Consider the following 56,663-nt stretch of genomic DNA (forward strand, 5'->3'; position numbering starts at 1 on the left):
TGCCTGACGGCGCCGCAATCCAAGACACCTGCCCCATCAGGCAAGTCGCGTGAACCGCTTCGACGCAAAACAGAAGCGGACAGATCATGTGCTACCAAAACCGGACAACTTGATTAGCTACTGACACCCCTAAAACGTCAAACCGGACTTGGCGGTCTGCGCTCCCTCGCAATCCTGGCAGCGATCGCCTCGGCCTGGATGCGGGCGTTGGCGAAGCAGCCGCGGATGCTCGGCCGCATGCCGGTGAACCGCAGGCCCGGCAGTTTCGGGTCGTGGTCGGCGCCGTTGAACAGCGGCACGCCCTTTTCGTCGAGCACGCCGAGCTTGCCTAACATGGTCTCGAGCCCGGTGCGGTAGCCGGTCGCCGCGATGACGATATCGGTCTGGATCGTCATGCCATTGTCGAAAATGACCGTGTCGCGGGTGAATTCCCGCACGGTCGGCACCACGATGATCCGGCCGCCCTTGATGGCGTCGACGGCGCCGTCATCGGTGGCGATAGCGGTGTAATCCGACGCCAGCCGGCTTGCCCCGCCCGAAGGCGTCGGCGGCAGGCCGAAGGCGGCGAGGTCACCGAACACCAGCCGCTGCGTCGCTGCCATCACCGCATCGGCGAGCCTGAACGGCAGCCGCGCCAGCATCGGCGAAAACCGGTGGACGGCGATCTGGCCGATGCGCTTGGGCAGCAGCGCCGGGCCGTTGCGCGCCGACAGCCAGATCTGCCCAGTGTCGGCCCGCACCAGATGGTTGAGCGCGTCGAAACCGGAATTGCCGGCGCCCACGACCAGTATTTTTCGGCCAGCATAGTCGTTGGCGTCACCGAACTCGGCCGAATGGATGATACGCCCGACAAAGGTCTTCATGCCCTTCCAGGCTGGAATGAAGGGCTGACGGTCGCGTCCTGTCGCGATGACGACATGGCGCGCCAATCGCGGTCCGGCGCTTGTACGCACCAGCCAGTGGTCGCCCTCGAAGGCGATCTCCTCGACCGCGATGCTGAACTCGACCGGCAGCCGGTGGATGGCGCGGAATTCGTTGAGATGGCGGATGACGGCGCTTCGGTGCGGAAAGGCAGGGGTGCCGGGCGGAAAGCTGACGCCCGGAAGTGCCGAGAGATCGCGATGCGTGTTGAGGTGAAGCTGTGCGTGGCGCCGGTGCCATGGCTCGGCCAGCCGGGCTTCCTTTTCCAACACCATCACTTGTACGCCGGCCTTGAGCAGCGCATGGGCTGTGGTCAGCCCGGCCCCGCCGGCGCCGATGACGATCACGCCGTTGAAAATCGCTTGCTGGCCGGCTTCAGCGTGCAAGATTCCCGTGTCCATGCCTTTATGTGTCGCCATCATGACCATGACTTTTGATGCCACGCCAGTGTATCGGGCCTATGCCGCTCCCGAAGCGGAACGGTTGCAGGCCGCTTCGGCCTTGCCGTCGGCAGTGTTGCACAGTATTGACTGAAATAAGGCGGCGCTGCCGCCAACGCAGCCACGAGGTGCCCATGTCCGCGCGAATTTTCAGCCCAGCCAAAACCGCGATGCAGTCCGGCAAGGCCAAGACCGGCCATTGGGTGCTGGAATTCGACCCCGCGCAGCGCAAGAAGATCGACCCGCTGATGGGCTACACCACATCGGGCGACATGCTGAGCCAGATCCGGCTCACCTTCGACACCAGGGAAGAGGCGGTGGCCTATGCCGAAAAGCAGGGGCTGGCGTTTCGCGTCGAGGAGCCGAAAGAGACCAAGCGCCGGCAGATTTCCTATGCGGAAAATTTCCGCTATGACCGCAGGATACCCTGGACGCATTGACCGGCGGACAGCGTCCGTCACAAAGACATCAGCCGGCCAAGATATCAAAGGGCCAAGATATCAAACGGCCAAGATATCAAAGGGCTTGGCCGGCCAGCGGTCCCGTAGCTCAGCTGGATAGAGCACCGGCCTTCTAAGCCGATGGTCACAGGTTCGAATCCTGTCGGGATCGCCAATAATTCAACGGTTTAGCTCAGGCGCCGCTCCAAAAGTTCCAACATCTCACCCTGTTTCCGCGAAGCGCGAAGTGGACGTCAGCACTATCCCTGCGTGCTGCCTGAAAAGCAGGTCGCCGGCATATATCGTTATGGTCTTGTAGAATGAGCGCATCGCTGGTAGGCTTTGGTCTGACATTGGCTAAGACTTTAGTCCGACGATTCTGACTGGATTTTTGGCTTATGCCAGCTGGAACTTGGCGCTGGTTTTCGCCGTAGGTTGCCTCGGTTGAGTGGCGAGACGCGACGAATCATCGCAACGGTGCATCCAAAGGTCTGCTGGCGCGTTTGCCACGGCGCCGGATGAGTGCGAAAGTATGTGGAATCGATGATTTCGAAAAAACTTGCCGTCAATGCCGAAACCGCCGCCGCCTTTCTCAACTTGATGGGAAATGAGAAGCGGCTTTTGATCATGAACCACTTGGCCGGCGGCGAACTTTCGGTCGGTGTTCTTGCCGAGAAAGTTCTGCTCAGCCAATCGGCCCTGTCGCAGCATCTTGCCAAGCTCCGCGCCTTCGGCCTTGTCGACACCCGTCGCGACGGCCAGATGGTCTACTATTTCTGCTCGTCCGGTGCGGCGCGCGAACTGCTTGCCATGCTGGATGGCTTCCTGGTGACCGAAAGACCGCTCACAGGCCCGGGCCCGCATTACGTCGCCGAAAGACTGCGCCGGGCACGAGCAGCCTGAGAACAGGCATCGGCCTGGATTGGTTGACCCTTCTGGCCGGGCTTCATTGCCGCTAACGCGCGAAGTCGATGGCGGCGCCATCCCGGCGCTGATCGCCAGTATTTTCGACGATTTTGTGCCCCTCCAGCGTTGGGTCGTCCATGCCGGCCAGACCGCACGTCGTTGGGCGCCAACATGGGCGCAGCGTCGGTCCGCGCCAAACTTGCGCGATTTCTAATATAAGAGCACAGTTCGAAGCGTTGGGGGGAGAACGGCTCACAAACAAAAAATCGGGAGGAAACCATGAACAGCATGAGCCTCACCACGCTTGAACGCGGCAAGACGACCGTCGACGCTGCGGTCCTTGAAGCGCTTTCGGCACAATTGCGCGGCACACTGCTTCAGGCGGGCGACGCCGCCTACGACGAAGCACGCACCGTCTGGAATGCCACGGTCGACCGGCGCCCCGGTCTCATTGTGTGTTGTGTCGGCGCCTCCGACGTCATCAGTGCCGTGAATTTCGCTCGGGAAAACAGGCTTCTCGTCTCCGTGCGCGGCGGCGGCCACAACATTGCTGGCAGTGCCGTTTGCGATGGCGGCCTGATGATCGATCTGTCGGCGATGAAGTCGGTGCGGGTCGATGTCGTGGCGCGACGGGCATGGGTCGGGCCTGGCGCCACGCTCGTCGATGTCGACCGGGAAACGCAGGCTTTTGGCCTGGTGGTGCCGACGGGTATCAACTCGACCACCGGCATATCAGGCTTGACGCTGGGTGGCGGCTTCGGCTGGATCACCCGCAAATTCGGCTTGACCATCGACAATCTTGTTTCAGCCGATGTGGTCACCGCCGATGGCAAGTTGCTGCGTGCCAGCCAGAAGGACAATCCGGACCTGTTCTGGGCGCTGCGTGGCGGCGGCGGCAATTTCGGCATCGTCACCGCGTTCGAGTTCCAACTCCACCAGATGGGGCCGCAAGTTCTGTCGGGGCTGGTCGTCCATCCCTTCGCCGATGCCGAAAAGATGCTGCCGGAGTATCGAAAGGCGCTCGAAACCGCGCCCGACGAACTGACCTGCTGGGTGGTCATGCGGCAGGCGCCGCCGCTGCCGTTCCTGCCGACCGAATGGCATGGCAAGGAGGTGCTGGTTTTGGCCATGTGCTATTGCGGCGACATCCAGGCGGGCGAAAAGGCGACGCAGAAGCTTCGCGCCATCGGCACGCCGATTGCCGATGTCGTCGGCCCCAACCCGTTCACCGGCTGGCAGCAGGCCTTCGACCCGCTGCTGGCGCCCGGCGCCCGCAACTATTGGAAGAGCCATGACCTGACCGAGCTTTCGGACGGCGCGATTGGTGCCACCACTGCGGCGATTACCAGGCTTCCAGGCCCCGAATGTGAAATTTTCATCGGTCATGTCGGTGGCGTGGCGGGCCGTGTGGCGGCAGATGCAACGGCGTTTCCGCAGCGCAACTCGCATTTCGTCATGAATGTCCACGCCCGCTGGCGCGAACCGGCAATGGACAAGGCCTGCATCGATTGGGCTCGTGGTATCTACGAGGCGACCAAGCCCTATGCCGCCGGCACGGCTTACGTGAACTTCATGCCGGAGGACGAGGTCGACCGGGTCGAAGCGGCCTATGGCGGCAACTATCGCCGGCTTCTGGAAATCAAGCAGCGCTACGACCCGCTGAACCTGTTCCGCATGAACCAGAATCTGCGGCCGAAGGAAAACCAGCGCGCCGCTTGAGGCGGCAGAGCGTGATCCCGAACCGGAGATCCGTGCCAGCGAATATCGGAATCGATTTTGCTCCATTGACCTTCGGTTTCGGAGCGGGTTGAGGCTGGCATCGGATAGTCCACTCGCACCCTCTGGCCGTGGCTTCTGGTTGTCGCCTATGATTGGCATATTAGGCGACCATCGTTCGCGCGAACTGCTTGCCATGCTGGATGGCTTCCTGGCGACCGAAAGACCGCTCACGGGGCCGGGCCCGCATTACGTCGCCGAAAAGCTGCGCCGGGCGCGAGCAGCCTGACAATGGGCCACCGATTGGCGCCGGTCTGGCCGGGTGGCCGGCCTCAAGGCCCGGGTCTCAATGCCCCTGAAGCGCCAAGTCGACGTCAGTGCCATCCCGACGCTGCACGCTGCCTAAAGCGCTGCGATAAATTGTCGGCCTGTTCAGGCAACAGGCCAACGGTCCGGTAGCAGATTAGAGCGCTGGCCTTCCTGTCGGGATCGCCAATAATTTCAAAGCGGTAGTATGGAGGCCTGAGTGGGAATTGAACCCACTACGTCGGTTTTGCAGACCGATGCGTCACCGTCCCGCCCTCAGACCATGACTCCTCCTGCATGGACCGCGACACATAGTCAACTTGGCCGGCCCCCGCTCGCAGGTTTCGAATCGGATCCGGCTGCCGCCGCCGGATGTTCGGAACGCGGCTCACCTTCAGGTGTTTATGGGAGATGGCAGCGAAAACCCCGACCATCGCGCGTATCTGGCGCGGCAAGACCTTGCCCGACAAGGCCGGCGCCTATGAGCGCTACAACTACGAGGCCGGCATCAAGCCGTTGATCGAGAAAGCGCTTGGCGTGGAGACCTTTCGCGACGACACGCCGACGCATTCGGAATTCATCACCATCTCCTATTGGGAGAGCGTCGCGGCGATGGCGGCCTTCACCGGCGGCGATCCTAAAAGCATCCACCATCTCGACCGCGACAAGGAGTTCCTGATCGAATTGCCGAAGAGCGTTCAGGTGCTGCGCATCCGTTCCAGCCACGGCATGGTCGGCGGCGACAGCCATGGCACGATCGGGCCGCAGGACTGAGGGGCACTGGATGTTGGCCGGTTTTAACGCCAGAATCGTGCAAGCGGAGAGACATTGGCAAGGCGCTGCGGGCCGCCACTAGTGCTTCTTCAGCTTCGGATCTCCTTGATCTGGACCTTGTCCCCGCTAGATGCCAACATGGCCAAATTGTTCAATCCCGATATGAGCCGCGTTTGGTCGAGCAGGTAATTCTTCGAAGGTGGTGTGGGACGGTGCGCACTCAGATGGCTGCCGAATACTCGCGTTACGTGGCAGGGACTGGTGGCGACGAGCTTAGCGCGACCAAGGGCAATCTCGGTCACCAGATCACGCTGCGCGACCTTGGCGACGGCGTTACGGAGATCTGCGCTCTGAGTTGGTGGACCGATATGGAAGCGGTAAAGGCGTATGCGGGCGAACAACCTGAGCGGGCCCACTACTATCCCGAGGACGATCACTACCTGATCAACAAGCCGGAATTCGTCGAGCATCACGTCGTCGTCTATGGCGACCTCGCCAGCGCGTAGGAGTTCGGTCGCCAGCCTACTGCCCGCCGCGCATTTTCACCACAACGCTTCGCGCCGCCAGCACCAGCACGGTGATGATGATCAGGATCACCGAGAGCGCGGCGATCGCCGGGTCGATGTTGTCGCGCAGGCCCATCCACATCAGCCGGGGCAGGGTGATGGCGTTCACCGAGGTGATGAACAGCGTCACGCCGATCTCCTCCCAGGACAGAACGAAGGACAGCAGCGCGGCGGTGACGATGCCGAACTTGATGTTGGGCATGATGATGCGCGTGGCGCGCTCCCACACGCTGGCGCCAAGGCCGCGCGCGGCAAGGTCGATGCGGCGGTCGAGCTGGCTGAGCGAGACCAGGATCAGCACGGTGGCGAAGGGCACCGTCATCACCGAATGCGCCATGGCGACGCCAAGCCAGGTGTCGTAGCCGAAGAACGAGCTGACGCCGGAGATCGAAGTGAGCAGGAAGTAGAGCGTGATCGCCGAGACCACCGGCGGCACCACCATCGGCAACAGCACGAAGCCGACCAGGGCCGCGGTGAAGCGTGGCTGGAACATCCAGACGCCAAGGCTGAAGCAGAGTGCCAGCACGGTGGAGACGACGCTGCTGACGATGCCGATGCGGATCGACAGCAGGATGGCGTCGAGCCAGCGTGGGTCCTCGATCAGCGAGCGGTAGTGGCGCAGCGACAGTTCGCCCGTCGGCATCGCCAGCATGCGGCTCGGCGTCAGCGACACCGGGATGACCGCCAGCAGCGGCAGCAGCAGGAACAGCGCCACCAGCACGGCGAGGATCAGCGAGACGGGGCCGGGGCGATAGGTCGGCATCAGATCAGCTGCTTCGGTCTGACATGGCGGAACAGCAGCGCCATCAGCGCGCCGACGAACAGAACCAGCACGACGCTGATCGCCGCACCCAGCCCCCAGTCAGGGCTTTGGAAGATGCGCAGATAGATCAGCTCGGCAATCATCACGCTGCGGCCGCCGCCGAGGATCGCCGGCGTGACGAAGAAACCGAGCGAGAAGACGAAGACGATCATCGCCGAACCGATGATGCCGGAGCGCGTTATCGGCACAAACACGGTCCAGAAGGTGCGCATGCGGCTGGAGCCGAGCCCGCGCGCCGCCAGCAGCACGCGCTCGTCGAGGCTGCGCATGGCCGATGCCAGCGGAAACACAGCGAAGGGAATGAGGAAATGCGTCATGCCGACGATGACGCCGAACTCGTTGCGCACCAGCGCCAGCGGCTCGGAGATGAAGCCGATCGATTGCAGCCAGGTGTTGATCAGGCCGCGATTGGAGAGCAGCGCTACCCAGCCGAAGGCGCGCGTCAGCACCGAGATCCAGAACGGGACGAGAATGCAGAACTCAGCGATTATGCGCTGCGCCGGGCTGCCGCGCACCCATACCATGGTGATCGCGTAGGCCGCCGCCACTGAAACCATGGTGACGATCAGCGCAATGCGCAGCGTGCGAATGAACACCGACTGCACCAGCGCATCGGTGGCGAGCGCGCCATACTGGCCGAGCCCCGGCGTCGGCAGCGTGACGCTCCATTTGACGACGCCGAGGAACGGCCAGGCATAGGCCAGCACAAGAAACAGGAGCAGCGGCGCCATCAACAGCGCCGCGCCCATCCTGTCGGAGAGGGTGCCTCTCATCGAAGCGTCACACCCGGCCTGGTCAGGCCGAGATGATCTTGGTGTATTCGTCGAGCGCTGCCCCGTAATTCTTGGCGTACCAGTCCATGTCGAGCGCGATCTGCTTCTTCATGTTTTCGGGATCGACCGGGTTGATGCGCTTCTTGTCGGCGGGGATCAGCGCGTCGGTGGCCGGATTGGCCGGACCCTGTCCCAGCTTGTCGAACATCACCAGCTGCTTTTGCGGATCCTGAGCGCTGGCGATGAACTTCATCGCCGCGTCCTTGCCGCCGGGGTTGCCCTTGAGCACGGCAAGCGCGCCAGGCGAGATCAGGCCCTGGTCCCAGATGAACTTGATCTTGCCGCCCGAGTCCTGCTCGATCAGCGAGGCGCGTGTCGACCAGACGATCGCCATCGAAGCCTCGCCATTGAGCAGCACGCTCTGGCTTTCGGCGCCACCGCCCCAATAGGCCACGACGTTTTCCTTGAAGGCGGCGATCTTGTCATGCGCGCGCTTCAGGTCGAGCGGGTAGAGCGAGGCTGGCGCGATGCCGTCGGCAAGAAGGGCTGCTTCCCAGCTCGACACGCCCCATTTGTAGAGCGAGCGCTTGCCCGGAAATTTCTTCACGTCGAAGAAATCGGCCATGCCGGTCGGGGCGTCCTTGCCGTATTTCTCCGAGTCATAGGCGATGACATAGGAGAAGAAATAGGTCGAGGCGGCGTATTCCCAGCCGAAGCCTTCGCGCATCTTCTTCTTGTCGACGATGGCGTAGTCGATCGGCTCGAGCGCGCCCTGGGCGCCGAGCGTGATGGCCGAGAACGGGTCGACGTCGACGAGATCCCAGGTCGGCGCGCCGCTCTTGAACTGCGCGGCAATCGCGCCTTCGGTCGGGCCCGAGCCGTCCATCTTGACGGTGATGCCGGTGTCCTTGGTGAAGGCCTGGCCATAGGCAGCGTCATAAGCGGTGAGTGCATCACCACCCCAATTGACCAGCACCAGTTCCTTGGCCTGCGCAAAGGCGCCGGTCGAGCGCAGCAGCATCGGCGTGCCGGCCAGCAGAAGGGCGGCAAGCTGCGTGAATTGCCGGCGCGAAATCTCGCCGCGTGCTGCCCTGGCGGACAGGCCGTCCATGGCTTGTTTTTTGGTTTCGTGTGTCATGTCAGTTCCCCTTTTTTGTTGTTGATAATTCCGGTAGTTGGCGCGAATTCCAGATTCATTGCTGGAAGCCCGCTTTGGTCGTCATCCTCCGTCCGGAAGGAGGAAACCTTTTTCCGCCGGCCAGGTCAGCCAGACGGAATTGCCTTTGATCAGCGCAGCGGCTGCAACCTCGTTCGGCACCGATACGGTAACCTTGGCGCCCTGGCGCGTTGTCAGGTCGAGCTTGGTCGCTGCTCCCAGATAGGTCGAGCCGACGGCCGTTGCAGCAATGCCGTTCTCGCCGGCGGCTGCTTCGCGCGCGATCGACATATGCTCGGGGCGGATCGCCAATATGGCATTGCCGTTGACTGCCTCGGCATTGCCGCGCAGCGTGATCGCGCGGTCTTCGCAAAGTGCGGTGGCGCCATCATCGGCGCGCTTCACGCCCTTCAGCGGCAGCATGTTGATCTCGCCCAAGAACTCGGCGACGAAGCGGTTGGCCGGCCGGTCGTAGACTTCGTCCGGCGCGCCCACCTGCAGCAATTTGCCATGGTTGAAGATGGCGACGCGCGACGACAGCGCCAGCGCCTCGCTCTGGTCGTGAGTGACGAAGACGAAAGTGGTGCCGGTTTCCTGGTGCAGCCGCTTCATCTCGGCCTGCATCTGGCCGCGCAGGCTCTTGTCCAGCGCCGAGAACGGCTCGTCGAGGAGCAGCACGCCAGGCTCGAACACCAAGGCACGTGCCAGCGCTACACGCTGCTGCTGGCCGCCGGAAAGCTGCGCCGGCAGTTTGGTCTCATGGCCCTTCAGGCCGACGCGCTCGATCATCTCGGCAACGCGGCGCTTGATCTCGGCAGCGGATTTCTTGCGCACCTTGAGCGGGAAGGCGATGTTGGCCTCGACCGACATATGCGGAAACAGCGCATAACCCTGGAACACCATGCCGGCGGCGCGCTGCTCGGCCGGGCGCTCGGTGATGTCGACGCCGTCGCTGAAAAGCTTGCCGACGGTCGGCTGCACGAAGCCGGCCAGGATCATAAGGAAGGTGGTTTTGCCGGAACCAGAGGGGCCGAGCAGCGTCAAAAACTCGCCGCGGCCGATATTGAGCGTCAGATCGTCCAGTGCACGGAACGAGCCGAAGCTCTTGCCGATCCCGATTGCCTTGATCTCTGCGGCCCGGCCGGGTTGCTGCATCCTGCCTCTTCCTTGGTCGTGGTCTGAGCGTAGGGCAGGGCGCCGGTTCACCGCAACCGAATAGTTTTCGCCTGATCGGCAAATTTGATTCACGGATGGCGCCTAATCTCCCCTCAAGGGGGAGATTAGCTAACTTCCGACAGTTTCGCTCTTAACCACCCCGCAAACGCCTCCAGCACTGGATGGCTCGCCTTGGCATGCTCGGACACCAGGAAATACGAACGCGGCGAGGGGATCGCGATGTCGAAGGGGCGCACCAGACGGCCTTCGCTCAGTGCCCGGCGGCTGGTCAGTTCGTCGCCCAGGGCAATGCCCTGGCCGGCGATTGCCGCCGAAAAGACGAGGTTCATGTCCGAGAAGAAGATGCCGCCTTCGGTGTCGGGGTTTTCCACCTTGGACAGCGCCAGCCAGCGCGCCCAGTCCTCGGTATCGCCGAGGTGCAGAAGGTTGGCGCGCAGCACGTCGGACGGTTTGGAAAAGCCGCCGACCTTGTTGAGCAAGGTCGGACTGCAGAGCGGCGTGAACGAGATTTCGCACAGCAAATCGACCGCCCGGTTCGGCCAGTTGCCAACGCCGAAGGCGATGAAGGCATCGGCGTCCGGATTGCTGACATCATCCAGCCGCCTCGGTGTCAGGATCGATAGCGCCACATCCGGATACATCTGCCGGAACTCGCCAATATGCGTGCACAGGAATAGCGAGGCGAAGCCCGGCGTGCACGAGACGGCGAACGAGCCACCGACACCGGTACCGGCATTGCGCGCCACCGCGTCGCCGAGCACCGTCAGCGCTTTGCGCACATCGGCTGCGTAGCGCTGGCCGCGCGGTGTGAGCGCCACGCCCTTGCCGATGCGCTCAAGCAGATCGAAGCCGAGATCGCGTTCGAGCAGCCGCAGTTGATGGCTGACCGCGCTGCGGGTGAGGTGCAGTTCGTCGGCGGCGCGCCAGACGCTGCCGTGACGGGCAAAACTGTCGAGGGCGCGCAGCGCCTGTGTGGAGGGTATTCGCAAGAGGCCTCAGGTGAACCGAATTTGCACGAACCGGGAAAACATATCACTTTTTGGAAAGCCGTTTCACTGCTTTCTTGGTCGCATGGAGAAACCGGTGACGACCTCGGCGCAAGCGACCGCGCTTGCCTGCATCGACGGCATCCAGCCATCGCTGTCGGCGTGGACGCGCACCATTTTCGATTTCGGCGAGACCGCATGGCGCGAATACCAGTCGGCGGCCTGGTATGTCGCGCGGCTGAAGCATGAGGGCTTTTCGGTCGAGGAGGGGTCGGCCGGCATGCCGACCGCCTTCTGCGCCCACTGGACGAACGGTCCCGGTCCGACCATCGGCATGTACGCCGAATATGACGCCGTGCCCGGCAACTGCCAGGATGCGGCGACGGTGAAGCGGCCGCGCCCGGGTCTTGGCAGCGAGGCCGGCGGCCATACCGATCCGCATTCGGGGCTTGGCGTCGCCAGCCTCGGCGGGCTTCTGGCCACCAAGGCGACGATGCAGCGCCACGGTATCGAGGGCACGTTGCGCTTCACCGGCGAGCCGGCGGAGAAGGTGCGGGGCTCGAAGCCGATCCATGCGGCAAAAGGCTATTATGACGGCCTTGCCGGCATGATCTCCTTCCATCCCTTCTACATGCTGCCGCTCTGCAACACCGCGCGCTGGGACACGCATTGCGGCGCTGCCTATGCGATGATCTACCGCTTCATCTGCGATGAACCCGAAAACTGGTTTCGTGCCGGCGACGGCGCGCCGATCCCGCAGGCGCATTCGGCGGTGCGCGCGCCCGGCGCCAACGATGCACTGATGACCATGTACATGGCCTCCAAGGCGCTGCGCGATTCCATGCTGCCGCACCAAGGCGGCTGGTCGATCAGCGAGGCTATCCTGACGGCAGGGCAGGCGACCGCCGACAATCTGCCGGCGGGGCTCTCCGAGATCCAGTACATGATCCGCGTGCCAACCATTGCCATGGCCGAGCAGGTCACCGCCGTGCTCGACCGTAATGCGGCCGCGGCCGCCGCGATCAGCGGCTGCCGCTACGAGCGCCATTGGGTATCGAAGTCGCGGCCGGGTCTCGCCAACCACGCCTTGGCAGGGATTACTTTTGAAGCGCTGTCCGCGGTCGGCCCGCCGCACTGGGATGAGGCGGCGAAGACGATCGCCCGCGAGGTCCAGGTCAATGCCGGCGGCATCGCAAGCGAAAACCCGTTCATAGACGAGATGGAGCGGCTGATCACGCCGCAGGAGGCTGAGGCGATCCTGCGCCGCGACCTGCCGCCGTCGCAGATCAACTCGACCTCCGACGACTACACCGACATGTCGTGGCACGCCCCGACGGCGCGCTTCTATGTCGCCCGCCCGGCGCTGCGTTCCGCGAACGGCCACGCCTATTCATCCTGGGCGATGAATGCGCTGGGTGGCATCTCGGCCACCATCGACCCGATGGTCATTTGCGCGGCCAAGACGGTTGCGCTTGCGGCGCTTCGCCTGCTTGAGGACAAAACCGCGCGCGATGCGGCGATGGACGAATTCGTCACCCGCACCGGCGGCGGCATCGGCGGCTCGAACTGGATCGCGCCGCTTTGCGACTACGAACCCCCAACCAATTTCCGCTGGCCGGAATATGTCACCACCGCGCGTGGGCGCGACTGGTGGATTCCGAGCGGCCAATCCAATCAAGCTGCATAGTCAAATCGAGGAGAACCCCATGACCGTCCATGACCGCATCGTCGCCGAGCCGTTTTCACTGCAGCGCCGCAATCCCGCCGGCGGCACCAAGCCGCTGACATCATGGGGTTTTGCCAACGAGACCGACATGCTGACCGACGTTTTGCTCGGCTCACCCAATTTCCTGCGCCACCTTTCGACCAGCTCGCTGTCGCGCAAGCACCTGCGCGAGGCGCCGTGCAACGTCCAGATTGCGCAGGCGCAGCACAAGGATCTTGTTGCCGCCTATGAGCATTTCGGCGTCAACATCCACTGGCATGAGCCGACGCCGGAACTGCCGATGCAGGTCTATTCCCGCGATTCCAGCGTCATGACGCCCTATGGTGCCTTCATCACCGCCATGGCCAATTGGTGGCGGCGCGGCGAGAACTATGCCGCCATCCGCACTTACGAAAAGCTCGGCATCCCGATCTACGACATGGTCACATCAGGCACCTTCGAGGGTGGCGACTTCAACGTCATCGAGGACGGCGTCGTGCTGATCGGCTGCGGCGGCGCCCGCACGCAGGAGGAGGGCGCCCGCCAGGTGCAGGCCTGGTTCGACAAGGAGGGCTGGGAAACCCGCATCGCCTTCATCGACGAATACTACGTCCATATCGACCTGATGGTGGTGCCGATCGCCGAAAAGCTGACCGCGGTCTGCCTCGCTTGCACCGAGCCCGGCATTGTCGACTGGCTGAAGGGCAAGGGCCACGAGATCATCGACGTGCCGTTCCAGGACACGATGGCGCTTGGCTGCAACTTCATGTCGCTCGGCAAGGACAGGGTGATCGCGCCGACGTCGAGCCAGTCGCTGATCGGCCAGCTCAAGGCGCGCGGCTTCGAGGTCGCGGCGATAGACATGAGCGAAATCTCCAAGACCGGCGGCGGCATCCATTGCATGGCGCAGGCGCTCAAGCGCGAGCCGGCGTAAGGGCACGAATTTGACAACACAGGCCCGGTGGGAGAAATATACACTGTCACCAGAGGAGGGATTCTGTGAAAAAAGCTTATGAAGAGCCGAGCCTAGCCAAGGCGGGAAAGCTCGCATCGCTGGTTGCCGCACCCTCGTCGAAGCCCGCCCCTTGATCGCTACCGGCCGCTGACGGTCGAAATGTGGTTGTCCGACAACTGGACCGAATTGTTGATGGCAGCCCGCCGGCTTTGAACGGCGGGCTTTTGCTTTGCGCCAGAGCGCTGTCGCGTAAAGCCACTCGCGGCAGGTCAGCCGGCTAGTCCGGTCTGTCCGAACCTGAATTGAATTTGCGCCTGGCGTTTTCCAGATGCGCGCGCATCGCTTGCCCGGCGGCTTCCGGGTCATGGCGCTCGATCGCCTCGAACACAGCCTGGTGGCCGGCGAAACTCCTGCGGTTTTCGATCTCCGTATTGGCCACGTGGATGCGCTGGTTGATCAGCCATTCGACCAGCGCTTCGTGCGCGGCGAGGAAGATCGGATTGCCGGGGATGACGGTCAGGACGCGGTGAAACGCGACATCGGTGACGGCGAAGGCTCGCGCCCGGGGAATGGCACGCTCGTTTTCGGCCAGTGCGACGGCCAACGCGTCGATCTGTTCGCGGGTCGCCATCTCCGCGGCGTGGCGCGCGATCGAGACCTCGAGAAACAGCCGCAATTGCTCGAAATGGCCGATGCCGTCGGGCTGGTCCATCAACAGATGCGCCGTGCCGGTCAGTTGCTCCAGCATGTTCTTCGGCGTCGGCCGCGTCACCTTCGGCCGCTCGCCGCTGTTGATCTTCACCAGCCCCATCTTCTCCAGTGCAAACAACGCCTCGCGCACCGAAGGGCGGCCGACGTCGAACATCGACATCAGGTCGCGCTCGGACGGCAGCGAGGCGCCGACCGGATAGACCTCGTCGCGGATCATCGCCTCCAGCCGAAGGCGAACTTCATCCGACAATTTTTTTCGAACCGGCATATTGTGCATGGTCTACCTTTTAAGCTATTAGACCAGTCGCTGCAAGCGAGGATCTTGCGCAACCGAAGGGATGGAGGTCGCCGTTTTGCCGATGGGCGCGGCGGTCGCGCGACAGACGAGGATCTGGCGCGAAATCGGCCTGGAGCAGGGGCATGGCCTCGATTTCGGCCGGCGAAAGCAACGGGAGGAAAATTCCATGAGAAGACTGTTGATGAGCTTTCTGTCGGCGCTGGCGCTGACGTTTGCTGTCGGCGCCGCGAAGGCCGCGGATGGCGGCACGTTCCGCTCGGCGATGCGCACCGGCTGCATCGAGATGGGCACGCTGCACACCACGTGCGGCCACAGGCTCGACGAGACGGTTCTGCAGGGTCTCGTCCACATCAAATGGACGGGCGACGGCGTGCAGCCGATGCTGGCCGAGAGCTGGAAGACGCCCGACGGCGGCAAGACTTACATCTTCAACCTGCGCCACGGCGTCAAATGGCATGACGGCACGCCCTTCACCGCCAAGGATGTGGTGTTCAGCCTCAACCTCTATGCCAACCCCAAGGTCGGCTCGCCCTGGGCGCAGAAGCTGGGCGCGGTCGCCGGCTACAAGGCTTTCCAGGATGGCTCGGCCTCCTCGCTTGCCGGAGTAAAAGCACTCGATGACTTGACCGTCCAGATCGAGCTCGACAGCGCCAAGCCGCTCTGGGTCGAGCTGCAGCTTATCGCCATCAGCATCTTTCCCGAACACATTCTCGGCAACGTCGCACCCGCCGACATCAAGGGCAACGCCTTCTGGGTCAACCGCGTTGGCACCGGGCCGTTCATCTGGAAGAAATACGAGAGCGACCAGTATGTCGAGGTCGACCGCAACCCCGACTATTTCCTCGGCGCGCCGAAGCTCGACCGCATCATCTACCAGATCTACAAGGACGTACCGCCGATCATCGCCGCACTGGAGACGCAGGAGGTCGACGCCATGTCCTATGAAGGTGGCGGCGTGCCGATCTCCGAACTGCCGCGCCTGCAGAAGCTCGACTATCTGACGGTGCTGCCGAAATTCTCCGCCGGCCTGCCGACCTATTTGCAGTTCAACCTGGAGAACAAGCGCTTCGCCGATGTGCGCGTGCGCCAGGCGATGCTCTATGCCATCGACCGCAAGGCCATAATCGAGACGGTCAAGCAGGGCGCCGGCGAACTGTTGAACACGCTGTTCCCGCAGGACTGGGCGCGCGCCAAGGACCTCGAGCCCTACGACTACAATCCCGACAAGGCCAAGCAGCTGCTGACCGACGCCGGTTGGGACGCCAGCCAGCCGGTCGATTTCATTTACTACTATTCCGATCAGATGAACGTCGACACCGTCACAGCCATCCAGAGCTATCTGGCCGCCGTTGGTGTCAACATCCAGCCGCGCCTGCTCGATCCGGCGGCGATCAACCAGGTCTACGCCGACGGCAGCTTCCAGATGGGCTTTTTCGCCAACGGCATGGGGCTCGATCCCTCGCTCGGCTCGCCGCTGGTCGTCTGTGGCGCCAAGCCGCTTGCCATGGGCTACTGCAACCCGAAGGTCGACGAACTCTTCAACAAGGGACTGGAATCCAACGACCGCGCGGTGCGCGCCGTGAGCTACCAGGAGGCGTCGCGCATCCTCAACCAGGAACTGCCAAAAGCCTGGCTGTGGAACGAGGTGCGGCCGCTGGCCTTCAACAACCGCATCGTCGGCCTGGCCCAGCACTTCAAGGAACAGCCGCTCGTGATCTTCAATCACCCGGTCTACAACGAAGTCGAGAAGTGGGAAGTGGCGAAATAGCCACTGCCGATACCCTTGCCGGTCGTGGGGCTCCGCTGGAGGCTCACGATCCGATGTCTCAGAACCGCCTTCAGCTATAGGAGAGGCCGGTGCTCAGCTATCTCCTGCGAAAACTGCTGTTCAGCATTCCGGTGCTGTTCGGCGTTACCGTGATCGTCTTCGCCATCGCCCATGCCATGCCTGGCGACGCGGTGCTGGCGATGATCACGGCGGAGGCGCCGTCGAGCGAAGAGCTGATCGCCATGCGGCGCGGCGAGCTCGGCCTCGACCAGCCGGTCTACATCCAGTATCTCAACTGGATCGGCCAGATCCTGCACGGCAATCTCGGCCGCTCCTTCGTCAATGGCCGCAGCGTCGGCGACATCATCGCAGAACGGCTGCCGATGACGCTGGAGCTGATGGGCGTGGCGCTGCTTGCTGCCTTCATCATCGGCACCACGCTCGGCGTGATCTCGGCGCTGCGACAATACAAGTTCACCGACTATTCGCTGACACTCTCCGGTTTTGTCGGCGTCTCGATCCCGGATTTCTTCATGGGCCTGCTGCTGGTCTATGTCTTTGCGCTGGAGCTGCGCTGGCTGCCGTCGTCGGGCATTTCCACGGCCGGCGACAGTTTTTCGCTGCTCGACAATCTCAAGCACCTGATTCTGCCGGCGGCGGCGCTCGCTTTGTTTCGCGCCGCCATCTTCATGCGCTATGCTCGCGCCGGCATGCTCGAGGTGCTGAACCAGAGCTATATGCGCACGGCCAAGGCCAAGGGGTTGCGCCCCAGCACGATCACGCTGCGCCATGGCCTGCGCAATGTGCTGATCCCGCTGGTCACCGTCTTCGGCCTGGCACTGCCGACCTTGTTCGGCGGTTCGGTGGTGATCGAGACCATCTTCCAGTGGCCGGGCATCGGCCTGATGTTCATCGATTCCGTGGTCAACCGGGATAGCCCTGTGATCATGGGCTATGTGCTGATCACCGCCATCATCGTCATGCTGGCGAACCTTGCCACCGACCTTGCCTACAGCGTGCTCGACCCCAGGGTGAGCTATGACTGACGCCACCGCCGCCGACATGACGATCGCCGTCGGCGCCTCGCGCGGTCTGTGGGGCGAGGCGGCGCGCCGCTTCCTGCAGCACCGGCTGGCGACGCTCGGCCTGATCATGCTCGCCACCATCGTGCTTGCCTGCGTGCTGGCGCCGCTGATTGCGCATTACGGGCCCAACGACATCGACCTCAGAGGCCGCAACCAGCCGCCTGGCGGCGTACATTGGCTGGGCACCGACGGCACCGGCCGCGATATCTTTGCCCGCATCCTCTATGGCGGCCGCATCTCGCTGACGGTCGGCTTCGTCGCCGTGGCGATCTCGGCGGCGATCGGCATCTTCATCGGCTGCGTCGCCGGCTATTTCGGCGGCAAGGTCGACCTCGTGCTGATGGGCCTGATCGACATGGTGCTGACCTTTCCGCGCCTGGTCATCATCATCGCCTTCGTCGCCGTCGTTGGACCCAGCATCTTCAACACCATGGTGGTGATCGGGCTGCTCAGCTGGCCCTCGATCGCGCGGCTGACACGCGGGGAGATCCTGGCCTTGCGCAACCAGGAATTCATCCTTGCCGCGCGCTCGCTCGGCACCTCGCCATCGGCCATCATCCTCGAACACATCCTGCCCAATGTGCTGAGCCCGATCCTGGTGGCGATCACGCTCGACGTGGCGACAGTCATTCTATTCGAGGCGTCTCTGTCCTTCCTCGGGCTAGGCGCGCAGGCGCCGGCGGCAAGCTGGGGTAACATGCTGCGCGACGCCCGCACGCTGTCGATCCTGGAGAGCCAGCCGTGGATGTGGATCCCGCCCGGCGCCATGATCGCCATGGCCGTGCTCAGCATCAACTTCGTCGGCGACGGCCTGCGCGATGCGCTCGACCCGCAGCACATTATGGGCGGGGGCGGCAAATGATGGGCGCCGACGCACTTGCCGTTGAAAGGACGGCTGAGGGAACCGGACAGCAGTCGGTGCTTTCCGTGCAAGGGTTGAGCGTCGAGTTCGGTCCGCAAGGCAGTGCCGTCTATGCCGTCAACGATGTCTCCTTCGAACTTGCCGAAGGCGAGTCGCTGGCCATTGTCGGCGAGAGCGGCTCGGGAAAGTCGGTCACCGTGCAGACGCTGATGGGACTGATCCGCAAGCCGCCCGGCCGTGTGACGTCAGGTCGAGCACTCTTTCGCGGCCGCGACCTTCTGGCCATGCCCGATAGTGAGTTGCGCCAGATCCGCGGCCGCGACATCGCGATGATCTTCCAGGACCCGATATCGTCGCTGAACCCGGTGCTGACCATCGGCCTGCAGCTGACCGAGGCGCTGCGCGAGCATCAGGGCTTGAGCGAGGCCGAGGCCGAACGCCAGGCGCTCGACATGCTGGATCTCGTCGGCATCGCCAACGGGCCGCAGCGCATGCGCGCCTTTCCGCATCAATTCTCCGGCGGCCAGTTGCAGCGTATCGGCATCGCCATGGCGCTGGTCTGCAAGCCGTCGATCTTGATCGCCGACGAGCCGACCACCGCGCTCGACGTCACCATCCAGGCGCAGATCGTCGAACTCGTCGGCCGCCTGCAGAAGCAGCTCGGCATGGCGATCATCTGGATCAGCCATGACCTCAGCCTGGTCGCCGGCTTCGTCGACCGCGTCGCGGTGATGTATGCCGGCTCGATCGTCGAAAGCGCGCCGGTCGATGCGCTGTTTTCGGCAACGACGCATCCCTACACGATCGGCCTGTTGAACTCGATCCCGTCGCTGACGGCTGACAACACCAGGCTGGTGCCGATCAAGGGCGCGCCGCCCAATGTCACGCTGCCGCCGACCTTCTGCGCCTTCGCGCCGCGCTGCCATTTTGCCGAGGCGCGCTGCCGTGAGGCGAAGCCGCTGCTGGAAGCGGTTGGCGGCGGCCACACCACCGCTTGCTGGCGCTGGCGGGAGGTCGACCATCTGTCACGCTCGACGACCACTGCTCAAAGTGTGAAGCCGGTTGGCGCGGCCGGGCAGGAAGCACTGCTCACCGTCACCGATCTCAAAGTGCATTTCCCGATCCGGCGCGGCGTTTTGCGGCGGCAGGTCGGTGCGGTGCACGCCGTCGACGGCGTCAGCTTCGAAGTGTTGCGCGGTGAGACGCTGGCGCTGGTCGGCGAAAGCGGCTGCGGCAAGTCGACGACCGGCCGTGCCGTGCTCGGTCTCGAACAGCCAAGCGCCGGCCGCATCGTCTTCGAGGGCAAGGACTATGCGGGTGCGACCGGCGAAGAGCTGAAGCTGCGCCGCCGCGACATGCAGATGGTGTTCCAGAACCCGTTCGGTTCGCTCAATCCGCGTATGACCGTCGGCCGCATTATCGGCGAAGGGCTGCGCGCGCAGAAGATCGGCACCCGCGCCACGCGCGATATCAGGGTCAGCGAGTTGCTGGCGCTGGTCGGCTTGAGGGAGGCGCTGCGCAACCGCTACCCGTTCGAGCTTTCCGGCGGCCAGCGCCAGCGCGTGGGCATTGCCCGCGCGATTGCCACCAATCCGAAATTCATCATTGCCGACGAGCCGATCTCGGCGCTCGACGTCTCGATCCAGGCGCAGATCGTCAACCTGCTTGATGACCTGAAGACACGCCTCGGCCTGACCTATCTGTTCGTCGGCCACGATCTGTCGATGATCCGCTACCTCAGCGACCGCGTCGCGGTAATGTATCTCGGCCGCATCGTCGAGATCGGCGCCACGGCGGCGGTGTTCGGCACCCCGCTGCATCCCTATACGCGGGCGCTGCTGTCGGCCATTCCCGTGCCCGACCCGAAGGCCGGCGGCACGCGCCGACGCATCGTGCTTGGCGGCGGCGTGCCCGACCCGTCGAAGCCGCCGTCCGGCTGCCATTTCCATCCGCGCTGCCCGAAGGCGACCGACATTTGCGGCAAGGTCGATCCGCAACCGCGCGACTTAGGATCGATCGCTTCGGGCCGGCACCTCGTCGCCTGCCACCACGCCGGTGAGGCTTAGCCAATGGTTTTAGAACCAAGCCGGCTTCCACAAAAGATCATGCTGAAACAATGCCATAGCGCCGGAACCGGAATCAGTGGTTCAGGCACCGATTTCCCCGAGACACTCCTGACAGCACCGAGGACTTAAGCAATGACCAGAGAACTGGCGGGCATGTATGCCGCCTTGATGACCGGCCTCAGCGATTCCGGCGAGTTCGACCCGCAGCGCCAGCGCAACATCAACGACTACGTGCTGCGCCAGGGCCTGGCCGGCCTCTATGTCGGCGGCAGCAGTGGCGAGTCCGGCCTGCTGACGGTGGACGAATTGCTGGCCCAGCAGGAGGTGGTCTTCGCCGGCGCCGCGGGGTCGGGCGTCAATCTGATCGCCCATGTCGGCATGCCGAACCTGCGCGACTCCATCCGCCTCGCGCTGTACGCGAAAAAGCTCGGCTATCACGCGCTGTCGGCGCTGCCGCCGCATTCCTATCCGTTCTCCGACGAGGAGGTATTCGGCTATTATCAGGCGCTGGCGGCGGCGACCGACCTGCCGCTGATTGTCTACGAAATCCCCTTGCGCACCGGCCGTCCTTTGCCGCTTGCCTTGCTGGTCAGGCTGCTCGATCTCAGCAATGTCGTCGGCATCAAATACACCTCCACCGACCTGTTCAAATATTCGCTGCTGCGCAAGCGGCAGCCGCAAAAGCTGTTCTTCTACGGCTTCGATGAGATGTACGCCGCCGCCGGCATGCTCGGCACCGAAGGCGGCATCGGCACGACCTACAATCTGCTCGGACGGCTCTATGTCGCGGTCGACCAGGCGGTGCGCGTGGGCGACCTGGCTCGGGCGAAAACCCTGCAGATGGTGTCGCAGGATTTCGTCGAGGTGCTGCTGGAAACCGGTGTGCTGCCGGGCATGAAAGCGGCCTTCCGCGTCATCGGCGTCGATTGCGGCCCGACCCGCGCGCCGATGGCGCCTGCTGTCGCCGATGCCGAAGATCGCATGCGCGCCGTTCTCGCCCGCCCGGCGATCAAGGCGTGGCTGGCGTGACAGGCAGTCTCACTCGGCCCTCTGCCGGAACTTCGAATGACAGTTCGAGCAATCCTGCAAGATGAGATGCAGGATATGCTCCGCCGGCAGTTTGGCCGGATCGGCTTCCGCCGGGACCGGGCGCTTGCCGAGCAGGCTGCCGCCGCCCATTGCCAGACCGGTGCCCATGCGCATGTCGTCGGCGATGCTGCTGTCAGGCGCGTGCTCGGCCTTGGCGGCCAGCGTACCGGCCAGCGTCCCGATGTGATTTGCCAGCGCCTCAAATTCGGCACGCGCCGGATCGATTTCCAGCCTGGCTTGCGAAGGTGGTCCCAGCGATGCGCTCGGAAACTCGGCAATCAGGGCAGGGCCGGTGCGTGCGCGAAGGGTTTGCGCCGCCGCCTTGAAGGCCGCGGCGTCATAGGCTTGTCTGCCGTCGAACATGCCGGCGATGGTTTTCGCCGCCGCCGCCATCTCCTTCATTGACGCCTGCCGCGCCACCACGATCAGTCTGTCGCCGGCAGAGGCGGCCAACGCGAAGGCACAGACCAGCGACAGCAACACCGCTCGCGCCATCCATCTCACGGCGCGACGTCCATGCCGGCCAATCTGTCGATGACCGGGCAGCGGGATGTCGCCGGCATGTCGGATTCTTCGGTCGCGATGCCGCTGCTCATGGGGCCGATGTCCATCATTGAAGCTGTTTACTTTGCAACGCGTAGCCCTTCCAGCTACTGGAAGGTCAACGGAATAAAGCAGCCGATCAACGGGCAATCGGCTTGGGCCCGCAGCAAGCTGACGCAGCGTTTCCTTGACTTGGATCACAAAAACGGGCAGCAAGGCGGGTGAGGGAGAGCATTTCTACCGTGGCGCAGACCATGGAGGGCTCTTTTTTCGTATCAGGCGCCGTATAACCGGTGGCTGATGGAGGGATTGGTTAACCAACTTTGTCCATCTTTTGATTCAATCGGCAACAGACGCGAAAGGTGCAGGGGGCACCAGCGAACTGTGGATGTCACGGATGCGAGGGTCGCAAGCCTGCATGCCGATTGAGAGTGGTTGTATGGCGTTTTTGCGTTTGAAAGACCGGGGCGACAATCCTGAACGGGATTTGACTTCGAAGAGATCCGGCCAGCGCTGGGTGGTGGTGCCGGCTGTCGGCGTGGCCCTTGCGCTGTGGTCGGTGGCGACCATGGCCGGCCTCTATTCGCTGGGAACCTCGCTCACCGCCGCTTCCAACACCTTGCCGCAAAGCCTGCTTCTGCCGCACACCATCACGCTTGCCGATTCGCGCCGCAGCCTTGCCAATTCGTGGGCGCCGCGGCTTTCGGCGCAAAAACTCCAAGCCTCGCTGCTCAGCCAATGTGACGCTGGCTGCGCGCATTCCGCCGCCAGCTTCGCGCATGACGGCAAGATGGCACGGCTGAAGCCGGCCGCGCACGCCTCGAATGCCGATAGCGCGCAAAACATCGGTACGGCACAAAACACCAGCATTGCACTTGTCACCCCGCGCGATGCGCGCTTCGACGGCGTGGTGGCCAAGGCAAAGTTGTCGCCGCAAAAGCTGGCTGCCGCCTTCGCCAAGGCCTCGAATGCGCCCTTCATGCTTGCCAGACTTCCGGCCGCTGCCCGTTTCGCCGAAGTCCGCATGCCCGACCAGCATGGCCCGGCCTCGGAGCGCTTTGGGCCGGAAGTGGCTGAGATAGAACGCTCGTCGCGCCTGGCGCTGGCGCTGGCCAACACATTGCCCGATCAGGGCGCTGACATGCTGGCGCCGCCGCCGGCCGTTGCGGCAATCGTCGGAGCGCAAGGTCCTGAACAGGCCGAGGTCCAGGTCGCCTCGCTGCCGCCGCAGGACGATCTGCCCGACAACATTGCACTGCCGGGTCGGCGTCCGCGCGCCGAAACCGCTCAGCCTGCCGAGGCGCCCAGCAAGCCCAAGGCACAAGCGGCCAAGCCACAGACCGACAGGGCGGCCGAGACCGCCGCACCCCAGTCTCCGGGCATTGTGTCGCCACGCTCGCCGCGCAGTACTTCGGACGTCGCCTCATTGCCGGGTGTGCCAGGCAGCCAGACCATCCGCACCAAGCCGGGCAGGCGGACCAAGGCGCAGGCCGGCGAGATGCTGGCCTATGCCAAGCCCGATGTCCCAGCCGGCGGTGTCGGCCGGGCCTTCAAGGATCTGTTCGCCACGCCCGGAATGGGCGGCGGCGTCGCCGTCTACGATATCTCGGCCAAGACCGTCTACATGCCCGACGGTTCGCGGCTTGAGGCGCATTCGGGACTGGGCTCGATGGTCGACCAGCCGCGTTTCGTCCACAAGAAGAATGTCGGCCCGACGCCGCCCGACACCTATGATCTGAGGCTGCGCGAATCCCGCTTCCATGGCGTCGAGGCGATCCGTCTCACTCCCGTCAGCGGCAGCAACAAATACGGCCGCGACGGCCTGCTCGCGCATACCTACATGCTGCGCGGCGGCCGTGCGGAATCCAATGGCTGCGTCGTCTTCAAGGACTACGCCCGCTTCCTCGCCGCCTACAAGAAGGGCAAGATCAAGCGTCTCGTCGTCGTGCCGCGGCTCTCGAAGCCGCTAACGCGGGTCGCACAGGATGGGCGGGGAGCGTAGGCAGTAGGCAGTAGGCAGTAGGCAGTAGGCAGTAGGCAGTAGGCAGTAGGCAGTAGGCTAGAAGCCTCCAGTCACCTGTTTCCGTGTTTCTGCCCCTATTGCCTATTCCCCACTGCCTATTCCCTTTTCCCCCTCGGTCAGCCTATGACTGAGACGGGCGGTCGGCTCTGAATTCACCACGAGGACATCATGACAATACGCGCTGTCGTTTGGGGCGAGAACATCCATGAGCGGACCAATGAGGTGGTCGCCGCCCTCTATCCCGAGGGCATGCACACGACCATTGCCAAGGCGCTGAACACCGACAAGGCGATCTCCGCCTCGACCGCCACACTCGAACAGCCCGAGCATGGCCTGCCGGCCGATCGTCTGGCCGAGACAGACGTGCTGGTCTGGTGGGGCCACAAGGACCATGGCGCGGTTGCCGACGAAGTCGTCGAGCGCGTCGCTCGCCGTGTCTTTGAAGGCATGGGGCTGATCGTTCTGCATTCCGGCCATTTCTCGAAAATCTTCAAGCGGCTGATGGGCACGCCCTGCACGCTGAAATGGCGCGAGGCGGGCGAGCGCGAGCGGCTCTGGGTGACCAGCCCCAGCCATCCGATCGCCGAAGGTGTCGGCGAATTTTTCGAGCTCGAGAACGAAGAAATGTATGGCGAGCAGTTCGCCGTGCCGGAGCCGCTGGAGACAGTCTTCATCTCCTGGTTCCAGGGCGGCGAGGTGTTTCGTTCGGGGCTGACCTATCGGCGCGGCGCCGGCAACGTCTTCTACTTCCGCCCGGGCCATGAGACCTATCCGACCTATCACGACGCCACTGTGCACAAGGTGCTGCGCAATGCGGTGACGTGGGCGCACAACCCGCAAGGCACCAGGTCAGCCATTCTCGACGCGCCGAATGTGCCGGTCGACAAGGCGCTGGAGCCGATCGTCGAGCGCGGCGGCAAGCTGCACGCCTCGGGCGAGGCGGGTTTCCGCTAAAACAAAATCCAAGAAAAAGGCGTAGCGGCTTCCCCACGGAGTCGCCTAGGCCGCATTCGTCCCCTATTATTGAATCGAACCAATTTCGCTCGGAGTACAGAAAATGCGGCTTTTGATATTGGGTACCGGCTGGATGGCGCAGGAGCATGCCCGCCGCTTTGGCGCCATCGACGGCGTCGAGATCGTCGGCGCTGTCGATGTCGATGAAAAGCGCGTCGGCGAATTCGCCGACGGCTTCAAGATCCCGAAGCGCTTCACATCGCTGGAGGCAGCGCTCGACTGGGGCGGCTTCGATGCGGTGGCCAACGTCACGCCGGACCGTATCCACCATCCGACGACCATGGCGCTGATTGCGGCCGGCAAGCCGGTGCTGTGCGAAAAGCCGCTGGCCGAAAATTTCGGCAAGGCGAGCGAGATGGCTGACGCCGCCGAGGCGGCCGGCATCGTCAACATGGTCAACCTCACCTATCGCAATGTCGCTCCCTTGCAGAAGGCGCGGCAGATGGTGCTGGCCGGCGAAATCGGCACCGTCCGCCATGTCGAAGCCTCCTATCTGCAGAGCTGGCTGGTGTCGAAATTCTGGGGCGACTGGCGCACCGACCCGAAATGGCTGTGGCGGCTGTCGCGCAGCCACGGTTCCAATGGCGTGCTCGGCGATGTCGGCATCCACATCCTCGATTTCGCCAGCTATGGCGCGGCCCTCGACATCGACCACGTGTTCTGCCGGCTGCGCGCCTTCGACAAGGCGCCGGGCAACCGCATCGGCGAGTATGACCTCGACGCCAATGACAGTTTTGCCATGACGCTGGATTTTTCCAACGGCGCCTTCGGCGTCGTCCATGCCAGCCGCTGGGCGACCGGCCACATGAACGAATTGCGCCTGCGTATCTATGGCGACAAGGGCGGCGTCGAGGTCGTGCACAATCTCGAAGGCTCGGAGCTGAAAGCGTGCCTGGGCGAGAACATCGAAACTGCCAAATGGCAGGCGATCGACGCCGGCACGGTACCGACCAACTACCAGCGCTTCGTTGACGCGGTCGCAAGCGGCGTGCAGGCTGAACCCTCTTTCCACCACGCTGCCGAACTGCAAAAGGTACTGGATCTGGCTGTCGTGTCGGACGAGAAGCGTACCGAGTTAAGGGCCAGCGCCGACACGCAGTAACGTTCTTCGAGGGGAGGAGCCCGCCATGGTCACGCGCCGCGCGCAATGTCTCTGCGGCCAGCTGTCAGCCGTCTGTTCGGGCGAGCCGGTGCGTATCTCGGTATGCCATTGCCTGGACTGCAAGCGCCGCACCGGCAGCGCCTTCAGCTACAATGTCCGCTTTGCGGAAGGCGATGTGTCGATCGAGGGACGAGAGGCGCATTTCACCCGCACCGGCGACCAGGGCGGCCGCGTCGCCTACAGCTTCTGCCCGGATTGCGGCGCCAGCGTTCACTACCGGATAGACACGCAGCCTGGAGTGATCGCCATTCCCGTCGGCGCCTTCGCCGACCCGTCTTTCCCGCCGCCCTTCCAATCCTTCTACCACGACAGCCGGCGCTGCGAGTGGGTGGAGATCAAAGCCGAGCCCTTGGCGACGTTCGGCTGAAGACGCGCTTGTTCGACAAAGCGGAACCGTCTGCACGTTCCGCGCATTTCGGAGCATGAACAAGACGAGTTCCGACAACGATCAGGGCGAGTTAGGCTGGACGATCAAGCGCGGAGACGGTCCTGTCGTCGGGACAGCCATCCACAGCGGCACCGATGTGGACAGCGCATGCCGAGCGCTCATGTGTCTCTCCGATCCCGACCGGCTTCGAGAAGAGGACCCGTTTACCGAGCGCTTCATCGCGGATTTCCCGACCCAGATCATCGTTCATCGGTCGCGCTTCCATGTCGATCTGAACCGTGCGCGTGACGCTGCGATCTACCTGTCCCCGGATCAGTCCTGGGGTCTGAAAGTCTGGCGAGAGCAGCCGGGAGAGGCCATCGTGGAGGGGTCTCTCGCCTTTCACGACGCTTTCTATCGCGAGTTGAAGCGTGTCCTTGCCGATATCGAAAAGCGTTACGGCAGGTTCGTTCTCATCGACGTCCACAGCTACAATCACCGGCGCGACGGGCCGCAAGCTTTGCCGACGTCTCGCGACCTCGCGCCCGACATCAACATCGGTACATCTTCCATGGACAGCGATCGCTGGGCGCCGGTCGTCGACGCTTTCATCGAGGCGCTTCGCGGCCACCATATCAACGGCGAGCCGATCGATGTGCGCGAAAACGTGTCCTTCCAGGGCAAGGGCGAACAGACGCGTTTCGTCCATGCCAATTTTCCAGAGACCGGTTGTGCCATCGCGGTCGAGTTCAAGAAGATTTTCATGGACGAATGGAGCGGCGAACCCGACTGGGCAGCAATCGACCAGCTGCGCGCCATACTTGCGTCGACTGTGCCCGTTCTGGCTAAGGCGCTGCGGGCCATGCGATGAAGCCGAAGCTTGTCGAGTTCACCTCTCCATTGGCGCAAATCGAAGCGGATCTGGAGGCGCTTTTCCGCGACGGCAAGCCGATCCGCCGCGAGTTCGGCAACGGCAACCGTTTGCACATCGATCGTCCGCTGCCCTTTCTATGTGTCCATGTCGGGTCGCATCAGGATGCAGCATTCCATGCCGTGTCCGCCAACGCATCCTATCTGATCGCCGCCGACATCGGCCTCGCCGGCGAAGTCGCGCGGCTGGTGGCGCGCCGGCTACGCGATCACTGCGGCGCATTCCTCTTGCTGGACATCGGCGAGTTGGCCGAAGACCGGTTCCTGACCGACGATGTTCCGTTCCTGCCGCCTTTCGAGGTTGCGCTGGCCTGCGGCCACACGGCGGCGGAGCAGGCCGCACGCAAGCGCTTCGCCAATGCCGCGTCGGCACGCGAAGCCAAATACCGCACGCCGCGCGTGGATGAACTCAGTCCCACCACATTGGCCGAAGCGCGGCTCTGGGATGAGCCCGGTGATGTGGCGTGCCTGACGGTGCGCTTCGCACCGATCTACAGGGTGCCAGGCACCAAGCGCGTCTACTCCGAACTGCACGACCTCGTCGTCGCCAACATGGTCGATTCCGCCCTACAGGCCGTCAGCGCCTTCCTGAAGGCATCGAGTCTGGAGCAGCCGGCGACCCATCGTTCCCTTGGCCGCCGCGCCTATATCGACGCCGTGGGGCGCGCCGACCGTGCGCTCGACACTGTCGCGTCGACGTTCGATTTCCTGCTTGCCGTCACACCGATCAATGCCGAACCAGCCTGGCGGGAATTCCAGGCAGGCGGTTTCGACCGTGTGCCCGCACTGCTTTACCGGCCGCTCGAGCTTGAGGTCGCCGACCAGAAGCGCAAACTCTATTCGATCTCCCTCGATCATCTGGAGGATACGCTTCTGACCAGGCTGCTTTCCGAAAAGCAGCAGGAACTCGATCTCCAGCTGTCTATGCTCGCAGGCCGCGAAACGCCGCGCTTCGTCGAACTCGGACGAGCTCTCTACGGCAGCGTCGAACCGAGCCTGGCGGCGAGGGCGCGCACCATTCTCGAAAGGCTGCCGCGGGTTGCCTCAGCCACCCGTCAGACGGGCTTGGACGCCGATGCCATTGCTGCAGCCGCGCGCGACATGATCGCCGGATACCGGGCCGCCTATCCCGACTTCGACGCGTCCGTGGAGATCCGCGGTGACCTGCCGGCCGGCCTGCTGGTCTCGCGAAACCGGTTGCTGGTGTCGCGCGATACCAACCTCCCATCGGAACGTCTGACGGCGCTGCTAAGCCACGAGATCGGTGTTCATCTGCTGACCTATTTCAATGGTGCCGCGCAGGGGCTCGCCATCTTCTGCAGCGGGCTCGCCGGCTATGAAGGCATGCAGGAGGGACTGGCCGTGCTGGCGGAGTATCTGGTCGGTGGCATGACCGCAGCGCGGCTGCGGCTGATCGCGGCGAGAGTCATCGCCTGTCAGGCGATGCTCGGCGGCGCAAATTTCGAGGAAGCCTTCCGCATTCTTCGCACTGATCTCGATGATCGCGAGGCCTTCAACGTCGTCCTGCGCGTCTATCGAGGCGGCGGCCTTGCCAAAGACGCCATCTATCTGCGCGGCCTGTTGCAGATCCTCGATCACTTGAGGGATGGCGGCAGCCTCACTCCGTTCTGGATCGGCAAGATCTCCGCCGCGCATTTCGGCGCGATCCAGGAACTCAACGCGCGCGGCCTGCTGCGGGCGCCGCGCCTCGAACCTGCGTTCCTCTCGTCCGACGCGGCGCGTCCGCGCCTCCGGAAAGCGATGGCGGGAATCGATCCGATCGATATGGTTGAAAGCTGAGGGGCCTCTACAATGCGCATTGCGTTCTTCGTCAATTCCATTGAAACCGAGACGCCGGGCTACACGACGACGGCGTTGGCGCTGGCTGCCGTCCAGCGCAGCCATTCCGTCGTCTATGTCGAGCCGGGCGATTTCATCTTGCGTCCCGATGATGATCTGGCTGTCAGCGTCGCGGTTCTGCCCGATGCTCCCTACAAGACATCAGGCAAGCTTCATGCTGCCCTGCAGGATGCCGCGAAGCAGAAGAAGACGGTCGCCATCAGCGACATCGACGTTCTGTTTCTGCGCAACGACCCGTCGCTGGATGGCACCGGCCGGCCATGGGCAGCCAATGCAGGCATCATGTTCGGTCGGCTCGCAGCTGAACGCGGCACGATCGTCGTCAACGATCCCGACGGTCTGGCGCAGGCACAGAGCAAGCTCTATTTGCAGTCTTTTCCCGAGGCGGTCAGGCCGGCGAGCCTGATATCGCGCAGCATCGCCGAGATCCGCGCCTTTATCGACAAACGGCCGAAGGGCTGCATCGTCAAACCGCTGCAAGGGTCGGGCGGCAAGAACGTCTTTCACATTGCCAAGCCCACCGATTCCAACCTCAACCAGATTTTCGAGGCGGCCAGCGGTGACGGCTATCTCATCGCGCAGGTCTACCTTCCGGAAGCCAAGGCCGGTGACGTGCGCCTGTTCCTGATGAACGGCCTGCCGCTGGTGCGCGACGGCAAATACGCAGCCTTTCGCCGCGTTCCAGCCAAGGGCGACGTCCGCTCCAACATCCATGCCGCCGGAACGGCCCGCAAGGTCAAGGTAACGGCAACGATGCTGGGCATTGCCGAAATGGTGCGCCCCAAATTGATCGGCGACGGCATGTTCCTGGTCGGTCTTGACATCGTCGGCGACAAACTTCTGGAGATCAACGTCTTCACGCCGGGCGGGCTGACCCGGCTCGCCGACATGTACGCGACCGATTTTGCCGCGAGCGTCGTCGCTGCCCTGGAAGAGAAGCGAACGCTGCGGCAAGCCTATGGCAAGGCCATGACAAATTCGCGGCTGGCGACGCTTTGAGGAGTGGTGGTAGCCGCGATCTGACCCGAAGCAGACATCCGCAGGTGAAGGCGTGCATGACTGCTTTGCGCCTATGTCGGCCGTAGAAGCAAGCTTTGCCGTCGCCCGAAAGTTGACATCGTCGGCGAACACGCTGTAGGGCGCGGTTGCGTGATTTCCCGACCATGCGGTGGGCCGAATTGAATGTCCCATTTTGTCGCGAAAGAGGACACTCTGAAACCTGGATTGAAGAACCACAGTCTGCCGTGGCCTACCGGCCGCAGCGTTGCTGTGGAGCGAGGGCTGCACGTAATTATGTCATTCTCCGAACGACCCAGAGCGACCGGCCCGTATGAGCGATTCCGGACACGAGTCGAAGGCGGGGATCATCTTTGAGCCGGTCAGCCTCAACCACATCAAGAAGGAGGATCCGCTGATCGGTCTCGTTTGCGTTCGGCGTAATCCAGCAGCGCCGATCCTCGCAGCAGAGCCCGGCTTCCGGATGCTCCTGGAGGTATTCAATCGCATATTCGGCGTCCACTTTTCTCGGTCCCGCGTCCACGGACATTTGCTCTTCTCCTCCTCATCTGCGATCGGCTAGGAACTATACTTGATTATGGCGGTGCGCGGCGCCATCACTGGAGCGCCTAAGAAGAGTCGGGCAGACGGTCGCGTCGGAAAAAGACCGAGAGCCGCGGACGCGCCTACAGGGATCAAAGACTGACCCTCGCAGCCGAGGATGGTCGCACCATCTCCAGACCTTGCGAAAACCCCCGCAAACGTCGCGTTCGACGCCCTTGGGGACGATGCCGATGTATCGGGAGGAAAGTCCGCCGCCAGGCGGTCCATGGATCTGACCGTCGTCACCCGCGGGCTTTCTCCGTCGCGCGAAGCTCCTGCAGCGCAAGCTCGCGCCTGGCCCTCGCATTGGACGCGACGCTCAGCTTGCCTCCTTGCGTCCATTGGGAGGGGGCGTTGTGAACCAAGCCCTACTGCCCGGGCTTGTGGGAAAGCCGATCCAGCGCATCTCGAAGCGCAGTGGCGGCACCGCCACGCTCGTCGGCGGACATCAGCTCCGGTTCAAGTTCCAGCCTGAAGTGCGGCAGCTCGGTTCGAACGGCGCGAGAAGCGCCCGCTAGATTGGCCTTCAGATCGATGACGCGGTAGGTGGCGACGGGATAGGCGATCCCCTTGACCTGGACGTGCCCCATCTCCTCACAATCGATCGTGTCCTTCACTTGCGCAAACGTCTCGTAGGAAATGAGGATGGCCCCCGGTGCCGCCTCCTGTTCCAGGCGCGAGGCGAGATTCACGGCGCCGCCGATTATCGTATAGTCCATCCGGTCCTCGCTGCCGAAATTACCGACGGTGCAGTAGTCGGTATGGATGCCGATGCGGCAGCGCAGCGGTGTTTCGATCCCCATGTCCCGCCATACTTCGGTAAGCTCGCTGATCCGCTTTTGCATGGCAAGCGCCATCTGTACGCAAGCCAGCGCGTCCTCCTTGACGCCGCGCGTCTCAGGGTCGCCGAAAAACATCAGGATCGCGTCGCCGACGTACTTGTCGATTGTGGCACCATGATCCGACGCGATTTTCGACATTTCCGTCAGGTAGTGATTGAGGAGCTGGGTGAGATCCTCGGACTCCATCTTGTCGGTGGTCTCGGTAAAGCCGGCGATGTCGGAGAAGCATATGGTCAGCTTCTTGCGCTGACTGGCGATTCTAACGTCTTGGCGGCCGGTGAATATCGAGCTGTACACTTGGGGCGCCAGATATTTGGCCAGCTTGCTGGAAAGCGCCTCTAGGGCAGTGGACTTCTCGGCGAGGTTCTCCTCCCTTTGCTTCAGCTCGGTGATGTCCGAATAGACGGCGACCGTGCCGCCGGCGCTGATCCGCCGCTCGCTTATCATGATCCATCGTCCGTCGCCCCGCCGCTGCGCCCAGGGTTCGCCAGGGTTGCGGTGCCGCCACAGGCGCTCGGCAACCCACTCATCGACCCGCCCCTCGGCATCCCTGATGTAGCCGCGCTCGGCGGATCGGCGAATGATCTCCTCGAATGCCGTGCCAGGGGTTAGCTCGGCCTCCAGACCGGCGTATAGCAGTTCGCGGTAGCGGCTGTTGCTAAGGACAAGCCAGTCCTCTCTGTCATAGAGAGCGAAACCTTCGGAAATGCTTTCGATGGCATCGACTAGCCGCTGACGCGCTTCTGCAACGTCGCGCAGGTTCTTTTCCTCGACCTCGACAGCGGTATCCCGGAAGAGGCTCAGTGCCTCGGCCATGCGCCCGATTTCGTCGCTGCCCGCGGCCGGCAGCGGCGCACGAAGATCGCCGCCCGCGATCGCGAGCATGCCCTGGCTCACCGCTCCCAGACGGGCGAGAAGGCTGCGGTCGACATAGAGCCAGACGACCAGAACCGAGCTCAACAGGCTGAGAAAGGCGGAGCCGAGGACAACTCCGGTGCCGTAGCGCTGGACGAGCGCGGCTTCGCGACCGGAGGCAGCGATCTCGCGGTCCGCTGCTGCGACAAGACGGTCGACGGCAGCGGTGAGACTGCGCGACAGCCGATTGTTTTCGGCCAGAAGCTTTTCGCCCTGCGCGAGGACCGCAAGCTCCTCCTCCCGTGCCTTCGGGATGCTGTTCTCACCATCGGTTAGCGCCTTGAACTCGTCCACCCGCTGCCGGAAACGGGTCTGCAGCTTTTCGTCGATCTCCGAGGAAGCCGTTTCCAGAGCGGCAAGCGAGCGGCGCAGCGGAAACAGGATCAACGCCAGGTCGCCCCGCGTCGGCGCGGTCGCGGCCTTCACCAGCGCGTCGTTGACCGCCGAGATCTCCAGCAGCGCCTTCTGCTGGGGGATGTAAGCCGCAATCGCCTGGACCAGGTCGGCCATTGCCGCTGCGCGTCGATCGGGCGACAGCGACGTATCGGCCGCGACCGCCCGCCATTGCGGGAGCCTAGAATCCATCACCAGGATGCCGGTGGCCAGAAGGCGGTGGCTTCCGGTGGTCGTCGCGGCGAGGCGGTTCAGGAGCTCCTCCTTGCGGGCGACCACATCGAGCCGGGCGACAACCAGAGAGTCGAGCTCCTTCAGGTTGCGCCTCAGAACAACCGCGGCTTCCTCGATCTCAGCCAAAGGCACTGTGCCCAGCGTGGCATCCCTGAGGTCCGTGCGCAGGGCCTCGAGGCGGGACATCTCGAGCGCGACGGCAGCCGAGACCTCGCTGTGCTGAGCCCTGCTTGTCGCCGCCAGCACCGATGGCGCGGCGGCAGCGACCCGTTCGGCCTGGCGCGACAGCTGGAGGGAGGCCAACGCCGACGGCACCCGATCCGTGGTAATTCGGTCGACGACGTCGCCGACTTGGAGGAAGGCATAAAGCGCCGCAGCGGTTGCCAGCACCGCAAGGGCGCTGATCCCGAAAAAGGCAAGCAACAGCCGGCCGCGTATGCCGAGGCGTTCAAGCATCGCGGTGAGTCGCAACAATCCAGCCACACTGGTCTGCATCAGACTAGACGTCTCAGGCGGCACGCCGGCGTTCGGCGAACCCTATTCAACCGGCACGTACTCCCCGCCCCGCCAGACGTACCAAACCCAGCTCTGCCTCGTGAGGTCGCCCTTGTCGTCGAAATCGACCCGGCCAATGACGGTGTCGAATTCCTGTTCGTGCAGTGTCGCGATGACCGCCTTCGGCTCCAGCGAACCTGCCTTCGCGACCGCCTGGGCCCAGACCTGGACCGCGCAATAGCTCAACAGCGTGTAACCCGCGGGCTCGAAGTTCTCCACACGGAACTGCTCCACGATCGCGGCCGCGCCGGCATTTCGCCGCGGGTCCGCCGGGAAGGTGAATAGGGTTCCCTCCGCCGCTGAGCCTGCGATCAGGGCAAATTCCTCGGTAGCCAAGGCATCTCCGGATATGAGCTGAACCATGTAGCCGCGGCCGTGTGCAGCGCGAGCAATCAGCGCAACCTCGGCATGATACCCACCCACATACAAGGCTGAGACGCCGGCGGTCTGCAACGCAGCGACCTCGGCTGAATAGTCATCCTTCCCGGGCGTGTATGCGTCGTAAACAGCTTCAGTCACGCCCCGTTTGTTCAGCTGCTTCCTGGTCTCGTCGGCGAGACCCTTCCCATAGGTCGAATTGTCGTGAAGGATTGCAATCTTCTTGTTGCCCCAGCGATCGGCAAGGTAGTTGCCGGCGATGAAACCTTGTGCGTCGTCGCGGCCAATGGTGCGGAAGACATTGCCACGGCCCTGTTCGGTCAGCTGCGGATTGGTCGAGCCTGGGGATATTTCGACGACGCCCGCCTCCTCGTACACTTTTGATGCGGGGATCGAGGCCCCGGAGCAATAATGCCCGACGACGAGCACTACCCCGTCAGCCACCAGCTTCTGGGCGGCCGCGACCGCTTGCTCGGGATCGCAGAAATCGTCGACCGAGATGAGCCTGACCTTCTGGCCGAGCACGCCGCCCGCCGCGTTGACGTCGGCCACCGCCATCTCCGCGCCGCGCTGTCCCTGCTCGCCGATCCAGGCAAGCCGTCCTGTCATCGCAGCCGAGACCCCGATCAGCACCTCAGACCGCGCGGAACTGAACATGGCCGCGAGAACTAGGATCGCTATGGCGATGATGCGGTGCATGTGTGCACCCCCTGTGGACAGTATCTTACGCTAATCCCGTCAGAGCCGACAGCCCCTGCGGCAAGCGCGAGTGTCTCGGATGCTATTACAGTGCAATTGCGAAGCGATCCTTCACTTGATTGGCGTGTCATAACTCCGTTCGCTGAGGTCGGAATCGCGCGCCAAATCCAGGCATTCCACTGGCCGGAGTGAACATCGTGATTGGGTCAGGTAGTGACGATGCTAACGCCGAGCATAATGTCCGCTCTGAAGATTCGCATTCTGAAGCTGCCAGTCCGCTACGGCCCAAACTGGACGCTCCTTGTCTGCGCTAAGCGTCGGCAGATAGCGCTTAGCGGCCTTTCAGACGACCGGCTTCGAAATATCTGTTGCCACCCGTCTCGGCCATTGGCGGCAGCCCGCTATTCGAGCTCCGACTCTAATGCCTCAAAATCTTGCTCAGAAAAGCGCGGCTGCGGTCGGTCTTGGGGGCGGAGAAGAACTCCTCCGGCGTGCCGCTTTCGACGATGGCGCCGGCATCCATGAACACCACGCGCTGGGCGACCTTGCGGGCAAAGCCCATTTCGTGCGTCACCACCATCATGGTCATGCCTTCCTCGGCCACCGCCACCATGACGTCGAGCACTTCGGAAATCATCTCGGGGTCGAGCGCCGAGGTCGGCTCGTCGAACAGCATGATTTTCGGCCGCATGCCGAGACAGCGCGCGATCGCCACGCGCTGCTGCTGGCCGCCGGAGAGCTGTGAGGGATAGGCATCGACCTTGTCGGCAAGGCCGACCTTGGCCAGCAGTTCGCGCCCAGCCTGCTCGGCCTCGGCGCGCGCGATCTTGCGCACATGGATCGGCGCCAGCGTTACATTTTCCAGCGCCGTCTTGTGTGGGTATAGGTTGAACGACTGGAAGACGAAACCGATCTCGGTGCGCAGTTGCGTCATGTTGGTGGCGGGATCGCCGAGGCGCTGGCCGTCGACGATGAGGTCGCCATCCTTGATCGCCTCCAGGCCGTTGATGCAGCGGATCAGCGTGCTCTTGCCGGAGCCGCTCGGGCCGCAGACGACGACCACTTCGCGCGGCTCGACGCTCAGCGTGATGTCCTTCAGCACGTTGAGCGTGCCGAACCATTTGCTGACACCGCGAAAGTCGATCATGCCGGTTTTGGTCGGGCTTGGCGTGCTCATGTTCGTGCGCCCTTTGGGTTCGATGTCACAGCTGCACCTCGCCATGGGCAGCACCCATGCGGCGCTCGAGCCGGCGGGCGAGCATGATCAGCGGGTAGCAGACGATGAAATAGCCGACGCCGACCAGAAAGAAGACCAGCAGGCCATTGGGCACACGCTGCACCACCAGCCAGCCAACGCGGGTGAGATCGGTCAGCCCGATGGCCGAGACGACGGAAGAGTCCTTGATCAGCAGCACATATTGCCCGACCAGCGGCGGCAGCACGATGCGCATCGCTTGCGGCAGCACCACCTGGCGCATGCGCTGCCAACGCGACAGGCCGGATGCAAGGGCTGCCTCGACCTGGCCAGTCGGCACCGAGCGGATGCCGGCGGCGACGATCTCGCAGATGAAGCAGGCGGCCAGGTTGGTGAGCGCGATGATGCCGGCGGTGAAGGCGTCGAGCTCGATGCCGAATTCCGGCAGGATGAAGAAGATCAGGAAGATCTGAACCAGGAACGGTGTGCCGCGGATCAGGTCGACCCAGGCGCCGATCACGCTCGAGATCAGCCGGTTGCCACCGGTGCGCAAGATGCCGAGGCCGAAGCCGAGCGCCGTGCCCAGCACCAGGCTGATCAGCGACAGCATCACCGTCATGCCGAGGCCGCGCACGGCGAGGGGATAGCTGCCGGCGAGGCTTTGCAGCTGCTGCCAGATCATGTGCTGCTCCTTGCCGGCTGCAGGCCGAGCCAGCGACTGGACAGCCCCGCCAGTCCTTTGAGGCAATAGTAGAGCAGCAGGTAGAAGGCGGCGATGGTGATGAAACCTTCCGCCGGCATGAAGCGGTCAGATGCGAGCAGCTGGCCGGCGCGCGTCAGTTCGGAAACCGAGATCAGCGACAAGAGTGCCGAATCCTTGACCAGCACGATCGCCTGGCCGAGCAGCGGCGGGATCGTCACCTTGAAGGCTTGCGGCAGGATGACCAGGCGCATGCGCTGGACATAGGTCATCCCCGAGGCGACGCCGGCCTCGACCTGGCCGCGCGGGATCGACAGGATGCCGGCGCGAATGATTTCAGCGACATAGGCGCCGCTGTTCAGCGACAAAGCGAGGATGCCGACGACGAGCTCGGGCAGGACGAAGCCGAGACGCGGCAGGCCGAAATAGAGGAAGTAGAGCTGCGCCAGCAACGGGGTGGCGCGCACGGCGTCGATATAGGCCTTGGCCGGAATGCGAAACAGCTGGGCGCGCTGCAGGTTCATGGCGGCGAGCACGATGCCGACCGCGAGCGCGCCGGCAAAGGACAGCGCCGACAGCCAGACGGTCGTGATCAGACCCTGGCCGAACAGCGGCAGATATTCGACGATAGTGCGGAAGCTGAAGTTTTCGAGCATGGGCGCACGGCGGGGAAAGAGGGAAGGGCGAATAGCGAGTAGCGAGTAGCGAATAGCGAATAGCGAATAGCGAAGTCGGGAGCAGCAAAGCCTGGCCGGAACGGCCATTCCCTATTCGCTACTCCCTATTCGCTACTCGCTAATTCCTTAGTGATCCTTCTTCCAGGCGTCGGAATTCACCCAGTAGTCGAGGTTCTTCTGCAGGCGGCCGTCGATCGTGACCTGGTTGAGGAACAGGTTCATCCAGATCAACAGGTCCGGCTCGTCATAGCGGGTGGCGAAGGCAAGCGGCTCCTTCGACAGGAGATCCGGCATGATGGTGAAGGTGCCGGCGGGATAAGCAGTCGACTGACCCGTGACCGCCGAGACGTCGTTGACGCCGCAATCGGCCTGGCCGTTGTTGACGGCGTCGAGCAGCAGCGGACCGCCGCCCTTGTAGCTCTTGATGTCGGCATCCGGGAAGGCGTTCTTGGCTTCCTTTTCGCCGGTGGCGCCCAACAGCACGGCGATCTTGGTGCCCTTGGCCTTGCAGTCCTCGGTGGTCTTGAACTTGCTGTCGGCCTTGGTGAACACGGTGCTGCCCGTATACATGTAGGGCGTCGTGAAGGCGACCTTCATGCCGCGTGCCAGCGTCGGCGTCATGTCGGCGACCAGCAGGTCGGCCTTGCCCGAGAGCAGCGCCGGGATCAGCCCGTCCCAGTCATAGTCGAGGAAGGTGATCTTGACGCCCATTTCCTTGGCCATCAGCTCGGCGAGTTCGACCGAACTGCCGGTGCGTTCGCCATTGGCGCCGACCAGCGAGAAGGGCGGTCCTTGCGTCTGCACCGCGACGCGCAATTCGCCGCGCTTGGTGATCTCGTCGAGCGTTCCGGCGCTGGCCGCCGTTGCAAGGCCCGCAAGTGCAAGTCCGGCGATAAAAAGTCTGGCAATCTTCATGTGGCATTCCTCCCTGTTGTAGCTGTTGTTTTGCCCGCGGAGTCCCTTGGGCTCTTTTTGAGCGGCAGCACCGTTTGCCGGCGGCAGCCACCGTTCGAAAATCCTCAGTCCCAGGCCACCGTTTCGGCAACCCTGATGCCGCGCCTGCCCAGTTCGTCGAAGAAGCTGGTGTCGGGCACATGCTGCAGCGGGTTCAAAAGCCCTGGCGTGGTGATCTCGCGCCGCGCCAGCATCTGCGCCACGATGCTGGCGGGGTAGCCGACGCCGAGGCTCATGCCGAACAGGCCGGAGCCGAGGTCGCGTTCGATGATCAGGTCCGACGTCACCGTCTTGGCGCGACCGCCCTCAAGGCCTGAAAAGACATTGCGCATCACGCAAAGGTCCTTCTCGTCGGCGCCATACTGCAGTTGCGGGCCAAGCAGCCGGCCGAGAAATTCGCGCGGGCTGGCGCTAGTGCCGGGCACCTTGTCTTCGGAGAGGAAACCGAGCTCCTTCAGCGGCGCCCAGAACGCCGACCAGCCCGGCCAGCGCAGCGTGTAGCGACCCGAGCGCTGCAGCCCCTTGGCAGCGGCCAGCATCTCGACATAGTGCAGCGCGTCGCCATTGGGGAAAGCTTCCAGCCGGCCGAGCCCCGCGACCTCGATCTCGTGGATGAAGCGGTTGTCGTGCTGCTGGCCCGCCGACACTTCGACGCGTTTGCCGTCCTCGATCATCACGCTGTCGCGGTTCTGGCTGACCAGAACCATGTCGAAGTTCCAGCTCACCTTGTAGCAGAGGGGCTTGGCCATCGCCTTAGGCTCGGGGATGCCGCCACAATAGGAATCGATTGAAGAAATTGTGTCGAACTGCTTTGCGGCGCGCGCGTAAAGCACGAGGTCGATGCCGGGGTCGAGCCCGCATTCGGTCATGATCGAAACGCCGGCCTTTTGCGCCTCCGGCGCCAGATCGGCAATCGCCTTGCCGTAGTTGGTGGTGACCAGCGGCGTGCGCGTCGCGATCGCCGCCTGCACCGCCTCGCGCATCAGCGGCTGCGGCAGGAGATCGATGACGGCGTCGACGTCGGCCACAACAGTGGCAAGCGCCGGACCGATCGGTCCTTCAGGCACCACGAAACGCACGCGGGAAAGATCGGTCAGGCCGGTAAGCCGGGCAGGGCCGTCGGCTGCTGTGTCGACACAGACGATTTCCTCGACGCCGGCGCTGGCGACGAGATCGGCGATGGCCGCGCGGCCCTGCAGGCCGAGGCCGCCGAGAACCGCTATTCTCATGTCGGTTCCTTGCGCGCTGGGATGTCTTCCGACCAGCAGCCTTCGGGAAGGCTGACCCATTTGTTGCAGGAGGCCATGACGACGAAGGTCTCGCTGCGCACCACTTCGCCGGGAATGCCGGCGCCCGGGATCAATTCGCTGGTGATGCGGTAGAGGTCGGCGACATCGCCGGCGACGGTCACGTCGACGATGATATCGAAGCGTCCGGTAACCACGGAGGCCGAGTTGACGAAAGGCAGTTCGGCAATGCGCTGCGCCAGCTCGCGGGCGCGGCCTCGGCCTTGGGCATTGATGCCGACAATGGCCGAGATCAGCTCCGGGCGCTCGGTCAAATTCAGCAGCCCGACGATCTTCAAAAGGTTGCGATCGAGCAGATTGCGCAGCCGCGAGCGCACCGTCGGCACCGAGATCGCCATCGTCTCGGCGATCCGGTTGATGCCGGGCTGGGCATCCTGCGACAACAGCTTGACCAGCCGTCGATCGGTTTGATCGAGATGCTCACGCAAGGCTATACTTTCATAAAGGAGAAAAATGGAAGACAATTTCTTCCTGATATGAAAATAGCCTATGAGAAATTTTTAATAACAGCAAGAGCGGAATTATCGCTCGCTGTTGTGCCAGCTTCGAGAAGATGGCGATCTCCCCCGAGGGCGAGGTCACCTGTCATCGACGCATTCGTCAGTCGCTACGCTGATCGGCTGGCCCGGAAGATCGCCACAGCAGCCGCCGTCAGCGCCGCATTGCCGGAGGCCACGGTGCCATCCGGCAGCCCCTTGCCGTCCTCCAGCCCGACGCGCGTCGACCAGTTGCGCTCCGCCGCACGGCGCACGAACGGCCAGACCGTGGCGTCGGCGCCATGCAGCAGGATCGCCCGCCGGATGCCGGCGCGCTCCAGCACCTTTTCGATTCCGTCCGAAACGGCAAACGCCTCGTCCAGCGTCTGCTCGGAAATCTCAATCAGGATACGCAGAACGCGCCCGCCATGGTCGAGGCTGACCAAACGCTCGGCGTCGGCGACTGAAGCCAGACCGGCTTCGATGCCGATGCCACGCTGCCGCAGGCTCTCCATGACGATCGGGGCTGCCGTCTCGCTGAGATTGACTGAGGCATAGTCCGGCAATTCGTGCCAGCCGGCGATGGCGACCAGCGTGCTGACATCGTCGTTCTCGATCCAGGCGCCGGTGGAGACGCCGATCAGCGTGCCGGGGCAGGCGCGGCGCAGCGCAGCAATCGTCGGATCCATCGCTGCCGGCGAAAGGCTCTCTCGCTTGTCGGCTCCGCGGGCATGGACATGCAGCTCGGCCGCACCGGCTGCGACAGAGGCCACGCCATCGCGCGCCATGGCGTCTGCGTCGAGCGGCAGCGTGGGATGAAAATCGGCGGAGCGCGCGCCGTTGATACAGGCCTGGACGATCATGGCGGTGGTTCCTGTTTGCGACGAGCCTAACGCAGGGCGGAGAAAACCGGAATCGCGTTAGCGAAGTCTCCTGACAGGTAGGCCGCGATCCGTCGCGCCCCCCTCTGTCCTGCCGGACATCTCCCCCACGAGGGGGGAGATCGGCAGCTTTGGCGCCGGCCATCTTTCTGCAACGTTGATGATTGGCGAAAGCGGGCGCGACATCTGATCTCCCCACAAGTGGGGGAGATGGCCGGCAGGCCAGAGGGGGGCGCCGTAGAGTGCCAGCTTGGCAGGCGCCTGTGTTAATGCGCCAAGCGTCTCGTCATCACGGAGCGAGCGCTTTCAAGGCCATCGTGGCGGCGCGGTATTCGACGAAATCCTTTGGACAGTCGCTGACGGCAAGCCGGTAAAGCCGCAGAGCGTCTTCGGTGTGTCCTTGCAGTCGGTCGAGCTCCGCAGTGTAGAGATTGGCCTCGCAGACCTGGCCGGTTTTTGTGGCCGGGTCCGGATTGTCGGCGGCGGCCAGCGCCTCCACCGGTGTCTGTTCGCCAAGCAGCATGCGCACCACCGGCGCCGGCCATTTCGTCATATCGAGCTTGTCTGTGGCCTCCCGCAGATGGCTCGGCGCGCCGGCGCGACGTTCGGCAAGGTCGAGCCAGATGGCGGAATAGGCATCGTCAGGTTCAAGGGCGGCCGTTCTGCGAAAATCGCTTTGCGCTTCAGTCGCCGCGCCGAAATAGAAATAGACAAAGCCGCGGTCTTGATAAGCAGAGGCGAAACTTGGATCGAGGCTGATCGCCTGACCATAGTCAATGATCGCCTTGCCGTTGTCGCCCTTGGCCAGCCAGACCCTGGCCCTGTCGCTATGGAACGCTGCGTTCCTGGCGTCGAGACTGATTGCGCGGTTGAGGTCGTCGATGGCGTGGTCGTAGTCTGCCTTCCTGTACCAGGCGACACCCCGACTGGCATATACCAAGGCGTCGGCCGGATCGAGCTTGGCCGCTTGGGCGAAGTCGTCGAAGGCACGCTCATAGTCCCCCTTGTCAGCCCAGGCGATGCCTCTGTTGAGGTAGGGATTGACCAAATTCGGATCGAGGGCGATTGCATGGTTGTAATCGGCGATGGCGCGATCGGGGTAGCCCTTGCGCGCCCAAGCCAATCCTCGATTGGAGAACGGCATGGCGAGTTTCGGATTGAGCCTGATCGTCTGCTCGAAATCTGCAAGGGCGCGATCGTTATCGCCCTTTGCCGCCCACACCAGGCCTCTGTTGTTGTAGGCGTCGCTGTAGTTCGGGTTGATCGCGATGGCCTGATCATAGTCGGCAATGGCGCCGTCATTGTCGCCGGCGCCGGATCGGGCGTAAGCTCGCGCATAGTACGCGACGGTGAGTTTCGGATCGAGGCTGATGGCGGTGTCGAAATCCGCCAGCGCGCGGTCATGGTCGCCCTTGCTCGACCAGGCGAGGCCTCTGTTGTAGCGGACGGTGGCATCCCTTGGATCGACCGCGATGACCTCGTTGAAGTCCGCAATGGCGCCGTCATAGTCGCCCTTTTCCGAGCGGGCATTGCCGCGCCGGTAGTGGGCATGCGAATTCTTTGGATCGAGACGGATCACGCTCTCATAGTCGGCCAGCGCCCGCACGCTGTCGCCCTTGCTGCTCCATGCATCGGCCCGGTCGTTAAGCGAAGCGGCGTCGTTCGGGTCGAGCCTGAGCGCCTGGTCGAAATCGGCGATGGCGCGTTCTTTGTCGCCTTTTTCTGCCCAGGTCAGGCCACGGTTGTGAAAAGCCCTGCCGTCATTGGGATTGAGGTCGATCGCCTTGTCATAGTCGGCAAGGGCAAGCTCGCTTTCGCCTTTGTAGGAATGGGCGGCGCCACGGCTGTAGTAGTGTTTGCCATCCTTCGGATCGAGGTCGATCGCCTTGCCGTAGTCGGCAATGGCCTTGTCGAACTCCTCCTTGGCTATCCACGCAAGTCCTCGAAAGCTGTAGGCGTCGATGTAGTTCGGATCGAGGCTGATTGTCCGGTTGTAGTCTTCGATGGCGCGCTCGAAATCGCCCTTCTTGTACCAGGTGGTCCCGCGGCTTGTGTAGATCCTGACATCTGTCGGATCGAGCTCGATCGCCTTGTCATAGTCGGCAAGGGCAAGGTCATCCTCATCGTTATAGGAATGGGCGGAGCCACGGTTGTAGTAGTATTCGCCATTTTGCGGATCGAGATCGATCGCCTTGTTCAGGTCGGCGATGCCCTTGTCGTAGTCGCCCTTCAAGACCCAACTGAGGCCGCGTCTGGAATAGCCGCTGGCGACCGTCGGATCGATATCGATATACGCGCTGTAGTCGGCGATGGCGCGATCGTAATCCTGGCGCTGCGCCCGCGCATTGCCGCGCTTGAAAAAGGCGGTGGCCCGGTTGGCCGGCGGCTCGGTCATGTCCTCGATCATGCGGGTGCAGGCGGCTATCCGCACCGCCGGCTCGACCTCATAGTCGCTGACGCAATCGCTGCTGGCGGCGAGCGCGGGCAGGGCTGGGACAAGCAAGACCGCAACGCCGGCCAGCGACCGCCAGAAAAGCCACTTCCGAACCAGCCCGGTCAACTCGCCCCCCCACGTCATAGACGGTCTCGCAGCGACAGCGCGCCGCGCAGACTGACTGTAATCGATGGGAATTTTTGGGCAATGGCGCCGCTCGGGCTGTCTCAGTCTTCGTCGGTCCAGATCAGACGCAGCAGGCGCAGCAGCGTTGCGCGCTCTTTTTTTGTCAGCCGCTGCAGGAACCGGTCCTCGTGGTTGCGAACCTGCCCCCGCCATGCCGGCATGGCGGCTTTGGCTGCCTTGGTCAAAGCGAGCACCTGCATGCGTCTGTCCTGCGCATGGTCGTCGCGTTCGACCAGGCCGCGCTCCTCGAGTTCGGCAAGCAGCGGTGCCATGTTGGCGCTTTTCATGCCGAGCAGACGGCAGAGTTCGGCAGCGCTGATGCCGGGTCGCTCGTCGATGAGTGCCAGCATGCCGTAGGTGACGGGGCGCAGCGCCGCATCGGCCAGCTCGACCGTGAAATCATTGAGCGCCAGGGCCGAAGCGCGCCGGAGATTGTAGCCGATCTGCGCGTCGAGCCTGTCTTCGGGCGCGACCCCCTTGCCGGAACCGGTGCGATTTGCAGTCTCGTTCATGCTGCAATCGATCGCCGTGATCAAAACCCTTGTCAAGCAAAAAAGACTATGCAACATAGCGATTATAAAAGCTATGTAGCATAGCGATTAATGCGAGGAGGAGCACGGCTCTTCGCTTGCCATGCACGACCGCAAACCGGAGGAGAGTTGCCATGACCGAAGAGACCGTAGCCTTCGACATCGAGGACGGCATCGCCTGGGTGCGCTTCAACAGGCCTGAAAAGCGCAACTGCATGAACCCGGCGCTCAACCGGCGCATGATGGAGGTGCTCGATCAGCTGGAATACCGCGACGATGTCGGCGTGCTGGTGTTGTCGGGCGAAGGCAATGCCTGGTCGGCGGGCATGGACCTCAAGGAGTATTTTCGCGAGACCGAAGCCAAGGGCCTCGGCGCCGTCCGCAAGGCACAAGGCGAAGCCTATGGCTGGTGGCGGCGGCTGCGCTGGTATCGCAAGCCGACCATCGCCATGGTCAATGGCTGGTGCTTTGGCGGCGGCTATGGCCCGCTGTTTGCCTGCGATCTCGCTTTCGCCGCCGACGAGGCGCAATTCGCTTTGTCCGAAATCAATTGGGGTATCCTGCCCGGCGGCGGCGCCACCAAGGTGGTGGTCGATCTCCTGTCGATGCGCGACGCCATGTACCACGCACTGACCGGCGAACTCATCGACGGCAGGAAGGCGGCGGCCTGGAAGCTGGTCAATGAAAGTCTGCCGCTGGAAAAGCTGAAAGCGCGCGTCACCGAAGTGGCGAACATTTTGCTGAAGAAAAACCCGGTCGCTCTGAAGGCGACCAAGGACGCTATCCGCCGCGTCGGCGAGATGACCTACGACAATGCCGAGGACTATCTGGTGCGCGCGCAGGAGGCGGCCAATTCCTACGACAATGACGGCCGCAAGGAAGGCATCCGCCAGTTCATCGACGAGAAGAGCTACAAGCCCGGCCTCGGCGCCTACGACAAGGCAAGGTGAGACATTCGATCGGGGAGGAGATGCGAGATGCCGGCCTGGACGACGCCTGATCCAGTGGCCTTGCATGCCGCGACGCAGCCGGACCGCATCGCTTGCGTCGACCTCGCTTCCGGCCGGCGCTGGACATACAGCAGGCTCGATGAAGCCATCCAGCGCGCTGCCGCCGTGCTCGAAAGCGGCTACGGCATCGGGCCGGGTCAGCGCATCGCCACCGTCGCCCGCAACAGCGCCGACCTGCTGATCCTGCAGCAGGCCGCCATGCGGCTCGGCGCCGTCTTCGTGCCGGTGAACTGGCGCCTCGCTGCGCCTGAGCAACAGGCGATCCTTGCCGATTGTGATCCCGCGCTGCTGCTGCACGATGCTGCGTTTGAAATGGTGCCGCCCAAGGACTGCATGACGGTCAAGGTCGCTGATTTTGCGGCGGCGGTGGAAGCGCAGGCGCCGGCGCCGCGCCGGCCTTTGCCGCCGGCCGATCAGCCATCGATCATCCTCTACACATCGGGCACGTCGGGTCGCCCCAAGGGCGTCATCATCACCGAGGCCAACGCCTTCGCCACCGCCGTGAATTTCGGCCTGCTGGGGCGGGTCGGCAATGCAAGCGTCTTCCTCTGCGACGCGCCGATGTTCCATGTCATCGGCCTCATCACCAGCCTGCGCCCGCCTTTGCTGCAAGGCGGCACCGTGCTGATCTCGCCCGGCTTCGAGGCCGCTGTCACCAACCGCCGCCTGGCGGACCCCGAGCTCGGCGTCACCCACTATTTCTGCGTGCCGCAAATGGCCAAAATGCTGCGTGACGATGCCGCGTTCTCGCCAGCAAGCTGGACCACGCTGACCGCCATCTTCACCGGCGGCGCGCCCAATCCCGCTGCCGACATCCTCTGGTGGCTGGAGCAGGGCGTGCGCATGGTCGACGGCTTCGGCATGACCGAGGCCGGCACCGTGCTTGGCATGCCGGTCGAGGCCGGCCAGATCGCCCGCAAGGCGGGCTCCGCCGGGCTGCCGGCGCCGTCGCTGTCCCTGCGCATGGTCGACGAAGATGGCCACGACGCCGCAGCCGGCGAGGCGGGCGAAATATGGCTCAGCGGACCCAATGTCACGCCGGGCTACTGGAACCGGCCGGACGAGACCGCGCAGGCCTTCACATCGGATGGCTGGTTCCGCACCGGCGACATTGCGCGCCGGGACGAAGACGGCTTCGTCACCCTTGTCGACCGCCGCAAGGACATGTTCATTTCGGGTGGCGAGAACGTCTATCCGGCCGAGGTCGAGATGGCGCTGCTCGATCACCCCGACATTGCCGAAGCAGCCGTCATTGGCATCGCCGACGAGCGCTGGGGCGAGGTCGGCCGCGCCTTCGTCGTATTGAAATCCGGTCGTGCTCTCGACCCGGCATCGCTTGCGGCGCACTGTGCCGCTCGCATCGCCCGCTACAAAGTGCCGAAGGAATTTCTGCCCATCGAGGCGCTGCCGCGCACCGCCTCCGGCAAGATCCAGAAACACATTTTGCGCGGCTGGCGGTGAGCTGGAGCATCACCGCCATCCTTCATTGCATGCGCGCTTTGGCCACGTCGGCCGGCGTGATGGCGGATTGCTTGCCGCCGAAATGCGCCAGCACATAGTTGCCGAGCGCCGCGATCTCGACATCCGAATAGGCATTGGCGAAAGCCGGCATCGCCTGCTTGCCGAGCGGCGTCGTCATATGCGCGCCCTTCAGGATGACCTGGATGAGGTTGGTGCCATCGGGATCGTTGACCGTGCGGCTGCCGCGCAGGGCCGCATAGGGTGTCTGCAGCCCTTCGCCGTTCCAGCCGTGACAGCTGGCACAGGCGCCCTGGAACAGCTTCAGGCCGAGCCCGCTTTGCGCCACCGAATCCGCAGAGGGCGCGTAGGCGATGGACGTCGTCAGTGTTGCCGGCGGCTCCGCTTCGACGATCGCCTTGTCGCTGCTTGTCTGAGGCGGCACGGTTTTCACGTAGGCGACGATCGCCTTGATGTCTTCCGGCGTCAAATGGCGCAGGCTGTAGTCGACGGCTTCGCCCATGCTGCCGGTGGCCGAACCGCGCCCGTCCGCATGGCCCTTGGACAGATAGTCGAACAGTTGTTCGTCGCTCCAGCTGCCGATGCCGGTCGTCTTGTCCGAGCTGATATTATAGGCCTTCCAGCCCTGCAATTCGGCGCCGGCGAACTTCTTGCCGTTGTCCAATCCATAAAGCAGGTTGCGTGGCGTGTGGCATTCGCCGCAATGCGCCATGGCTTCGACCAGATAGGCGCCGCGGTTCCATTCTGCGCTCTGCTTTTCGTCTTGCGACAGCGGACCGTCGGGAACGAACAACAGGTTCCAGAACCGCAGGACATAACGCTGGTTGAACGGGAAGCTCAGATCGTTCTTCGGCGCCTCGGCGTGCACCGGCGGCAGGCTGAACAGATAGGCTTTGATCGCCAGCGCATCTTCCGTGGTCATCCTGGCATAGGCGGCATAGGAAAAGGCCGGGTAGAGATTGCGGCCCTGGCTGTCGATGCCTTGATGCAGCGCGCGCACGAATTCCGCGTCGCTCCAGTTGCCGATGCCGGTTTCCTTGTCGGCGGTGATGTTGGGGGAATAGACGGTGCCGAACGGCAGCTTGAAGGCAAGGCCGCCGGCATAGGGTTGGCCGCCTGATGTTGTGTGGCAGGCGGCGCAATCGGCCGCGCGCGTCAGATATTCGCCGCGCTCGATCAGCGCCTGGCCGGTCGGCAGTTTTGCCGCCGCCACGGAGACGTCCGGCAGCGGCGCCGGCTTGAACAGGAAGATCGCAACGCCGGCGGCGATGACCACCACGATAGCAAGGAGGATGCGGACCAAGAGGATGCGGACCAATCTTCTCATGGCTTGGCCCTCACAGCGCTTCGGCTTCGGTTTCGACGCCGGTCTCCGGGCGCTCCTTGCTGTTCACCAACGCCGCCAGCAGGGGCGCTGCCAGCGGCGGCACCATCGAGACGCTGGTCTTGTCGGCGCCGTCGCTCTTCAGCTGGTTGCGGTCGATGGGCAGGCTGCGCAGGCGTTTTCCCGTTGCCGCAAAGATCGCGTTGGCAAGGGCAGGGCCGGCCGAAACCGTTGCCGTCTCGCCGATACCGCCAGGCGATTCCAGGCTCTTGACGTGATAGACCTCGATCTTCGGCGCCTCATTGTTGCGCAGGATGCGGTAGTCGTGAAAATTGCTCTGGTCGACGCGGCCATTGCTGAAGGTGATGCCGCTGTAGAGCGCCGCCGACAGGCCGAAGATCAATCCGCCTTCGATCTGTGCCTCGACCGTGTTGGGATTGATGGCGATGCCGCAATCGACGGCGACCACCGCGCGCTGCAGCGTGATTTCGCCGGCCGCTGAAACCGAGATCTCCAGCACCGCGGCCATGTAGCTGCCGAAGGCATCGTGCAGGGAAATGCCGCGGCCGCTGCCGGCTGGAAGCGGCGAGCCCCAGCCGGATTTCTCGGCCGCAAGCTCGAGAACGCCCGCGGCCCGCGGCTGGTTTTTGGTCAGCGCCCGGCGATACTCCACAGGATCCCTGCCCACCGCATGGGCGAGTTCGTCCATGAAACTTTCGACCACGAAGACATTGTGCGTCGGTCCGACGCCGCGCCACCAGGTGATCGGCACCGGCGGATCCTCGCGCACCCAGTCGACCTGGATGACGGGCAGGTCATAAGGTGGTTTGGCGGCACCCTCGACGGCATCGTCGTCCAGCTTGTCCTGCGGCCAGCCGCCCGGAATGTAGTTGCCGAGCACCGAGCCGCCGGCGACATGATCGATCCACACCGCCGGCAGGCCGTCGGCGCCGAGACCGGCTGATATCCGGTCGTAATAGGTGGGCCGGTAAAGATCGTGCTGGATGTCTTCTTCGCGCGTCCAGATGACCTTGACCGGGTAGCTCACCTGTTTGGCGATCGCCACCGCCTGGCCGACGGATTCGGCGACCAGCCGGCGGCCGAAACCGCCGCCGATCAGGTGATTGTGCACGATGATCTTGTCTAGCGGGAAGCCCGTGACCTGTGCCGCCCAGCCTTGCGCCTGTGTGGGCACCTGGGTGCCGACCCAGATCTCGCATTCATCGGCGCGCACATGCACGACGCAGTTGATCGGCTCCATCGGCGCATGCGCGAGGAACGGCAGCTCATAGCTTGCCTCGACCGTCTTGACGGCGGCTTTCAGCGCGCCGGCGACGTCGCCTTCCTGGCGCGCCATGATCGGCGTCTTCTGCTGGGACGCAGCCTTCAGCGTGGCCATCATATCGGCGCTTGAAAGCTTGGCGTTGACGCCTTCGTTCCAGGTGATGCTAAGCGCCTCGAGACCCTTCTTGGCGGCCCAGAAATGATCGCCGATCACGGCGACCGCATTGTCCAGCTTCACAATATCGCGCACACCGGGAATGGCGCGCGCCGCGGTCTCGTCGACATCGCCGAGCTTGCCGCCAATGACCGGACAGGCGGCGACCGTCGCCACCTTCATGTCGGGCACGCGCACATCGATGCCGTAGATCACTGCGCCGTTGACCTTGCCTGCAGTGTCGACCCGGCGCAGCGACTTGCCGATCAGTTCGAAATCCTTGGGATCCTTGAGCTTGACGTCGCTCGGCACCGGTTGCTTGCCGGCTGCGTCGGCGAGCGCGCCATAGGCCAGCTGCCGGCCTGTCGGCTGATGCGTGACCACGCCAAGCTTGGCGCTGCATTCCGAAACCGGAACCGACCATTGCACGGCTGCTGCCGCAACCAGCATCGTGCGGGCTACGGCACCTGCCTTGCGCAGCGATTCCCAGGTTGCCCGCATCGACGTCGAGCCGCCGGTCGCCTGACCGCCCAGCAGCGCAGTCGTATAAAGCTTCTCGTTGGGCGGCGCGTCGACGACCTTCACCTGATCGAGGCCGACTTCCAGTTCCTCGGCAATCAGTGTCGCTTCGCCGGTATGGGTCCCTTGTCCCATTTCGATGTTGGGCAGGATTAAGGTGATCTTGCCGTCGCTGTCGATGCGGATGAAGGCATCGGGTGAAAAGGCGGCGGTGACGTCGCCCTCGACGGGCTCGGCCGCGGCAAAACCGGGCCTGATGCCGGCGCCCAGCATGCTGAAGCCGAGCAGAAGGCCGCTGCCTTGCAGGAAGGCGCGGCGCGAGGTGGCTTTTTGGGTGGAGGAGGACGGCTTGCTCATGGCTGGCTATCTCCCTCAGGCCTTCGCGGCCTGTTTTATGGCCGCTCGTATGCGTGTGTAGGTGCCGCACCGGCAGATATTGCCGGACATCGCCGCATCGATATCGCTGTCGCTCGGGTCGGGGTTGCGATCCAGCAACGCCGTGGCCGACATGATCTGGCCGGACTGGCAATAGCCGCACTGGATGACTTCGAGGTCGAGCCAGGCCTGTTGCACTTTCTTGCCCGATTGCGTCGCACCGATCGCCTCGACGGTGGTGACATGGCGCGAGCCGACCGATGCAACCGGCAGCACACAGGAGCGCACCGGTTGTCCGTCAAGCTGCACCGTGCAGGCGCCGCATTGGGCTATGCCGCAACCGAACTTCGTGCCGGTCAGGCCGATGACATCGCGCAATACCCACAGCAACGGCATATCGTCCGGCACGTCGACACTGCGATCCTCGCCGTTTACATTGAGCGCAATCATGGTCTCTCCTCGGTTATCCGCATCCCCGTGGATAATGCAGTAGGCACAAGTTCGCCGGTCGTGTCTAATCAAATGGTAGTTGTTCTCGGCAACGCAAAGGGTGTGCGAACCGCACGCGCCTGCGCCATGGTGCCCCTGATCTTTGCTGGATTGCCTGAAAGGATTTTGCGATGGCTGAGTTGAAGGTCAGGACCCGCGTCACCGGCGCGACGGCAACGTTGCAGCCCGGCGGCCTGCCCGCCGTCACAACGCCGACCGGCGGCGCGGTCGATGTCGTCACCGGGGTCAGCGCGCCGGGCTTCAACCCGCTCGACCTACTCTACGCCTCGCTCGCCGCCTGCATGGTGCTGAGCGCCCGCATCGCCGCCAGTCGTCTTGGGGTTGCCGCCGAGCTTGGCGAAGTACGCGCCGAGGTCAGCGGCGAGAAGGCCAAGGACGAACCGTCGCGTGTCGAAAAATTCAACATCAGGCTCGACATTGCGGGGGATCTCGACGCTGCGACGAAGCAGAGGATCGTCGAGGATGCGGAATCGATCTGCACGGTCTCCAACACCCTGCGCGCCGCGCCGGAACTGCATGCGACGCTTGGGTGAGTGCAGAACGCCTCGCGCTGCCACCAACCAAGGACCATCCCATGGCCATGATCCCGCCGATCGACTACGCCTCGGCATCGCAAGACATCCGCGCCGAGCACGACAGGGAGCTTGGCCTGCGCGGGCGCATGACCAACATGAAGCGGATCCTGCTGCATTCGCCCGCGGCGCACCGCATCTATGCCGAATGGTTCACGCTGCGCGATCTGTTGAAGCCCTCACTCGACGACCGCGCTGTCTGGCTGTTGTCGCTGGCGATCTCGCAAGTCTGCCGCGCCGAGATTCCGGTCACCTTCTTCCGCCGCGCGCTGATCGATAGCGGCCTTGATCCGGAGGCGATCGAACCCCGCGCCGACGAGGCGTTGCTGATCGAATTCGGCAAGGCAGTCGCCGCCGATGCCAATGCCGTTCCCGACGATGTCTGGGCGGCACTAAAAGCCCGCTACGACGACACACTGTTGGTCAACCTCGTCGCTTTCGCCGGCATCATGGTGGCGACCTGCGTTTTCACCAACGCGGTGCGGGTCGACCTCGATCCGGAGTTGGAGGTGTATCGGAAGTGGTGACGCACGGTTTTCCCTTCTCCCCTTGTGGGAGAAGGTGGCCGAGCGAAGCTCGGTCGGATGAGGGGTGTTCCAGCTTGGCGACACGTTCGAAATTGCCACCGCCCCATTCCGTCGCGCACCCCTCATCCGTCTCGGCGCTAACGCGCCGATCCACCTTCTCCCACAAGGGGAGAAGGTCACGCCCCACCTCCGCAGGAATCGGGTGGCCTGCACCTCTCGTTCGCCCCACTTTGCCCACAAGCAAAGGAGGCATCCATGACCATCCATTCGATAGGCGCCAAACGGGCAACCCACTCGGCCGAAGCGCGCGTGGCGACGCAGGACTGGAGCGCACTGATCGGCGAGCTGAACAGCCATGGCAGCGCCGTCATGCCGGCGCTGCTTTCGCCCGAGGAGTGCGCCGAGATCGCCTCGCTCTATCCGCATGAGGAGCATTTCCGTAGCCATGTGGTGATGGCGCGCCATGGCTTCGGCAAGGGCGAGTACCGCTATTTCCGCTACCCGCTGCCGGATCTGATTGGCGCCTTGCGCACCGCGCTCTATCCGCGCCTTGCATCAGTCGCCAACGACTGGAACGAGCGCATGGGCACGGCACAGCGCTATCCCGACGACCACGCGGCCTTCCTCCAACTTTGCCACGAAAACGGCCAGACGCGGCCGACGCCGCTTCTGCTCCAGTATGGCCCCGGCGACTTCAACTGCCTGCACCAGGATCTCTATGGCGATCTCGCTTTTCCCTTGCAGGTGGCGATCCTGTTGTCCGAGCCGGGTGAGGATTTCACCGGCGGCGAATTCGTGCTGACCGAACAGCGCCCGCGCATGCAAAGCCGCGCCGAAGTGGTGCCGCTGATCCAGGGCGACGCGGTGATCTTCGCTGTACACAATCGCCCGGTGCAAGGCACGAAAGGGCACTATCGCGTCAATCTCCGGCACGGCGTCAGCCGTCTGCGCTCAGGCAGGCGGCATACCGTTGGCATTATCTTCCACGACGCGAAGTAATGTCACCCGCTTCTGCGCAGTTCTGTCGTCCCGCTGGCTGCCCGAGATTGGCGCAGGCTCACACTTCGTCGACGTCGAACAGCAGCATCGTCAGGTCGTCGTCCCCTGGGGCGAGTATCCGCCGGTCAGCGGCGCAGGCGATGCCGATTTCGGTGGCAAATGCGCTCTGCATATCGGCGAGGCTGTCGAAATACAGCGTCCCTACCAGATACGGCATCTCGCCCGCTGAGCGCTTGATGATAGGCCGCCTGCTGATGTCGTAGCGCCGCAGACCGGGAAGCTTCTTGGCCAGCGGCACATGAATCTCGAAATAGTGCCGGTCGAAAGCCTCAGGACAGGCCGGGGTTTTGTAGATCACGAGCATCTTGGCCATCTTCGTATTCCTGTCCTGTTGGTGTTGCCGGTTGGGGGCCATGCAGGCCGCCGCGCCAATGTCGTTTCGCGAGGGCGGATTTCGACGATCCCTGGATTATTGTTTTCGTGACGGGCGACGGGGTCCGCGCCACCATCTGCGGCGCTTGTGCCTCTTCCCCCGCGACCCTCATTCGCGTATGGCCCCGGGCAAATCCCTCAATTTCGCATCAGCTCCCGGACCGCCCAATGATCCGTCTTGAAAATATCGGCAAGCAAAACGGCCGCCAGATCGTCTTCATCGAGGCCTCGGCCGCCCTGCAGAAGGGCGAGAAGGTCGGCCTTGTCGGGCCGAACGGCGCCGGCAAGACAACCTTGTTTCGCATGATCAATGGTGAGGAGCAGCCCGACGAGGGCCAGGTCCAAGTCGATCGCGGCGTCACCATCGGCTATTTCAGCCAGGATGTCGGCGACATGGCAGGCCATAGCGCGGTCGCCGAAGTGATGAACGGCGCCGGGCCGGTCAGCGACGTGGCGGCCGAAATGGCCGAACTCGAGGCGGCCATGGCCGATCCCGAGCAGGCCGATCGGATGGACGAGATCATCGAACAATATGGCGAGGCGCAGCACCGTTTCGAGGAACTCGATGGCTATGCGCTCGACGGCCGCGCCCGCGAGGTGCTCGACGGTCTCGGCTTTTCGCAGGAGATGATGGACGGCGATGTCGGCAAGCTCTCGGGCGGCTGGAAGATGCGTGTCGCGTTGGCGCGCATCCTTTTGATGCGGCCCGACGTCATGCTGCTCGACGAGCCGTCGAACCATCTCGATCTCGAAAGCCTGATCTGGCTGGAGCAGTTTTTGAAGGGATATGAGGGCGCGCTGCTGATGACCTCGCACGACCGCGAGTTCATGAACCGCATCGTCAACAAGATCGTCGAGATCGACGCCGGTTCGCTCACCGCCTATTCCGGCAATTATGAATTCTACCAGCAGCAGCGGGCGATCGCCGACAAGCAGCAGCAGGCGCAGTTCGAGCGCCAGCAGGCGATGCTGGCCAAGGAGATCGCCTTCATCGAGCGCTTCAAGGCGCGTGCTTCGCATGCTGCACAGGTGCAGAGTCGGGTGAAGAAGCTCGACAAGATCGACCGCGTCGAGCCGCCCAAGCGCCGCCAGATCGTGAATTTCGACTTCCAGCCGGCGCCGCGTTGCGGCGAGGATGTCGTGACGCTGAAGAATGTCCACAAGGGCTACGGCAGCCGCACCATCTATGAAGGGCTCGACTTCCAGGTCCGCCGCCGCGAGCGCTGGTGCATCATGGGCGTCAACGGCGCCGGCAAGTCGACGCTGCTGAAGCTGGTCGCCGGTGCTTCCGACCCCGACACCGGCACGGTCGCGCGGGGGCCGAGTGTGAAAATGGGCTATTTCGCCCAGCACGCCATGGAAGTGCTGGAGGGCGAGCGCACAGTGTTCCAGACGCTGGAGGACAATTTTCCTCAGGCCGGCCAGGCGCCGCTTCGGGCGCTCGCCGGCTGCTTCGGCTTTTCCGGCGACGAGATAGAGAAGAAATGCCGCGTGCTGTCGGGCGGCGAGAAGGCGCGGCTGGTGATGGCGCTGATGCTGTTCGATCCGCCCAATCTTCTGGTGCTGGACGAGCCGACCAACCATCTCGACATCGCCACCAAGGAGATGCTGATCACGGCGCTCTCCCAGTACGAAGGCACCATGCTGTTCGTCTCGCACGACCGCCATTTCCTGGCCGCACTCTCCAATCGCGTGCTGGAACTGACGCCGGAAGGCATCCACACCTATGGCGGCGGCTACACCGAATATGTCGAGCGCACGGGGCAGGAAGCGCCGGGGTTGCGAGGGTAGGGGGATCAGGAAGGTGGTCCCTACAATCTATTCAATAACGACCTAAGATTATCGAAAGCGTCTGCTTCATCTGGAGCTCGCTCGCCGGGGCTGAGCCCACAGCTAGCTCGTTGCCCGGTTGGCAAGCTGATCGAACGCAACTCCCCAAAAAAAGCCATTCTGAAAGGCGAGAGTAAAGTGTGCAAACGACATACGTGCCTTATTCAATCCGGCCGTATAATATAGTTGTGGAAATACGACCATGCTGACGATAAGAGCAATGAAGGCGTCACTCCATGTAAAAGACCCTGCAGCTTGAGATAGAAAATCATAGGCTGCCTTAGCGACAGCGCCGAGTACCACTCCAAAATACAACACAACCTGTCTACGGTTTTCTACGCCCTGGGCACCCATCACCGGGTAGGCGCCCCAAAGGGAGAAGTAATTCTCTATTCTCTGTGTGAAGTTAACTTCAGCCAAGCCAAACCTCCATATCGCGCGTGCCCACGACTTGTTCTGCATCAAAGAGTTTGCCTAGCGGCCCATCCGAACTTCCCTTTCGGAGAAGCCGCTCGAAAAGAGGCCGATATCTCTCGGGGTTTATCTTGGCCTGAGGCGCCGCTACACCCATTGCGCCGCAGTCTAGGAGCGCTTCAGTCAGAGATCTGAAGTCACCAGTCTGAGCGGATTCGCAACAGAAGAGATAAACCATCGGCGCATTGGATAATATCTTGTCGCGTATATTGTAAAAATCGTCCTCTGATACAGTGGAGCCTTCAGGCGGTGGAGCCGGCAGATATATAACTTGAGCGTCGGCGTGTGCTACTATAATCACAACATTCTTGCTGGCGCTTAAGGCTTGCAGGATGCTTTCCTTCGAAGATGATCTCACAATGGGGTAGTCGAGGCGGATTGCACTGCCAACCCATTGATCCGCAATTCCTTCCCACAGGTTCCAATGCTCGCTGGATTTAAACACAGCGGACTGCTCGTCCTCGCTGTTAGGAATTGCCGAAATGACCTGCGTATTGGATGGAGAGATTGGTTCTCTAGTCAAAATTTTTGAAATATTATCAGAAAGCTTTTTAGTATTTTTATCATAAGATCGCACGACAATATCGCCTGTTAATATAGATTTAAAGTTTATATTTTGGAATTCTCCATCAACAACGGCAATTAGACTTTTATTGCTAAAGAAGTGTCGAAGTGGCTTGGCTATCTTCTTTAGAAACGTCTCTATGGCCGTCGAGCTGTTCGCCCAGGTCGGAAGTTTAATATACATGCTCCCGTGGCGCCCGGAACCAAAGTGGATGTAGGTGACCCCGCCGTGCT

Annotated in this window: 53 protein-coding genes and 2 tRNA genes (1 of these 55 running past the window's edge); 28 read left to right on the top strand and 27 right to left on the bottom strand. The window is 63.2% G+C overall.

From position 1 onward, the window contains the following. Positions 1-137: 137 nt before the first annotated feature. Positions 138-1,322 carry a flavin-containing monooxygenase gene (locus H0241_RS28400; protein WP_181061092.1) on the bottom strand — a complete coding sequence of 395 codons (1,185 nt, stop codon included), beginning with the start codon at positions 1,320-1,322 and terminating at the stop codon, positions 138-140. A 173-nt stretch (positions 1,323-1,495) separates the two neighbouring features. Here H0241_RS28400 and H0241_RS28405 point away from each other — a divergent pair, with 173 nt between their 5' ends. The 5 genes from H0241_RS28405 (at position 1,496) to H0241_RS28425 (ending at position 4,712) form a co-directional block, all read left to right on the top strand. After that, entirely contained in the window at positions 1,496-1,801 is a 306-nt protein-coding gene (locus H0241_RS28405) for an ETC complex I subunit (protein ID WP_023670294.1), read from the top strand. Between the two features lie 98 nt (positions 1,802-1,899). After that, positions 1,900-1,976, top strand: a tRNA-Arg gene (locus tag H0241_RS28410). A gap of 368 nt (positions 1,977-2,344) precedes the next feature. Further along, complete coding sequence (locus H0241_RS28415) at positions 2,345-2,704, top strand: ArsR/SmtB family transcription factor (RefSeq protein ID WP_181061093.1); 360 nt, start codon at positions 2,345-2,347, stop codon at positions 2,702-2,704. 282 nt (positions 2,705-2,986) lie between these two features. Beyond that, entirely contained in the window at positions 2,987-4,426 is a 1,440-nt protein-coding gene (locus H0241_RS28420; RefSeq protein ID WP_181061094.1) for an FAD-binding oxidoreductase, read from the top strand. A 148-nt stretch (positions 4,427-4,574) separates the two neighbouring features. Continuing rightward, positions 4,575-4,712: a hypothetical protein gene (locus H0241_RS28425; RefSeq protein ID WP_181061095.1), complete on the top strand. Its 138-nt coding sequence runs from the start codon at positions 4,575-4,577 to the stop codon at positions 4,710-4,712. Positions 4,713-4,938: 226 nt separating this feature from the next. Here the strand turns inward: H0241_RS28425 and H0241_RS28430 are convergent. Further along, positions 4,939-5,012, bottom strand: a tRNA-Cys gene (locus H0241_RS28430). A gap of 128 nt (positions 5,013-5,140) precedes the next feature. On the opposite strand from H0241_RS28430, the gene H0241_RS28435 reads away from it, so the two are divergent. Both H0241_RS28435 and H0241_RS28440 read left to right on the top strand, forming a co-directional pair. Continuing rightward, complete coding sequence (locus H0241_RS28435) at positions 5,141-5,503, top strand: antibiotic biosynthesis monooxygenase family protein (protein WP_181061096.1); 363 nt, start codon at positions 5,141-5,143, stop codon at positions 5,501-5,503. A 224-nt stretch (positions 5,504-5,727) separates the two neighbouring features. Continuing rightward, complete coding sequence (locus H0241_RS28440) at positions 5,728-6,009, top strand: hypothetical protein (protein ID WP_181061097.1); 282 nt, start codon at positions 5,728-5,730, stop codon at positions 6,007-6,009. A 16-nt stretch (positions 6,010-6,025) separates the two neighbouring features. Here the strand turns inward: H0241_RS28440 and H0241_RS28445 are convergent, their stop codons facing one another. The 5 genes from H0241_RS28445 to H0241_RS28465 form a co-directional block, all read right to left on the bottom strand. Beyond that, complete coding sequence (locus H0241_RS28445) at positions 6,026-6,832, bottom strand: ABC transporter permease (RefSeq protein WP_181061098.1); 807 nt, start codon at positions 6,830-6,832, stop codon at positions 6,026-6,028. Beyond that, positions 6,832-7,665: an ABC transporter permease gene (locus H0241_RS28450; protein ID WP_181061099.1), complete on the bottom strand. Its 834-nt coding sequence runs from the start codon at positions 7,663-7,665 to the stop codon at positions 6,832-6,834. The genes H0241_RS28445 and H0241_RS28450 overlap by 1 nt, the downstream gene beginning before the upstream one ends. Positions 7,666-7,687: 22 nt before the next feature. After that, entirely contained in the window at positions 7,688-8,803 is a 1,116-nt protein-coding gene (locus H0241_RS28455) for an ABC transporter substrate-binding protein (RefSeq protein ID WP_181061100.1), read from the bottom strand. 81 nt (positions 8,804-8,884) lie between these two features. Next, positions 8,885-9,976, bottom strand: a complete 1,092-nt coding sequence (locus H0241_RS28460) for an ABC transporter ATP-binding protein (RefSeq protein ID WP_181061101.1) — start codon at positions 9,974-9,976, stop codon at positions 8,885-8,887. Between the two features lie 125 nt (positions 9,977-10,101). After that, the gene (locus H0241_RS28465; protein ID WP_181061102.1) at positions 10,102-10,986 is read right to left on the bottom strand and encodes a LysR substrate-binding domain-containing protein; all 885 of its coding nucleotides are present in this window, start codon (positions 10,984-10,986) and stop codon (positions 10,102-10,104) included. A gap of 82 nt (positions 10,987-11,068) precedes the next feature. Here H0241_RS28465 and H0241_RS28470 point away from each other — a divergent pair, with 82 nt between their 5' ends. Further along, entirely contained in the window at positions 11,069-12,670 is a 1,602-nt protein-coding gene (locus tag H0241_RS28470) for a zinc-binding metallopeptidase family protein (protein WP_181061103.1), read from the top strand. Positions 12,671-12,689: 19 nt separating this feature from the next. Further along, positions 12,690-13,622 (top strand): dimethylarginine dimethylaminohydrolase family protein, encoded by a 933-nt coding sequence (locus H0241_RS28475; RefSeq protein WP_181061104.1) that lies wholly within the window; start codon positions 12,690-12,692, stop codon positions 13,620-13,622. A 298-nt stretch (positions 13,623-13,920) separates the two neighbouring features. Here the strand turns inward: H0241_RS28475 and nanR are convergent, their stop codons facing one another. Then, a complete protein-coding gene (nanR, locus tag H0241_RS28480; protein ID WP_181061105.1) occupies positions 13,921-14,631 on the bottom strand; it encodes a transcriptional regulator NanR in 711 nt (236 codons plus the stop codon). Positions 14,632-14,818: 187 nt separating this feature from the next. Between nanR and H0241_RS28485 the strand changes: the two genes are divergently transcribed. From H0241_RS28485 to H0241_RS28505, 5 genes are all read left to right on the top strand, one after another. Beyond that, positions 14,819-16,420 carry an ABC transporter substrate-binding protein gene (locus H0241_RS28485; protein WP_181061106.1) on the top strand — a complete coding sequence of 534 codons (1,602 nt, stop codon included), beginning with the start codon at positions 14,819-14,821 and terminating at the stop codon, positions 16,418-16,420. An 89-nt stretch (positions 16,421-16,509) separates the two neighbouring features. Then, complete coding sequence (locus H0241_RS28490; RefSeq protein ID WP_181061107.1) at positions 16,510-17,466, top strand: ABC transporter permease; 957 nt, start codon at positions 16,510-16,512, stop codon at positions 17,464-17,466. Further along, positions 17,459-18,367 carry an oligopeptide ABC transporter permease gene (gene opp4C, locus H0241_RS28495; RefSeq protein WP_181061108.1) on the top strand — a complete coding sequence of 303 codons (909 nt, stop codon included), beginning with the start codon at positions 17,459-17,461 and terminating at the stop codon, positions 18,365-18,367. Before H0241_RS28490 ends, opp4C begins: the two co-directional genes overlap by 8 nt. Next, on the top strand, positions 18,364-20,433 hold the full coding sequence (locus H0241_RS35850) for an ABC transporter ATP-binding protein (protein WP_235984532.1): 2,070 nt from the start codon (positions 18,364-18,366) through the stop codon (positions 20,431-20,433). Before opp4C ends, H0241_RS35850 begins: the two co-directional genes overlap by 4 nt. Before the next feature lie 132 nt (positions 20,434-20,565). Beyond that, on the top strand, positions 20,566-21,462 hold the full coding sequence (locus H0241_RS28505) for a dihydrodipicolinate synthase family protein (protein ID WP_181061109.1): 897 nt from the start codon (positions 20,566-20,568) through the stop codon (positions 21,460-21,462). Positions 21,463-21,471: 9 nt separating this feature from the next. On the opposite strand, the gene H0241_RS28510 is transcribed toward H0241_RS28505, so the two are convergent. After that, positions 21,472-22,017, bottom strand: coding sequence for a cytochrome c (locus H0241_RS28510; protein ID WP_181061110.1), 546 nt, complete (start codon positions 22,015-22,017; stop codon positions 21,472-21,474). A 21-nt stretch (positions 22,018-22,038) separates the two neighbouring features. Here H0241_RS28510 and H0241_RS28515 point away from each other — a divergent pair, with 21 nt between their 5' ends. The 8 genes from H0241_RS28515 (at position 22,039) to H0241_RS28550 (ending at position 30,420) form a co-directional block, all read left to right on the top strand. Next, a complete protein-coding gene (locus tag H0241_RS28515; RefSeq protein ID WP_181061111.1) occupies positions 22,039-22,290 on the top strand; it encodes a hypothetical protein in 252 nt (83 codons plus the stop codon). Between the two features lie 262 nt (positions 22,291-22,552). Continuing rightward, entirely contained in the window at positions 22,553-24,067 is a 1,515-nt protein-coding gene (locus H0241_RS28520) for a DUF2778 domain-containing protein (protein ID WP_235984533.1), read from the top strand. A 189-nt stretch (positions 24,068-24,256) separates the two neighbouring features. Then, positions 24,257-25,042, top strand: a complete 786-nt coding sequence (locus tag H0241_RS28525; RefSeq protein ID WP_181061113.1) for a ThuA domain-containing protein — start codon at positions 24,257-24,259, stop codon at positions 25,040-25,042. A gap of 103 nt (positions 25,043-25,145) precedes the next feature. Continuing rightward, entirely contained in the window at positions 25,146-26,204 is a 1,059-nt protein-coding gene (locus tag H0241_RS28530) for a Gfo/Idh/MocA family protein (RefSeq protein WP_181061114.1), read from the top strand. A gap of 25 nt (positions 26,205-26,229) precedes the next feature. Then, positions 26,230-26,631 (top strand): GFA family protein, encoded by a 402-nt coding sequence (locus H0241_RS28535; protein ID WP_181061115.1) that lies wholly within the window; start codon positions 26,230-26,232, stop codon positions 26,629-26,631. 55 nt (positions 26,632-26,686) lie between these two features. Beyond that, complete coding sequence (locus H0241_RS28540; protein ID WP_181061116.1) at positions 26,687-27,502, top strand: N-formylglutamate amidohydrolase; 816 nt, start codon at positions 26,687-26,689, stop codon at positions 27,500-27,502. After that, positions 27,499-29,361: a flavohemoglobin expression-modulating QEGLA motif protein gene (locus H0241_RS28545; RefSeq protein WP_181061117.1), complete on the top strand. Its 1,863-nt coding sequence runs from the start codon at positions 27,499-27,501 to the stop codon at positions 29,359-29,361. The genes H0241_RS28540 and H0241_RS28545 overlap by 4 nt, the downstream gene beginning before the upstream one ends. A 12-nt stretch (positions 29,362-29,373) precedes the next feature. Next, complete coding sequence (locus H0241_RS28550; protein WP_181061118.1) at positions 29,374-30,420, top strand: glutathione synthetase; 1,047 nt, start codon at positions 29,374-29,376, stop codon at positions 30,418-30,420. A gap of 292 nt (positions 30,421-30,712) precedes the next feature. Here the strand turns inward: H0241_RS28550 and H0241_RS28555 are convergent, their stop codons facing one another. The 12 genes from H0241_RS28555 to H0241_RS28610 form a co-directional block, all read right to left on the bottom strand. Further along, the gene (locus H0241_RS28555; RefSeq protein WP_181061119.1) at positions 30,713-30,967 is read right to left on the bottom strand and encodes a hypothetical protein; all 255 of its coding nucleotides are present in this window, start codon (positions 30,965-30,967) and stop codon (positions 30,713-30,715) included. Positions 30,968-31,388: 421 nt separating this feature from the next. Further along, the gene (locus H0241_RS28560) at positions 31,389-33,860 is read right to left on the bottom strand and encodes an adenylate/guanylate cyclase domain-containing protein (RefSeq protein WP_181061172.1); all 2,472 of its coding nucleotides are present in this window, start codon (positions 33,858-33,860) and stop codon (positions 31,389-31,391) included. Between the two features lie 81 nt (positions 33,861-33,941). After that, complete coding sequence (locus tag H0241_RS28565; RefSeq protein ID WP_181061120.1) at positions 33,942-35,036, bottom strand: branched-chain amino acid ABC transporter substrate-binding protein; 1,095 nt, start codon at positions 35,034-35,036, stop codon at positions 33,942-33,944. Between the two features lie 418 nt (positions 35,037-35,454). After that, on the bottom strand, positions 35,455-36,213 hold the full coding sequence (locus tag H0241_RS28570; protein WP_456238136.1) for an amino acid ABC transporter ATP-binding protein: 759 nt from the start codon (positions 36,211-36,213) through the stop codon (positions 35,455-35,457). A gap of 25 nt (positions 36,214-36,238) precedes the next feature. After that, positions 36,239-36,913, bottom strand: a complete 675-nt coding sequence (locus H0241_RS28575; RefSeq protein WP_181061121.1) for an amino acid ABC transporter permease — start codon at positions 36,911-36,913, stop codon at positions 36,239-36,241. Further along, entirely contained in the window at positions 36,910-37,587 is a 678-nt protein-coding gene (locus H0241_RS28580; RefSeq protein ID WP_181061122.1) for an amino acid ABC transporter permease, read from the bottom strand. Before H0241_RS28580 ends, H0241_RS28575 begins: the two co-directional genes overlap by 4 nt. A 147-nt stretch (positions 37,588-37,734) precedes the next feature. Further along, positions 37,735-38,523 (bottom strand): ABC transporter substrate-binding protein, encoded by a 789-nt coding sequence (locus H0241_RS28585; protein ID WP_181061123.1) that lies wholly within the window; start codon positions 38,521-38,523, stop codon positions 37,735-37,737. 104 nt (positions 38,524-38,627) lie between these two features. Continuing rightward, positions 38,628-39,791, bottom strand: a complete 1,164-nt coding sequence (locus H0241_RS28590) for a saccharopine dehydrogenase family protein (protein ID WP_181061124.1) — start codon at positions 39,789-39,791, stop codon at positions 38,628-38,630. Then, positions 39,788-40,297, bottom strand: coding sequence for an Lrp/AsnC family transcriptional regulator (locus H0241_RS28595; RefSeq protein WP_181061125.1), 510 nt, complete (start codon positions 40,295-40,297; stop codon positions 39,788-39,790). The genes H0241_RS28590 and H0241_RS28595 overlap by 4 nt, the downstream gene beginning before the upstream one ends. A 179-nt stretch (positions 40,298-40,476) precedes the next feature. Beyond that, entirely contained in the window at positions 40,477-41,208 is a 732-nt protein-coding gene (locus H0241_RS28600) for a 3-keto-5-aminohexanoate cleavage protein (RefSeq protein ID WP_181061126.1), read from the bottom strand. Between the two features lie 307 nt (positions 41,209-41,515). Beyond that, positions 41,516-43,804, bottom strand: coding sequence for a tetratricopeptide repeat protein (locus tag H0241_RS28605; RefSeq protein WP_181061127.1), 2,289 nt, complete (start codon positions 43,802-43,804; stop codon positions 41,516-41,518). 83 nt (positions 43,805-43,887) lie between these two features. Beyond that, positions 43,888-44,358 (bottom strand): MarR family winged helix-turn-helix transcriptional regulator, encoded by a 471-nt coding sequence (locus tag H0241_RS28610; RefSeq protein WP_181061128.1) that lies wholly within the window; start codon positions 44,356-44,358, stop codon positions 43,888-43,890. A 152-nt stretch (positions 44,359-44,510) separates the two neighbouring features. On the opposite strand from H0241_RS28610, the gene H0241_RS28615 reads away from it, so the two are divergent. Together H0241_RS28615 and H0241_RS28620 are read left to right on the top strand one after the other, a co-directional pair. Further along, the gene (locus H0241_RS28615; RefSeq protein WP_181061129.1) at positions 44,511-45,326 is read left to right on the top strand and encodes a p-hydroxycinnamoyl CoA hydratase/lyase; all 816 of its coding nucleotides are present in this window, start codon (positions 44,511-44,513) and stop codon (positions 45,324-45,326) included. Positions 45,327-45,353: 27 nt separating this feature from the next. Beyond that, entirely contained in the window at positions 45,354-46,847 is a 1,494-nt protein-coding gene (locus H0241_RS28620; protein WP_181061130.1) for an AMP-binding protein, read from the top strand. 22 nt (positions 46,848-46,869) lie between these two features. Here H0241_RS28620 and H0241_RS28625 read toward each other — a convergent pair whose 3' ends face one another. The 3 genes from H0241_RS28625 to H0241_RS28635 are packed head-to-tail and all read right to left on the bottom strand — an operon-like array spanning position 46,870 to position 50,971. Next, complete coding sequence (locus tag H0241_RS28625) at positions 46,870-48,192, bottom strand: c-type cytochrome (protein ID WP_181061131.1); 1,323 nt, start codon at positions 48,190-48,192, stop codon at positions 46,870-46,872. Between the two features lie 10 nt (positions 48,193-48,202). Beyond that, complete coding sequence (locus H0241_RS28630; protein WP_181061132.1) at positions 48,203-50,503, bottom strand: xanthine dehydrogenase family protein molybdopterin-binding subunit; 2,301 nt, start codon at positions 50,501-50,503, stop codon at positions 48,203-48,205. Positions 50,504-50,518: 15 nt separating this feature from the next. Next, complete coding sequence (locus H0241_RS28635; RefSeq protein ID WP_181061133.1) at positions 50,519-50,971, bottom strand: (2Fe-2S)-binding protein; 453 nt, start codon at positions 50,969-50,971, stop codon at positions 50,519-50,521. A 170-nt stretch (positions 50,972-51,141) separates the two neighbouring features. Between H0241_RS28635 and H0241_RS28640 the strand changes: the two genes are divergently transcribed. From H0241_RS28640 to H0241_RS28650, 3 genes are all read left to right on the top strand, one after another. Further along, on the top strand, positions 51,142-51,564 hold the full coding sequence (locus H0241_RS28640; protein WP_181061134.1) for an OsmC family protein: 423 nt from the start codon (positions 51,142-51,144) through the stop codon (positions 51,562-51,564). A gap of 41 nt (positions 51,565-51,605) precedes the next feature. Further along, on the top strand, positions 51,606-52,130 hold the full coding sequence (locus H0241_RS28645; RefSeq protein WP_181061135.1) for a carboxymuconolactone decarboxylase family protein: 525 nt from the start codon (positions 51,606-51,608) through the stop codon (positions 52,128-52,130). 255 nt (positions 52,131-52,385) lie between these two features. Continuing rightward, on the top strand, positions 52,386-53,129 hold the full coding sequence (locus H0241_RS28650; RefSeq protein ID WP_181061136.1) for a 2OG-Fe(II) oxygenase: 744 nt from the start codon (positions 52,386-52,388) through the stop codon (positions 53,127-53,129). 58 nt (positions 53,130-53,187) lie between these two features. Here H0241_RS28650 and H0241_RS28655 read toward each other — a convergent pair whose 3' ends face one another. Then, positions 53,188-53,502: an EthD family reductase gene (locus H0241_RS28655; RefSeq protein WP_181061137.1), complete on the bottom strand. Its 315-nt coding sequence runs from the start codon at positions 53,500-53,502 to the stop codon at positions 53,188-53,190. A 227-nt stretch (positions 53,503-53,729) separates the two neighbouring features. On the opposite strand from H0241_RS28655, the gene H0241_RS28660 reads away from it, so the two are divergent. Beyond that, positions 53,730-55,352, top strand: coding sequence for an ABC-F family ATP-binding cassette domain-containing protein (locus H0241_RS28660; RefSeq protein WP_181061138.1), 1,623 nt, complete (start codon positions 53,730-53,732; stop codon positions 55,350-55,352). A gap of 102 nt (positions 55,353-55,454) precedes the next feature. On the opposite strand, the gene H0241_RS28665 is transcribed toward H0241_RS28660, so the two are convergent. Next, positions 55,455-55,811 (bottom strand): hypothetical protein, encoded by a 357-nt coding sequence (locus tag H0241_RS28665; RefSeq protein WP_181061139.1) that lies wholly within the window; start codon positions 55,809-55,811, stop codon positions 55,455-55,457. After that, positions 55,804-56,663: the 3' portion of a hypothetical protein gene (locus tag H0241_RS28670; protein WP_181061140.1), read on the bottom strand. It continues 595 nt past the right edge of the window; the window shows 860 of its 1,455 coding nt (coding positions 596-1,455); its start codon lies off the right edge, out of view — the gene reads right to left on this strand; the stop codon is at positions 55,804-55,806. The genes H0241_RS28665 and H0241_RS28670 overlap by 8 nt, the downstream gene beginning before the upstream one ends.

Origin of the sequence: Mesorhizobium neociceri, assembly GCF_013520985.1 — a bacterium.
GTDB classification, from domain to species: Bacteria; Pseudomonadota; Alphaproteobacteria; order Rhizobiales; family Rhizobiaceae; genus Mesorhizobium; species Mesorhizobium neociceri.

Bases quoted from the DNA above. Each gene is read 5' to 3' on its own strand.
- H0241_RS28400 (WP_181061092.1), bottom strand. From the start codon at position 1,322: ATGGACACGGGAATCTTGCACGCTGAAGCCGGCCAGCAAGCGATTTTC.
- H0241_RS28405 (WP_023670294.1), top strand. From the start codon at position 1,496: ATGTCCGCGCGAATTTTCAGCCCAGCCAAAACCGCGATGCAGTCCGGC.
- H0241_RS28415 (WP_181061093.1), top strand. From the start codon at position 2,345: ATGATTTCGAAAAAACTTGCCGTCAATGCCGAAACCGCCGCCGCCTTT.
- H0241_RS28420 (WP_181061094.1), top strand. From the start codon at position 2,987: ATGAACAGCATGAGCCTCACCACGCTTGAACGCGGCAAGACGACCGTC.
- H0241_RS28425 (WP_181061095.1), top strand. From the start codon at position 4,575: ATGATTGGCATATTAGGCGACCATCGTTCGCGCGAACTGCTTGCCATG.
- H0241_RS28435 (WP_181061096.1), top strand. From the start codon at position 5,141: ATGGCAGCGAAAACCCCGACCATCGCGCGTATCTGGCGCGGCAAGACC.
- H0241_RS28440 (WP_181061097.1), top strand. From the start codon at position 5,728: ATGGCTGCCGAATACTCGCGTTACGTGGCAGGGACTGGTGGCGACGAG.
- H0241_RS28445 (WP_181061098.1), bottom strand. From the start codon at position 6,832: ATGCCGACCTATCGCCCCGGCCCCGTCTCGCTGATCCTCGCCGTGCTG.
- H0241_RS28450 (WP_181061099.1), bottom strand. From the start codon at position 7,665: ATGAGAGGCACCCTCTCCGACAGGATGGGCGCGGCGCTGTTGATGGCG.
- H0241_RS28455 (WP_181061100.1), bottom strand. From the start codon at position 8,803: ATGACACACGAAACCAAAAAACAAGCCATGGACGGCCTGTCCGCCAGG.
- H0241_RS28460 (WP_181061101.1), bottom strand. From the start codon at position 9,976: ATGCAGCAACCCGGCCGGGCCGCAGAGATCAAGGCAATCGGGATCGGC.
- H0241_RS28470 (WP_181061103.1), top strand. From the start codon at position 11,069: ATGGAGAAACCGGTGACGACCTCGGCGCAAGCGACCGCGCTTGCCTGC.
- H0241_RS28475 (WP_181061104.1), top strand. From the start codon at position 12,690: ATGACCGTCCATGACCGCATCGTCGCCGAGCCGTTTTCACTGCAGCGC.
- nanR (WP_181061105.1), bottom strand. From the start codon at position 14,631: ATGCACAATATGCCGGTTCGAAAAAAATTGTCGGATGAAGTTCGCCTT.
- H0241_RS28485 (WP_181061106.1), top strand. From the start codon at position 14,819: ATGAGAAGACTGTTGATGAGCTTTCTGTCGGCGCTGGCGCTGACGTTT.
- opp4C (WP_181061108.1), top strand. From the start codon at position 17,459: ATGACTGACGCCACCGCCGCCGACATGACGATCGCCGTCGGCGCCTCG.
- H0241_RS35850 (WP_235984532.1), top strand. From the start codon at position 18,364: ATGATGGGCGCCGACGCACTTGCCGTTGAAAGGACGGCTGAGGGAACC.
- H0241_RS28505 (WP_181061109.1), top strand. From the start codon at position 20,566: ATGACCAGAGAACTGGCGGGCATGTATGCCGCCTTGATGACCGGCCTC.
- H0241_RS28510 (WP_181061110.1), bottom strand. From the start codon at position 22,017: ATGGCGCGAGCGGTGTTGCTGTCGCTGGTCTGTGCCTTCGCGTTGGCC.
- H0241_RS28515 (WP_181061111.1), top strand. From the start codon at position 22,039: ATGCCGGCCAATCTGTCGATGACCGGGCAGCGGGATGTCGCCGGCATG.
- H0241_RS28525 (WP_181061113.1), top strand. From the start codon at position 24,257: ATGACAATACGCGCTGTCGTTTGGGGCGAGAACATCCATGAGCGGACC.
- H0241_RS28530 (WP_181061114.1), top strand. From the start codon at position 25,146: ATGCGGCTTTTGATATTGGGTACCGGCTGGATGGCGCAGGAGCATGCC.
- H0241_RS28535 (WP_181061115.1), top strand. From the start codon at position 26,230: ATGGTCACGCGCCGCGCGCAATGTCTCTGCGGCCAGCTGTCAGCCGTC.
- H0241_RS28540 (WP_181061116.1), top strand. From the start codon at position 26,687: ATGAACAAGACGAGTTCCGACAACGATCAGGGCGAGTTAGGCTGGACG.
- H0241_RS28545 (WP_181061117.1), top strand. From the start codon at position 27,499: ATGAAGCCGAAGCTTGTCGAGTTCACCTCTCCATTGGCGCAAATCGAA.
- H0241_RS28550 (WP_181061118.1), top strand. From the start codon at position 29,374: ATGCGCATTGCGTTCTTCGTCAATTCCATTGAAACCGAGACGCCGGGC.
- H0241_RS28555 (WP_181061119.1), bottom strand. From the start codon at position 30,967: ATGTCCGTGGACGCGGGACCGAGAAAAGTGGACGCCGAATATGCGATT.
- H0241_RS28560 (WP_181061172.1), bottom strand. From the start codon at position 33,860: ATGCTTGAACGCCTCGGCATACGCGGCCGGCTGTTGCTTGCCTTTTTC.
- H0241_RS28565 (WP_181061120.1), bottom strand. From the start codon at position 35,036: ATGCACCGCATCATCGCCATAGCGATCCTAGTTCTCGCGGCCATGTTC.
- H0241_RS28570 (WP_456238136.1), bottom strand. From the start codon at position 36,213: ATGAGCACGCCAAGCCCGACCAAAACCGGCATGATCGACTTTCGCGGT.
- H0241_RS28575 (WP_181061121.1), bottom strand. From the start codon at position 36,913: ATGATCTGGCAGCAGCTGCAAAGCCTCGCCGGCAGCTATCCCCTCGCC.
- H0241_RS28580 (WP_181061122.1), bottom strand. From the start codon at position 37,587: ATGCTCGAAAACTTCAGCTTCCGCACTATCGTCGAATATCTGCCGCTG.
- H0241_RS28585 (WP_181061123.1), bottom strand. From the start codon at position 38,523: ATGAAGATTGCCAGACTTTTTATCGCCGGACTTGCACTTGCGGGCCTT.
- H0241_RS28590 (WP_181061124.1), bottom strand. From the start codon at position 39,791: ATGAGAATAGCGGTTCTCGGCGGCCTCGGCCTGCAGGGCCGCGCGGCC.
- H0241_RS28600 (WP_181061126.1), bottom strand. From the start codon at position 41,208: ATGATCGTCCAGGCCTGTATCAACGGCGCGCGCTCCGCCGATTTTCAT.
- H0241_RS28605 (WP_181061127.1), bottom strand. From the start codon at position 43,804: ATGACGTGGGGGGGCGAGTTGACCGGGCTGGTTCGGAAGTGGCTTTTC.
- H0241_RS28610 (WP_181061128.1), bottom strand. From the start codon at position 44,358: ATGAACGAGACTGCAAATCGCACCGGTTCCGGCAAGGGGGTCGCGCCC.
- H0241_RS28615 (WP_181061129.1), top strand. From the start codon at position 44,511: ATGACCGAAGAGACCGTAGCCTTCGACATCGAGGACGGCATCGCCTGG.
- H0241_RS28620 (WP_181061130.1), top strand. From the start codon at position 45,354: ATGCCGGCCTGGACGACGCCTGATCCAGTGGCCTTGCATGCCGCGACG.
- H0241_RS28625 (WP_181061131.1), bottom strand. From the start codon at position 48,192: ATGAGAAGATTGGTCCGCATCCTCTTGGTCCGCATCCTCCTTGCTATC.
- H0241_RS28630 (WP_181061132.1), bottom strand. From the start codon at position 50,503: ATGAGCAAGCCGTCCTCCTCCACCCAAAAAGCCACCTCGCGCCGCGCC.
- H0241_RS28635 (WP_181061133.1), bottom strand. From the start codon at position 50,971: ATGATTGCGCTCAATGTAAACGGCGAGGATCGCAGTGTCGACGTGCCG.
- H0241_RS28640 (WP_181061134.1), top strand. From the start codon at position 51,142: ATGGCTGAGTTGAAGGTCAGGACCCGCGTCACCGGCGCGACGGCAACG.
- H0241_RS28645 (WP_181061135.1), top strand. From the start codon at position 51,606: ATGGCCATGATCCCGCCGATCGACTACGCCTCGGCATCGCAAGACATC.
- H0241_RS28650 (WP_181061136.1), top strand. From the start codon at position 52,386: ATGACCATCCATTCGATAGGCGCCAAACGGGCAACCCACTCGGCCGAA.
- H0241_RS28655 (WP_181061137.1), bottom strand. From the start codon at position 53,502: ATGGCCAAGATGCTCGTGATCTACAAAACCCCGGCCTGTCCTGAGGCT.
- H0241_RS28660 (WP_181061138.1), top strand. From the start codon at position 53,730: ATGATCCGTCTTGAAAATATCGGCAAGCAAAACGGCCGCCAGATCGTC.